This window comes from Nocardia albiluteola (genome assembly GCF_018860155.1).
GTDB classification, from domain to species: domain Bacteria; phylum Actinomycetota; class Actinomycetes; order Mycobacteriales; family Mycobacteriaceae; genus Nocardia; species Nocardia albiluteola.
In genome coordinates, this window is the sequence record NZ_JAHKNI010000002.1 from 517,667 (window position 1) to 573,470 (window position 55,804).

Here is a 55,804-nt window from a genome sequence, read left to right on the forward strand (position 1 = left end):
GCGCGGCCGCGCCGATGAACATCGGTATCACCAGCAGCAGTTGATACCAGGGCAGCAGGATCGAATTGCGTCGCAGCGCAGTGGGATTCGCCGCCGACAGGTAGCCCGCGACGGTGGTCGGGAAGATGCAGATCGTCGCGACGTTCAGCACGATCGTCGAGACGAACCACGCCGCGCCGAAGGTACCGCCGCCGGCGCCGGGAAACGTCAGCCAGCCCGGCCGCTCCGTGACCAGCCGGTCCAGCAGCCGGCCCGGGCCGTGGAAGTAGTGCCACGGCACGTAGATCGCCAGGAACAGCACCGACAACACGGCCAGCCCGTCCTTGAACACGCTCACCCACGCCGAACCACGCAGCCCCGACGCCAGGATGAAGACCTCGGCCACGACGAACGACACCACCGCGGCGACCTTCAGATCGATCGCGCCGTAGGACATGGCGTGCACCACCACACCCATGCCCTGAATCTGCAGCTGCACATAGGGGATGAGGAACACGGTGCAGATCACCGCGACCGCGATGCCGAGCCACCGCGACCGGAACCGGTGCTCGGCGATGTCGGCGATCGACATCAGCCCGTGCCGGGCGCAGTAGGTCCACAGCAGCGGGGCGATGAAGTAGGCGGCGACCAGTCCGGTGCTGAGGTAGGCGATCAGATAGAAGATCGGCACCCCGTACCGATAGGACCAGCCGGCGGCGCCGAGGAACGAGAAGCTGGTGTACGACTCGCCCGCCATCAGCAGCAGCACGAACAGCGTGCCCAGTCCGCGTCCGGAGACCGACCACTCCGACAGTGAGCGCTCCCGGCCGCGTCCGGACAGCACGCCGATGACGACCGCCGCGACCATGGCGACGGCGAACAGCGTGACCGCCACCGATGCCCGGCCGTTCATGCCTGCACCTCGCTGGCGGTCGGCTCCGGCATGCCCGGTGCGTGCTGTGTTAGCTGATTCGCTTCGCTCATGCCTGCACCTCGCTGGCGCTCGGCTCCGCCATGCGCGATGCGCGCTGTGTCATTGATTCGCTCCGCTCATGCGGGGTCCCGGGCGTCGTCGGCGGGCACGTATTCCGGTGCGCCCGACCGGTATGCCGGATCGAACCGGGCGACCAGCCCGATCAGCGGTCCGGTCAGGGCGGTGACGATCAGCAGGTAGCAGACGAGAAAGGGGATCCCCGCCACGCGCGGTTCGATCCGGTTGGCCACGAACGGCGCGAGGCAGTACAGCACGCCGGGCAGTGTGAGCAGCCAGAGGATGCGGCCGCGGCGCCGCAGCGGGATCGGTTGCGGGCCGGGTGGGGGCGCCGGTGTGGTCGTCGAGTCGGGCATCGGCCGCCTCTCGTCAGCGTTGCGAGGGTCCTTGCTCACCCTTGCCGATGCGCGGCGCCGATGCCAGCGGTGCACCGTCGTGTCGGGCGCCAGGGGGTGTGCCGCAGCCGGATTCGGCGGGACGACGGGAAATATTAGGGGGTGTCGCGCGGGCGTTGCGGAGGGTTGATGAGGTACCTTCTTGGCCGGGTACGAGTCTGTGTTGCGACAATTAAGCTGTAATCCCCTGCCGCATAATGACCTGGTGTCGATCCCTGCCGGATCGACGCCCGATACCCTTATGTCACCACCGATCCGCCGGATATGGGCCTATTGTCCCGGTAACCAAAAGATCGCTGAAGGGCTCGAAAGCGACGGATTCGCGGCACGTAAAGATCGGCCATAGGAAGATCAAAGACTGTGCTACGCAACGTCGTTGGTATGTGTATGCTGACGATCAATCACGACCCCCACTACGAGGTGGGACGACCGGCGAGGCGGTGTCGCAGTGAACGTCGACAGACTCCGGATACGCCGCGCGGCTTATGTCGCGCTGGCGCTCGGTGTGCTGGCCCTGGTGATTTGCGGGCCGCTCGAGCGTTTGCTGCTGGGCACGTTCATCTGCATCGGACTGGGGCTGGGCTGGCTGAACGCGCAGCTCACATGGATGTTCATCACCCGCACGATCCGGTCGGAGGCGCCCAGTAAGCAGGGGCTGCTGCTGTCCTCCGCGGTCCGCCTGTTCGGCCTCACGGCGTTGTCGATCCTGGTCGCCTACCTGGCCCGGCCGAACGGCATCGGGATCTTCTTCGGCCTGGCATGTTTCCAGGTCATTCTGGTCCTGCACACTGTTCTGCCCGAGTGGAAAGCGATGCGCCAGCCGTCATGACGATCCATGCTTCCCTGACCGGTCTCACCAGCTCGATCGCGCGGTCCGGTATCCCGCTCGCCGATTCCGGCGCCAAGATCAAGGTCGGCGACCACGCGACGGGTCATTTCCTCGGAATGACCTTCAATGTCGACACCATCGTCTCGACCTCGCTCGCCGCCCTCATCGTGATCGCGCTGGCCATCTTCCTGCGCGTGAAGATCACCTCCGGCGTGCCCAATGGGGTGCAGCTGTTCTTCGAGACCATCACCGTCATGATGCGCGAGCAGGTGGAGTCGGCCATCGGTCTCAGGATCGCGCCGTTCGTGCTGCCGCTGGCGGTCACGCTGTTCACCTTTATTCTGCTGTCGAACTGGCTGTCGGTGCTTCCGGTGCAGTACGGCGAGGGCGAATTCGTCTCGCCGCCGGCCTCCGACGTCAACTTCGTCTATGCGCTGGCCCTGTTCGTCTTCGTCCTCTACCAGGGCGCGGGCATCAAGCGGCGGGGTCTGTTCGGCCACTTCAAACAGCTGCTGAAGGGGCACACCGGCTGGGGCCCGATGGTGATCATCAACGTCATCGAGGAAGTCGCCAAGCCGTTGTCGCTCTCGCTTCGATTGTTCGGCAATATGTTCGCCGGTGGTGTCATGATCGCGGTGATCACGCTGTTCCCGTTCTGGATCAGCTGGGGCCCGAACGCCATCTGGAAGATGTTCGACCTGTTCGTCGGTGCGATTCAGGCGTTCATCTTCTCGCTCCTGACCGTTCTGTACTTCAGCCAGTCGATGTCGCTGGAGCACGAATCCCACTGATCGGCGCCGTCGGTCGGAAAATACCTTGTTCGAGAACAGGAAGTGAAAATGGCAGATCCAGCAACCGCGCAGATCATCCAGGGCGCCCTCATCGGCGGCGGCATCATCATGGCCGGCGGCGCGATCGGTGCCGGTATCGGCGACGGTCTGGCCGGTTCCGCGCTGATCAACGGTGTCACCCGGCAGCCGGAGGCCGAGGGTCGGTTGCGCGGTAACTTCTTCCTGACCGTCGGTCTGGTCGAGGCTGCGTACTTCATCAACCTGGCCTTCATGGCGCTGTTCGTATTCGCTACTCCCGGTAAGTAGTCCACGATGTCTCCGCGAACCGATGTGGAGGCCGATGGGAACTTCCTGATTCCCAACGGTACTTTCTTCGCCGAGCTGCTGATCTTCCTGATCGTGCTCGGAGTCATCTGGTTCTTCGTCGTTCCGCCGATCCGCAAGGTTTTGGCGGAACGCGAAGAGCGGGTCGATGAGACCTCGGCGAACAACAAAGAGGCGAAAGAGACGTTCGCCGAGGCACAGGCCAAATACGAGGCCGCGGTGGCGGCGGCCCGCGCCGAGGCCGCCGATGTCCGCAACGAGGCCCGCGCGCAAGGGCGGGCCATCCTCGAGGAAATGCGCGGCGAGGCACAGCGCGAGGCCGACACCATCGTCGCGGAGTCGGCGTCGCAGCTGCGGGCCGAGGCCGACCAGGTCGCGGCGGAGCTGCGCGAGGCGGTAGAGCCACTGTCGCAGACCCTCGCCGACCGCGTGGTCGGCGTCGACGACGGGCATGCCGGAACCAGCGCCGGGCAGCGAAGGGGCAGGGCTACCTCATGAGCAACACCAGCGGTGTGCTGGCTTCGGGCCCGTACCACATCACGTTCGACTGGCCCGTGTTCTTCAGCCAGCTGTTCGGCTTCGCGGTCATTATCTTCATCTTCGTGAGATGGATCTGGCCGCCGCTCAAGCGGGTCATGGCCAAGAGCCAGGACAAGATCGCACATCAGCTCGCGGAGAGCACGAAGGCCGCGGAGCGGCTCGACGAGGCCAAGAAGTCCTATGACAACGCCCTCGTCGAGGCGCAGGTCGAACTCGAGCGGCTGCGTTCGGATGCCCGGGCCGATGCGGACCACATCATCGAGCAGATGCGTGAGGCGGCCACCGCGGAGGTCGAGCGGGTGCGCAAGCAGGGGCGCGATCAGATCGCCCAGCTCCATCGGCAGATGGTGCGCGACCTGCAGGCCGAACTGGTCACCAACATGCTCGACCGCACCGAGGAGCGGGTGCGTCAGCAGCTCGCCACCCTCCAGTCCAAGGCCGACAGTGTGGACAAGTTCCTGGAGGATCTCGAGGTCATGGCGAACGGCCAGGCGGCTCCGGCCGTCAAGCGCCGGGCGCAGTCGCGCTGGAACTGACTGAGGCGGGGCCGATCACGGGATCGGCCACCGCAGGTCCAGGGCGTCCAGCCAGGGCAGGAAGGGCGTTCCCACGATTCCGAGGGACCGTGACATCGCCCCGAAGTAATCCTCGACCGCGGCCACGACTGCGGGGTTGACGCCCCACAGTTCGGCCATGTCCGCGGCCGCGTCGATGTCGGCCCGGTCCTTCGCGGCGAGTTCGGTATCCACCGCGTTCTCGTTGGCCGCCAGGTATTTCCGGTACACCACAACGGGTTCGGCGTTGTGAACCCGCCACGCCGTCCAGAGGGCGCCGTACTCGTCGATGTCGTCGGCGATGACGACCCGGGCGGTATCCACACCGGCGAACAGATCGATGCCGATCATCTCCGAGGTCGACATCATGATGTAGCCCGACGCCCGCCACAGCTCGCCGACCGGCTCCACGGGATTGAGGGTGCAGCGGTCCACCGTCATGGCCGCCAATTTCCGCAGATTGGCAGTGATCGCCTCGGCCTCATCGCACGTGACCGTATCAGCAATAACCGCCGTCCCATACGTGCTCATCTGTGGGATTGTGCCGAGCGCCCGGCGGATCGCGGGCACCCGACGCGCGTTATGTCCGATCTGTTGTGTGAAGCACTGATGATTCGTTTATTGGGCGGCTTCCGGGCGGAGCGTCAGGACGGTGATCTCGCTCGGCGCGAAAAGACGCAGCTGCGGGCCCCAGAAGCCGGTGCCGCGGCTGGTGTAGAGCCGGGTGCGCTCGCCGTGCAGGCTCAGGCCGGCGACCACCGGCTGCTCGAGGCGGACCAGGTAGTGGAATGGCCAGATCTGGCCGCCGTGGGTGTGCCCGGAGATCTGCAGGGCGACCCCGGCCTCGACCGCGTCGGCGACCTGTTTGGGTTGATGGGCCAGCAGCACCACCGGCAGCTCCGGGTCGGCGCCGGCGAGCGCGGCGGGCAGGTCCGGTCCGTGCCCGGGCAGGCCGGTGCCCGTGGGGTCGTCGATGCCCGCGATGACCAGGCCGTCGCCGTCGCGGGTGACGATCTCGTGCTGATTGCGCAGCGGCTGCCAGCCGATCGAGGCCATGTGCTCGATCCAACCCGGTGCGTCCCCGAAGTACTCGTGGTTGCCGGTGATGTAGAACCGGCCCAGGGCCGCGGACACCTTGCCGAGCGGATCGACCTGCGCCCGCCGTTTCGCGACCGAGCCGTCCGCGAGATCGCCGGCGTGACAGGCGATATCGGGCTGCAGCCCATTGACGACCTCGACGACCCGCTCAGACCAGCGCAGCCGGTTCAGCGCGGCGTAGTGGGTATCGGTGATGACCACCAGCCGCAGCCCGTCGAGCCCGGCGCCCAGCCCCCGGATCGGCACCTCGACCCGCCGCACCCGCGGTACCCGCCGGGCCTCGGTGATTGCCCATGCCACGGCCACCGCCGCTACGGCCAGCACGCCGATCGCGACGATCCGCGAACGCGCCGGATCGGGCACGCCGGCCAGGGCCAGTACCAGCCCGGCGATATTTCCGAGCACCGAGCAGGTGAACAACACCCACATCGTGCCGAGCAGCGTGTCGCCCACGATCGAGGCCGCATCGGACTGGACGGGCCCGTGCCCGAGCAGCATGCCCGCGGGCAGGCACACGTAGCCGACCAGGAAGATCGCGGTACCGAGCCAGAACGCCGCGCCGGAGGAGGTGGCGCCGACCAGCGTCCACCAGGGAAGTAGCAGCAACAGCGCGGGAATCGCCAGGAACATAACCAGGCGGGGGACGTATTTCACCTTGAAGCCATCCTCGTCGAGCGAGCGCGGGGCACAGCACCCGGCCGTACCGACGATACCGGCCGCCCCGTTGTCCGGTCCGAATCCGCACGTCGGCGACCGGAGGTACGCCGAATGCGCCGGACGTCGATCCGTGTCGCGGTTTTCCGTGGTCGGAATTTCCAAGCCCGGCGGGTCGAAACCTAGGCTCGTGGAATGACAACAGAACCTGCCGCCGACCTCCAACGCGCCTTCGCGGCGGTCGGTGAGCTGATCGCCGCGATAGGCCCCGAACAGTGGGTGTCTCCGACGCCGTGTTCCGAGTGGACCGTGCGCGACGTGGTCGCCCATCTGGTCGGGCTGAACCGGGTATTTGTCGCGATGATGGGGGCCGGGCCCATGCCCGACCAGGGCCAGGACCACCTGGGCGAGGATCCCGTCGCGGCATACCGGGACTCCGCGGTCGCCCTCACCGCCGTCTTCGCCGAGCCCGGGGTACTTGAGAAGACCTTCACCAGCACCCTCGGCTCGACCACGGGCGAGATCCGTCTGCGCATCCGAATCGCAGACCTGCTCACCCACGGCTGGGATCTGCAGCGCGCCACCGGAATTCGTGCCGACCTGCCAGATGACCTGGTCGAGCAGTCGCTGGCCATCGTCCAGGAACAAATGGTCGGTCAGTCACGTGCGGGCCGCTTCGACGACCCACAGCCCGTCGCCGATGACGCGCCGGCGATCGAACGGCTCGCGGCGTTCACGGGCCGGAAGGTGTAGGGATCTCCGGCTTTTCCCGAATACTCACCGGCTCCGGAGCGGGGTGAAGCAGGTGGCCAGGCGCATCGCGACGAAGGCCGGATGGTGTGCTGCGCGTCCGGTGTTGGTGTGCCAGGCGCGTGCTGAACCGGCTTATGGCGTGCAAGGGTGTGCGCGGGCCGCCCGGCGGAACTCGCGAATATCGCGTGCTGTTGGTATTTCGGTGGCTTCCGTGCTGTGTCGCACGCTCGGTATGGGGTGCGATGGGTGCGAGAATCTGTTGCGGGGGTGGTAACCGGAACCTGGTCGCGTTCGTACCCGCGAGGAGTGTCGATGCCGTCACGATGGTTTCGCCGGCTAGTCCCGGTAGTGGGATTGGTGCTGGTTGCCGGGCTTGCCGCGGGGCCGGCCGCCGCGCGGGATCCGCTCGGGCGGTTCTCTCAGCAGGATCTCGTATGGGAGCCCTGCGGGGATGCGGTGCTCGATGCGGCGGGGGCGCAGTGTGCGGGGGTGCTGGTTCCGCTCGATTACGGTCGGCCCGACGGGCGCACCTTGACGGTCGCGATCTCCCGTATTCGCGCGAGCGATCCGGCGCGGCGGCGCGGGATTCTGCTGGGCAACCCGGGCGGGCCGGGTGGGTCCGGCCTGCGCACCATGGTGAGCGTGGCGAAGAGTCTGTCGCCCGACGTGCGGGCGCAGTACGACCTGATCGGGATGGATCCGCGCGGGATCGGCCGTTCCGGCCGGGTGAATTGTGTTGTGCCGCTGCCCACCATGCTGTTCTCCGCGGGTTTCGACCTGTTCGGCTATGCGCGCGACGCCGCCCTGGCCGGTGGGCTGGCCGCCTCCTGCCTGGCGGGCGACCGCGAGAAGATCCGCCGGATCACCACTCGCAACACCGCGCGCGATATGGACGTCATCCGAGGCGCGCTGGGTGAGCCACTGCTGAACTACTACGGCGCCTCCTACGGGACGTATCTGGGATCGGTGTACTCCCAGATGTTTCCGGGGCGCAGCGACCGGATGGTGCTGGACAGCGCGATCGACCCGGACCGCTACTGGGTCGGGATGTACCAGGACATGGGCCCGATCAACGAGGCGGCACTGGACGACTGGACGGTGTGGGCGGCCCGGCACGACGCCGACTACCACTTCGGCGGCACCCCGCGGGAGGTGCGCGGATTCGTGGAGGAATTGATCCGCCGCGCCGCCGCGCACCCGATCGTGAGCCTCGGCTCCCAGTATCTGGTCGACGAGCACACGGTGCCGCTGATGCTGGTTGCGCTGCTGGCGATTCCACGGCTGAATGCCGTCCTCGCCGATGTCGTGCGGATGGTGTACGACGGTGTGTCCGGCCGTGGGCTCGATGTGGACGAGCTGAAGTCGAAGATCACGGCCGCCGCGCCGCTCGAACCGGCCGCGATGGCCGCGGTGCTGTGCGGGGACAAGGCGGCACCCCGCGACCCGGCGTGGTACTACCGCAACATCCGGGCGGCCCGGACGACGCAGCCGGTGTTCGGCGCCTTCGCCAACAACATCACCGTCTGCGCGTACTGGCCCGATCCGGTCGAGCCGCCCACCGTGATCCAGAACGACACGCCCGCACTGATTCTCGCGTCGATCCACGACACGCGCGTTGCATATCCGGAAGCCCTTGCACTGCACCGGGATATGACGTCCTCCCGCCTGATTACCCTGGCGGACACGAGAATTCATGTCGCCTTCCGCCCCGGACTCAGCCCCTGCGTGAACGATGCCGTCAATATCTATCTCGCGCAGGGGATCCTGCCCTCGTCCGACATCATTTGCGAACCGGATCCCGGCTTCTTTCCCAAGTAGGTAGCGTGTTGCGGTTCCGGTCGGCACCTTTGCGTTTCGCGGATCGACCGGTTCGGCGCTCTGACCGTCCTCGCCGACCTTGGCGCCCAGGCGAGCTGATGCCGCGGCCACTGTGATGGCCGCCACCTTCAGGCCTGTCACATTCCCCCTGCGCGGCCGGTCATGGAGACAGAGCACAACGAACGAACGAACTACGAAGGAGATAACGATGGCTCTGCAGGTCACCACCATCATGCTGGCGGTTGCGGACATGGACCGCGCGAAGAAGTTCTACGAGGGTATCGGCGCGAAGATCGCCCAGGACTACCCGCAGTTCGCCAAGTTCGACCTCGGTGAGAGCTCATCGCTGGGCCTGTATCCGGTCGATGTTGCCGGTGCCGATGCGGGCGTCGGCACCGAGGGCAGCGGTTTCAAGGGGGTGTCGTTCCACTACATCGTGGAGTCGACCGACGAGGTGGACGAGGTGATCGCCGCCGCGGTCGCCGGGGGTGGTTCGGTGGTCAAGGAGGCGGCCGGTGCGCAATGGGGTGGGTACTTCGGGTATTTCGCCGATCCGGACGGGTACCTGTGGAAGGCCGCGACCTCGGCCTGAGTGCCCGACCGAGGATCCGGTCCGAGACGACGGGCCTCGAACACAGCTGTGGCCCCGGTGAACATCGCCGGGGCCACAGCTCGTAGAGCTCGGATCAGAACATGTTCGCGAGGGACGAGTCCCGCGACTGCAGATCGGAGTTACCGGTGTGCACGAGCTGACCGGCCTCGACCAGCGTCTGGTTGAGCTGGGCGATGTTCTGGTTCCACTGGTTCTGCAGGTGTGCGAAGGCATCGTTCGCGTCACCGTGCCAGTGCTGCTGCACGAAGCTGGTGACCTGCTTGTGGAAGTCCTCCAGGTCGGTCATTAGGCTGCGCGCGCGGCTGATGAACGCATCGGCACCTGCCGCGACATCGCCGAAATTAGCGGAGATCCGAGACGAATCGTTGGCGGCCATAAAACGCTCCTTTGAACGTGTTGGTCAGGAATGTGGGGTTAGATTGCGGGGAGATCCAGGCTGGAGTTCTGCTTGGTGATCTGGCTCTGGAAATCCTCGTCCTGCTTGGCGTATTCCTTGGACGTCTTCATCAGAGCGTCGACAGTGTTGGCGAGCTTGTTGTTCATCGCCTGCGCCTGCTCGTAGTACCGTTCCATGAACGTGTCGAACGCGCCGCGAGCAGCACCGCTCCACGAGGCTGTCGTGCTCTCCTGATCCGACTTGGTGGACGAGATGTGGGAGATCAGCTTCTGGTGCTGCGCATCCATGTCCTTGGAGAACTTGTCCATCAGTTCGGGACTGGCATCAAGTTGGCCCGCCATTGCGTGCTCCTCTCGGTTCTACGATTGATCGGCCGGATTGTCGGCCGATCTTCGTCATGTCTGGTTGGACGTGTACAACGTCCGTTCGGTTCCATCTACTTCTGCCCAGTATGAAGGGCACCCCCCAGGCGATGGAGCCGATCTGTGGTGTGCCTTCCGAGCAACCGGCTCTGGTACCAGGGGCAGTCGAGGCCGCGCGAGGCCTCGGATCTGGACCCTCCTTCCTCCCGAATCGCGAACTCCGTCACGAGGGAGTCGATTGGCTACACAGTGTTGGACGATGCCCGTACCCGTTCGGTTCCATCGACATCGCGTCGAGTTTCGCGGTGGAGGAATTCGGCGCGCAACACCCCCTGTGTGGACACTCGCAGTGGCGACAGCGTGTCTCCTCCTTCCCCCAAGGTGCCGCTGTACCCCAGCTGACAGGCATGACTGCCGCTTTACCCTACCAACCGCGTGGCCCGGGGGCCACAGGTAATGATCCGGACACCGATTTCCTGTCGTGATGGTGATCGAATGCGCTGGTCGGGCCCGGCTGATCCGGCGGGCGGCGCCGAGTGCGGTCCAGCTCCTCACATCCCTTGGCTGTTGGCGAGAAGTGCGTACTGCGCCGCCGCCCGTTGGTGAGCGTCGTCGATTTGGGGGCTCCAGACGAGTGCGACATACTGGCGATAGCGCACCGCGCACGTGAAATTCTTCACGTTGTATCGACTCGGGAGCTGTGTGCATTTCGTATCGGGTACCCCGGCGGGGGACATGTTCGAATCCGGCGCATTCAGAATCTTCGACCACACCTCGCGAGCGCGTTCGGTGCTTGCGCTCCGATAGAGCACATCGCCGTGGTCATTCCTGTCGACGCCGCTTTGGAACAGGTGCCCGAGGCCCTGTGGAATGTAGTCACCGAGCGTTCTGTGGTAAGAATCGGATACGCCGAATTCATTGATGCCGAGCGAGGTATACAGTGCCTTGGCGGATTCCTGCTCCATCTGGAAGTGCAGAAATCCCCGGAGATCGTACGATGCCAGGTAGCGGGGGTCCGCGTACCATCTCCCGTCCGTATTGAGCAGCCTTCGCAGCATGCCGTTCGTGTCCATGTCCTGTTTGATTATTTCGACCGGGCTCAGCGGCGGAAGCGTGTCGAGCAGCGCCGCCTGCTTGTCGAATGCCTTTTCGGTCAGGGCCTTCATCGTGCCGACGTCGCCGCCCGGGATTTGGACGACCGCGCTCACGGCGTAGTGTCCGTGCGCAATTGTCGACTCCAATACCGGAGTGCCCTGCTGCGAATGTGAATGAGCGGCCGGATATTTGTCCAGGCTCTCCGGTCGGTTCCTGTCCGGAGCGCTGCCGAAGTCGGTGCTTTCAATATCGGCGGCAGCGTGTGCGGCATCGTCGTCACCGGCGAATTGCATGACCGTCAGGGTGAGCAGCGTGGCATTCGGCAATGTGTAGACCGCGCCCGGCGGCTCGATATCCGTGCTGCCCGATGTGAATCCGAACAACACCTTGTCCCGGACGGCGGCCGCGGCACCCGCGTCCGACAGCGCATCATTCATGTCGTAGTCGTGCGTGAGGCCGTCCGCGCCGGCGCCGAACTTCAGCCGGGGATCGATGTCCAGCCCGAGCGCCACGTGGCCGGCCAGCCGTATCGCGGCGAGGCTCTTCCCCTTGTCGTAGTAGTGGTCGTAACTGGTCGTGGCGTCGAGCGGGACGACCGGGTAGCGCCCCACCGCAAGGTGTCTGACGTCGATCTCGCCCGCCGTCGGGGTGCCCGGCACGGTGCTCCCGCACCCCGTCAGCAGCAACAACGATGCGGCCGCCGCGGTCAATCCGATTATCTTCCGTTTCATGCTGCGGGAACTATCTCGTGAGCAGGGCGTATTGCGCGGATATCCGCTGATGGGCGTCGACTATCTGGTCCGACCACACCTCGGCCACATAGCGGTCGTAGGCAACGACGCAATGGAACCGTGGGGGGTTGCCGATGGTCACCATGGCGGTGGCGGATCCGGTCTCGTCGCAATGGGCCGAGGGAAGATTCGCGGGTGGTTCGGCCACCCGGTGGAGCCTGTGGATCGTGCTGCGCACATCGGCGAGATATCGGGCGTTCTCGGCATCTCGGGTTCGATACAGCCGCCCGGCATTGATCGCCATCAAATCCATACCGGTCCGGGTGTACAGATCGCGATCGGCGCCGGGATCCTCGGACAGCAGCAGAGAGCCGTGGCGGTCGTAGACCGTGGCTGGATTACTGTCGTCGGTACCCCCGGGCGCGAAGAGGGAGCGCGCGATCATGCCGTCCCGATCGATTCTTATCGTGGTCAGCCGATCGATGGGAGTGGGGTGAAAATTCGCCAGTGCGGGAGGCACCGCCCGGATGACTTTCCCGGTGACATCGGTGAGTTCGCCCGCGTCGCTCATGCCGACCTCGACCATCGCCTGATCGAGCACCTCCGTATACAGCACGTATGTACTGCTCGCGGTGAAGGATTGCTGGCTGTCGGTGCCCGGCTGCCAGAAGGCCTGGGTCTCCGGATGCCCATCGATGCCGATCCGCTGGGCGCCGGGAGTATGCGAGAACTGGTTGTCGCCCAGTATCTTTGCCGCCGCGGTTGCGTTGGCGGGGCTGTCGAATATCAGGACCGAGTAGAACAACTGAATTGATATCTCGGTGTCCGGATTCGAGTGTGCCGCGACGTTCAGACCCGCGATGAAGCCAGGCGTCTGCGCATCGAGATCATCGACGAAAAGGCCGGTCGCTTTGGCCTTCTGAGTGAAACCGTACAGCTGGTCCGGGCCGTTGCCGAATTCGTACTCGAATCGCGGATCGATATCCATCGGCAGCGGCACGGTGCTCGCGAGCTGCTGGCCCTCGGCGAGCCTGGCCCGCTGGAGCGTGGGCGCGGGAATCGTGATCGGGGTGGTCTTGTACGACCCCACCTCCAGTGTGCGCACATCCACCGATGTCGCGGGAGTACCGGACGAGCCCGATCCGCACGCCGCCAGCGGCGCGGCCAGCCCGATCGCCAGCAGCGCCAACGCTTTTCGCATGTCTCCCCCTTGCCGTTGCCAATCGGGGTGAGCGGTCACCTCACCCGTTCGGAACCCCCCTGCGCGATACCGGAGGCGAACCTTACTGAATCCTGTTGTGCAGCACCGGAACCAGCTTGGCGAGCTCGGTCACCTGCGAATTCGCATCCCAGCTGCGCATGGCCGCGACCGCGGTCGGGTCGTCCAGCGGGATGACAGTGGCGCGAGAGTTGGTGATCTCGTAGGGCAATCCGAGCAGGCCGCCGCCGCCCGCGCTCTTGTCGCTGCGGACGGCGAGGATGTAGCTGTCGTCGGCGGCGTTGATGCTGTCGTAGTCGGTCATGGGGCGGGACGAGGTCTCACTGCCCTGCTTGACGTAGCTGAGGTTGTAGACGAACCCGAGGCCCTGCAGGAACTCGGTCTGGGGCGTGCCGCCGAGGTAGATCGAGACCTTGCCGCCGTCCATGACGTCGACCATGGTGATGGTCTTGCCCGCGAAGGCCGGGTTCTGCGCCTTGGCCTGGGCCGGCGAGGTCGGTGCGGCCGCCGCGGCGCTCGTCGCGCTGGTGGCCGGCGTGGTGGGCTGCGAGCCGCCGCTCTGGGAGATCCAGATGCCGATGCCCGCGGCGACCGCCACCACGACCACCCCGACACCGGCCGGAATCAGCCAGCGCGGACGGGATTTGGGCGAGGGCAGCAGGTCGGACAGGTCGCCGGGCCCCGGTGCGGGGATCCGGGGATCGGCCGTGCCGGGTGGGCCGTACGAACCCGAGAGCGCCATCCGCGGATCGGTGCCCGGCCGCGGATCGTGGACCTGGATCGGATAGGTCGGCGAGGTGCTCGTCGGGGTCGGATTGTGGCCGGGGACAAGGGTATTGGCCACGGCGTCGGTGAATTCTCGACAGGTGTTGTACCTTTCGGCCGGATTCTTGGCCAGCACCTTGGCGAAGACCTGATCGATGGCCGGCGGCAGGCCGGGGGAGAGCTTGGTGGCCTGCGGCGGCGGATCGTACAGGTGGCCCATCATGACCATCGCCGGTTGCGCTGCAGGATAAGGGTTCTGGCCGGTAAGCAGCTTGTAGAAGGCGCAGCCCAGGCTGTAGATGTCGGCGTGGTGATCCACCGCCATGCCCTGCAACTGCTCCGGCGGGGCGTAGGCGATGGTGGCGACGAAGCTGCCGGTCTGGGTCAGCTCGCCGGGATCCTCGGTGGATTTCGCGACGCCGAAATCGGTCAGCAGCACCCGCTCGTCCTCCTCGCCGTCGGTTGTCGACAGCAGGAAGTTGGCGGGTTTGACGTCGCGGTGCAGCAGGCCGCGCCGATGCGCGTAGTCCAGCCCCCGGCCCACCTCGGTGACGATGCGCAGCGCGCGCAGCGGGGTCATGGCGTGCCGGTCGCGGGCCAGCTCGTCCGAGGCGTCGGTGCCCTGGACGTACTGCATCGCGATCCACAGCTGACCGTCCTCCTCGCCGCGGTTGTAGACGGAGACGATATTCGGATGGTCAAGTCCCGCAGCGAGATTGGCCTCGCGCTCGAAACGCCCACGGAATTCGGCATTGGAAGACAGCTCACCGCTGAGCACCTTGATCGCGTCCATGCGCGGCAGGCTCGGGTGTTTGCCCAGGTAGACGGTGCCCATCCCGCCGGCGCCGAGCACTCGCTCGATCCGATACCCACCGACGATGGTGCCGGGACTCATCGCCATCTTCTACAAACTCACTCTCGATCGGTGGGATGATTGCCGCCCAAACTCGCCCATACTAAGGCTCCCACTGACTGTTGGCCAGCAGGGCGAATTGCGCAGCGGCCCGCTGATGTGCGTCGATCAGCTGATTGGATTCGACGTAGCCGACGTAGTTGCGGTAGGCGACGATGCAGGTGAAACGCTTCTGCCCGCCCAGCGAGGACGCCCACTCGTCGCCGCCGTCGCTGTTGTCCACGCACGCCGAGGCGGGCAGCTTCGGCACGGCCTCCGCGTTGGAGTGATGCGGGCCGGGGGTGAGCCGATCGGTGACCGCCTTCGCGGCGCCGGCCGCGTCGGCGGTGCGGACCACCAGTGCGTCACCGGTTCTGGCGAACTTCAGGCCGCCGATCGCGGTGAAGGTCTTCTTCGCATCGGCCCGATCGGGCAGGTAGTGCAGAATGCCGCGCGGGCCGAAGACCGCGTTCTGGTCGCCGAATATCGGATTGCCGTTCTGATCCGGGTTCAGCGCGCGGCTGAGCAGATATTCCGGATCCCACGCCAGATTCAGGGTGTCCACGTCGGAGATCGGCGACAGCTGATTCAGCACCGGATTCTCGGTGCCGTAGGTCTTTTCGATCAGCGCGCTCAGATTGGCCTGATCGGCGGTGGGCGCGAACGCCACCACCGCCTCAACGTACGAGCCGTGCGCAAGGAACGACCGCATGACCGGGGTGCCCGGCCGCCAGTGCGCATGCGCGTCGGGGTATTTGCCCAGCGGGACAGGCTGATTGGCCTTGTTGACCCCGAGGTCCGCGGCATAGAAGTCGCCCGCGGCGCGGGTGGCCGTCGCCGCATCCGCGAATTGCATGACCATCAGGTCGATCGTGGTCGAGTTCTGCTTGTCCGCGGTGGGCCAGTCGCCGGAGCCCAGGAAGTTGCTCCGATCCGAGCCGGCGGATTCGAAGCCGAAGTACATGTCGTCGCGCTTGGCGACCGCGGTCATCGCATCGCCGGGGCCGAGACTGCCCGGCAGACCCGAGGTGAACGACTGCGAGGTCAGACCCACGCGCATCCGGGGGTCGACATCGTAGGCCGTGGTGACGAATTCGCTCAGCCGCAGCCCGGCGATCTGCAGGCTGTCGAGCAGATCGGGGGGATCGTCGTCGTGGATGTCCAGCGGATCGACCGGGTAGCTTCCGATGTCGAGGGTGCGCACATCGATCTCCGACGGCCCGGCCGAGCCGTGCACGGCCGAACCGCACGCGGTGAGCGTGGTGGCCAGGCCGATTCCGGCCAGCGCGACGATCAGGCGGCGAAGCGCGGGGGTCATGATTTCGCCTTCACCAGGATCGCGTACTGGGCCGAAATGCGTTGCTGCGCATCGAGCAGCTGGTTGCCCCAGGACTGGGATGCGTAGCGGCCGTAGGCCACCGCGCAGTAATAGTGGATCGCCTGGGTCTGCGGGCCGTGGTACTGGCGGCATTTGGCGATCGGCAGGCCGCGCGGCGGTGCGGCGGACTTGAAGTGCTTTTCCAGATCGCCGAGCTGGTCGCGGGCGTCCAGGGCGGTGGCCTCGTCGCGGGTGCGGTACAGATCGTTGCCGTACTGTGCGTATTTGTCGACGCCGTCGGCGACGAGCCACTGCTGGGTGCTCAGCGGGTCGGTGCTCCAGTTCAGTGCGGCGTGCGCGTCGTAGACCGCGGGCGGATTCAGCCAGTCGTCGGTGGAGGCCTTGGGGCGCACCATCGTCCGGCCGAGCATGCCGGAATCATCGATGGGCTGATCGGTGAGCTGATCGACCGGATGCGGGGTGAATTTCGCGATCGCCGGAACGACCGTGTCCAGGCTCTTGGTGACCTTGCCGACCAGTTCGGGCAGGTCGGTGTGGTGGAACCAGATCCTGGCGTGGTCGTACACCGAGGTGAACACGAGCATCTTCCCGCTCGCGTACCAGTCGTCGATCGCCTGCGTGCCCGGTTCCCAATGGGCATGGGCGGCGGGATATTTGGGGATCGGCACCGGCTGGCTGCCGGGCTTGCTGGTGAAATCGAGATGTTCCAGGGCGGAAGCGGCGCCGGCGGCGGACTGCTCGTCGGGGAAGAGCATCACCGCGTTGACCAGTTCGAGGCCCGCGATGGCCTGGCTGCTTCTGCCGTAGCTGACGAAGCCGCCGACCAGGCCGGGCGCCACGGCGGCGAAATTGTCCAGATTGCAGAAATTCGGCAGCATCGAATTCTTGGGATCGGTGAACACGACGGCATTCGGATTTCCGCCGTAGACCAGTGCGGGATCGATATCCATCGCCAGCGGGACCACGTTGCCGAGACGCTCGGCCTCGATGTTCGCGGCCTGCAGGGCACTCTTCGGTTTGCCCATATCGCGCGGACTCGCGTTGTAGGGGCCGAAATCCAACGCGCTCAGGTCGATCCGTGGTGTGGGGGAGGACCCGCCGTGGCTCGAACCGCAGCCCGTGAGCAGGGCGGTGAGCAGCAGCGTCAGGCCGATCGCTGATACCGACGACCTGCGCATACTTCCCCTCCCGTGGAACACGGCCGCGTCCACCCGCTCGGCGACGGCCCGTCGGTATCCTACACACCCGGCCGACGGTGGCCGGGTGTGAAGTTAACCCCCTGTACGCGTTCACAGGCTGTTGGCCAGCAGCGCATATGCGGCCGCGGCTCGGGTGCGGATATCGGAGCGGTCGTTGCTCACGACCACCTCGACGTATCGGCCGTGGGTGATGAAGCAGCGGTACGAGAACTGCCGGGTGCTGTCGCCGCTGCTGCTCAGCTGCAGGCACCGGGCGCCCGGTAGCTGCGCGGGAGCGTCGGCCGACTCGTAGGTCGTGTCCGTGGCGGCGACCAGGCCGTTGACCAGACGCCCGGCCGCCGGGGCGTCGCGCACGCGCAGCACCGTGCTGGTGTCGGCGATGGCGACCGCATCCAGGCCGGTATCGGCGGCCAGTCTCCGGCGACCCGCCTCGTCCTGGCCGTTATCGATGAAATCGTTGGGGCCGTAGCTGGCGAAGCGATCCCGGTCGGGCGTGATCGCGGTGCGGTCGCGCACCACCGCACGGGCCAGCAGGCCGTCCGGATCCAGCGGCAGGCCGGCCAGCCGATCGGCCGGCGTGGCGGTGAACGCGTCCAGCGCGGGGACCTGGGCGTCGAAGCACTTGCTCACCCACGCCAGCAGATCCTGATCGTCCGGCTTGGGCCGCTCGACGAACAGCGAGATGACGAAGTCCTTGTGCGCCAGGAAGGCCCCGACGTTGTTGATGCCGGGGCGCCAGTGGATGAAGGCATCGTGATACTTCGGCAGGGTGAGCTTCTGGTTGTCGACGGGGTCGACACCGAAATCGGCGTCCTCGAGCTCGCCCGCGGCGCGCGTCGCGGTGTCGGCGTCCGGGAATCGCATCACGAAGTCGGTGACCGAGGTGGTGTCGGAGGTGGCGACGCCGCTGCCGGGCTCGTCGGCCTTGTCGGCGCCGGAGGTGGTGTAGCCGGCGAGCAGGTTCTCCTTGTCCAGGATCGGCTTGGACACCATGGCGAGCAGACGGGTGGTGGCCTCGGTGTCGTCCGCCACGACGCGCCCGCCCTGGCCGACCACCAGCGACGGGTCGATCGCCACCGCCGGAACCACCGCCCGCGACATCCGCATGCCCTCCGCCAGCGCACCGGCAGTGCCGGCGGTCTGGGTGTAGGAGTGTTTGTCCACGGCGAAGCTGCCGACATTCAGGGTGCGGACATCGAGTTCGGCGGCGGTCGGCGTGCCCTTCACCCCGCATCCGGCCAGGAGCGCGACGGCTGCGGCCGCGGTCAGCGACGCCTGTATGCGGCGTGTCGTGAGGCGCATTGCGGGACCCCCGATTCCTCCAGGTAACCGATCAAAAGTATCGCACCGGGGGTCGCCGCGCGGGCTCTCGCGGCTGGCAACATCCGTGGGTTACCGGCTCCTGGCCAGGATCGAATACTGCGCGGCCGCACGCTGATACAACCCCTGTTCGGTCCGGCCCTCCAGGGTGTCCGCGGACCCGACCAGGCCGACATAGCGCCCGTAGACCACCGCGCAGATCGAGCGGGCGTTGGTCACGGGATCCGCCTCGTCCCGCTCGACGCAGTGCGCATCGGTGATGCCCGGCGGGTTCGCGAGCTCCTGGTCGTCGTGCCCGACGAGGGTCAGCGTCGCCTGCAGCCGGAATGCCGAATCGAGATCCTTGGTGCGGTAGATCTTTCCGGCGTTCTGGGCGACGAGGTCGACGCCGTCGGCGGCGAACGCCCGGCGCATCAGGCCGGCGTCGTCCTCGAAATGCAGTGCGGCGCCGGGATCGTAGACGCCCTCGAGGTTGTCGAGCGAGTAGTCGCTGGGCGCCACCACGCTGCGGGGATCGGCCAGTGTGCGTCGCAGCATCGCGTCCCGGTCCGCCTCGAGTCCCGGGATGTCCTGTGGCGGTGTGGGTGTCAGGCTCGCCATTGCCGCGAACTGGGCCCGCGCCAACGCGGTCAGCCGGGCGGCCAGCGCGACCGGATCCGGCCGCGGGAGCACGGCCTGGATCAGCACGAGGTACGCGCCGCGCACCGCGAGGAGCTGACCGGTCGCGTCGTCGGCCGACCCGGCCGGGGCATTCGGCTCGGCGACTGGCAGGGGGTGACGTCCGGGAGATCCCATGGCGCCGTTGAGATCCCTCGCCGCCGCCTGGGCCGCGGCCGGATCGCCGAAGCGCAGCAGGGCGATGTCGGCGGCCCGGCGCGCGCGCAGGCTCCGGTTGTTGCGCCCCAGCATGACACCGCCGATGAGGCTGTGCGCGGGGGCGATCGAGGCGAATGCCTGCGGCAGCAGATGATCGTTGTCCAGGATTCCCACGGCGTCGCTGTCGAGGATCTCGACGTCCGAGGCGAAATTCAGGTCCGGATCGATATCGGACGGGTCGGCCAGATAGCCGAACATGCGGCGCGCCTCGAGCCGGTAGACCTCGTCGGCCGAGTCGGTCTCCGGGCGGTAGTCGGCCGGATTCGCGACGTACGGGCCGACATTGAGCGTGCGCAGCTCGGCGCCCGTCATCCCCGCGACGGCGTGGCCGGGCACGACGGAGGAGGTCAGGGTGCCGGTGACGGTCGCGATCGCGGCGGCCAGGATCGTCGTGAGGACGACGACCCGGAAGCGGTGGATTCGCTCTCGCATGCGCCTCATCGATCCGTCAGCAGGACGTACTGCGCCGCCACCTTCTGGTGCAGTACATCGAGGTTCGGGTCCTTCGCCAGGACCGTGTAGTGGTCGAGCTGGAAGACGCATTCGTCGGTGTCCGGCTCGGATTCCTGTGTGTCGGAAAAGCATTCGATATTGCCCGGGATTCCCGGCGGCGGGGGAAGGAGATGGTCGCGCGATGCCGGCCGCCAGCGCGCCCAGAGCGCGCGCGCCGCCGCGCCGGTGCGGCTGTGGAAGACCTTGGCGCCCCCGATGGCGGCGCGATCGATGTCTCCCGTCGTCAGCGCCCGGATGTCCGGATCGTCGAGCTGTTCGATCGCGCCTCGCCCGGCGTAGACGCCGTCCGGGACCTGGCGGGTCGTCTGCCGCGCCGAGGGCAGTGTGTGTCCGAGCAGTCCGTCCGGATCGAGCGGGAGGTGCTCGAAACGATCGGCCGGGGTTGGCGAAAAGTCGTCCAGCAGCGGCAGTTCCGCGTCCAGCGCCCGCTGCGTGCGGTCGACGAGGGCGCCGAGGTCGGGGGGTGCCGCGGGCGCGTCCACCTTGACGAACACCACGAACGGGCCGTGCGTGAGCCAGGTGCCCAGCGAGGCCACCGTCGGCTGCCAATGTGCCCGGGCCTGTGGATATTTCGGCATCGGCACGGGTTGATTGGCCGACGCGAAGGTGAAGTCGTCGTGCTCGAGCGCCGATCCGGCGGCGGTGGCGCGGGCGGCGTCCGGGAGCTCGATGACCGCGATGCTCATCGTGCGCGCCGGCGGCGCGGATCCGGTGGCGGGCGGGATCTGCCCTGTGACAACCCATCCGCCCCGCAGGCCCGGGGTATCGGCCTCGAAGGTGTCGTTGACCAGGATGCCGTCCAGTCCGTTGTGGTCGATCACGAGCCCGGCGTCCTGCAGCTGGGTCAGGGCGGGATCCGCCTCGGACGGCAACGCGACGTAATCGGCCAGCCGCTGCGACTCGCGGATGCGTGCCTGGCGGTTGTTCAGCGCGTCGCCGAGCGCGCGCGGAACGATCCGGTAGTGGCCGACGTCCAGTCGCGACATGTTGGTCTCCTGCCGCTCCGGCGTGCCGGAAACCATTGCCCCGCAACCACTGACAATGATCATCAGGGCACTCGCGACGAGTGCGGCGGCACACTGCGGCGCCGGAGTGGCCTGCATCCTTCTCCCTCCAGGGCGGTTCGTACGATAGCAATGCCGGGAGCGCCGGACTCGCGGTGCGCCGGTGCTTTAACCTGTTGCGTGTGCTGACGACGATCGGGGGCCTGTGCCATAGGGGCCGATTCCTGTGAGGGATCGGCAGGTCGAGGTCGTCTCCGGAAACCACGTCGTGGTTCGCGTGGCGGGCGTCGTCGTGCTGGTCGCCCATCGCGAGGGCGGGCCGGTGCGCGACGATTCCGCGGCCATGCGCGCGGCCGAGGCGCTGTCGCAGCTGGCCTTCGAGGCGGCCGAGCAGAGCCCCGGCGAACCCGGGCGGCTCATCGCCCAGCAGGTCACGGACTGGCTGATAAGCGAGCCGGGCAACCGGATCGACCTCGGGATCGTGTCGCAGGCCGATACCGGAGGGGTGGCGATCTTCCTGCACGGCGCGGTTACCGCGGTGCTGGCCGGTGAGCCCGGCGTCGACTATCTGCGCGGCGCGGATGCGGCCTTCACCGTCGATCGGATCGCCGAGGCGCCCGCGCGGGCGGCGGCGATCTTCGTCGACGAGGAGCCCGGTCGCGCCCCGGAGCTGCCCGGGCGTGGAATCGGCTCCCTGGTCGAGGGTGTGGCGCCCGCGTCCGGGGCGGTGATCTGGTTCGAGGGACGGCGGTCACGGGCACGAGATGTCGAGGTTACGCCGGTTTCGGCTGCGCCGGTTTCGGTGCCGCAGCCCGCGGTGGACCCGCGGCGCCTGGCGCAGACCCAGCTCGGTCGACCCGCGGATTTCCTGTCGCAGCAGCCCCCGCTGTCGCCGCAGCCGCCCGTGCCGCAGCCCTTGTTGTCGCCGCAGCCGCCCGTGCCGCAGCCCTTGTTGTCGCCGCAGTCGTCCGTGCCGCAGCCCTTGTTGTCGCCGCAGCCGTCCGTGCCGCAACCCGCGCTGTCGCAGCAGTCGCCCATGCCGCAGCCCCCGCCGTTGCCGCAACAACCGCCCTTCCAGCAGCCCCCGCCGTTCCCACAGCAGTCCGACGCGCACAGCATTCCCACCGAACAGGGCCGGCACGGCTCGCCCGATTCGAACCCGCAGGGATATCCGGCCGAGCCCGACCGTGCGGCCGCGCCGGGCGTGCGGGTGCTGGGATTCAAGTGTGCGCGAGCGCATCCCAGCGATCCGCGCTCGGCGTTCTGCACGGTCTGCGGGATGCCGGTGGATCAGACCCAGCAGCTCGCAGAGGTGCTGCGTCCCGCCCTGGGCACGCTGGTGCTCGACGACGGCACCACGTTCACCCTGGTCTCGGACGCGGTGCTGGGCCGGGACCCGCAGAACTCCGATGCCGCCCGGCAGGGCCTGGCGCCGTTCCAGATCGAGGACAATTCCGGTGGCATGTCCCGCGCGCATGCCGAGATCCGCCTGGTGAACTGGGATGTCACGCTCGTGGACCGCGGCTCGACCAACGGCACGCAGGCCCGGCCGCCCGGCTACGATTGGATCCGCCTGCAGCCCGGCCAGCCCCTGGCCCTGACGTACGGTACCGAGGTCATGCTGGGCAACCGCGTGCTGCGCTTCGATCCGGCCGCGCCGCCGCCCTTCGGCTGAGCCCCAACAGATTCCGGGCTACTCGTACCGGGACTCGCACGTCTGCTGGGTGCCCAGCACCCCCGCGCGGAAGGCATCCACGCGCGAGAATCCACTGGGGACGGTCTTTCCCGCGGCGTCGCTGGCGGCCAGGCCGTCGGTGAGCAGGCCCGAGACCGCCTTGTCGAGATCGCCGGGAGACAGGGCGATATCGCCGGTGGCCGCGGTGCGGGTCGGATCGCCCAGCTTGGCGGTGATGACCCCAGACAGGCAGGCCGCGCGCAGGCTGGTCTTCGCGCCCGACAGCTGTTCGTGCAGATTGTGTTGCACCGCAAGGGTGTACCGGGACACGAACACCACGTAGGCGTTGTAGTCGCCCGCGATGCGGGTCGGAAAGCCGTTCTGGTCATCGGCATTCGCCGCGCCGCGGGTGGCCAGGCCGGGTACGTCGGTGCCGATGGTATTCGTTGCGGGACAGTAGGTCACCGGCTCGGTGTCGGTGGCGTCCGAGCACCCCATCCGGGCGCCGTGGTAGTCGTAGGACGGCTCGTCCGAGACCGGCATGATCGAGGCCATGGCCTTGCCGAGCTCGATGAGATTGTCCTTGGTGATGGGCAGTTCGCCGTGCGTGGGATCGTCGCCGTAGGACTGCGGCAGGCCCCGGCGGCGGTTGTTCACATCCGTCATGTCGATGGCTCCGCAGGCTTTGGGGCCGTCGGTGAATCCGATCTGCACCGCGCTCACCCGCTCGAAGGCCGAGCCGTGCACCGACTCGACGTCGCCGGGGTTGGCGTCGCGGATCGCCACCGTGGCGGCCAGCACGCTGTTCAAGCCGTCGGAGGTGTTGAGCGTGAAGTGCTTCGAACCGCCCTGTGCCACATGGCGCATGAACACCCCGGCGAAGCAATCGGCCTGCTGCTCCTTGACGATCACCGGGGTCTTGTCCTCGACGGTGTGCGCCATGTTCTGGATCGCGTGGCCGTACTCGTGGGCCAGCACCATGACGATCGCCATTTTGCCGAAGCTCGCGGACATCAGCGGCAGCAGCACGCCGCGATCCCACCCGATAGAATTGTCCAGTCGGCAGTACGCCGCGTTCACCAGGCGCAGGGTGGACTGCCCGCAGAACGGGCTGTTCACGGTGGACTTGGCGTCCCAGGAGTGCAGCGTGGTGACCGGGGCGAACGTACCGTCGAAATCCTTGTGATACTCGTCCTGCCAATAGCTTTGGATGTCCTCGACGGCGTTCAGGGCGAGCGTGTCGAACTCGCCGTGGTCGCCGCCGGCGGCGGTCAGCGTGCTGTCCGGCGCTCCCGGCCGCGGGCCACTCGGACCGCTCGTGGTGGGCAGTCCCGCGACCAGGAACGGATCCTGATAGATGGATACCGCGTGCCCGACGACGGTCGAGGTGCAGCCGGTGAGCACCGTGACCGCGAGCCCCAGCGCGGCAAACGCCGCCATCACCTGGCGTTTCGCCACTTGTACGTCCTCCCCTGGGCGGTCGCGGATCCGTTGCGGGCGGGTGCGCGAGAAAATATGCACTCCACCGATGTCCGAGCTTTCGCATAGTATCCGGCACATGTCATCACCGGGGGCACAGCGGATCACCGTGCGCTATGAGGGAGTCGATAGGGGCTTCAACGCAGGTCAGCAGATCACCATCGGCCGCGCGCCGGAGGTAACGCTGTTCGTCGACAGTCCGCTGATCTCCCGGGTCCACGCAACACTCAGCTGGCAGGGTAGCGGCTGGATCCTGTCCGACAACGGAAGTACCAACGGCGTGTTCGTCGACGCGCAGCGGGTCACCGGGCCGGTGCACATCGGCCGGGCGACTCAGGTGCGGCTGGGCAACGCGGTCGACGGTCCATTGCTACAGCTGCTGCCGGACGGCGCGCCGCAGCCCGCACCGCAGCGTCCTCCCGCCTCGCCGCAGCAGCGTCCGGGGCCCGCGATGCAATCCCCCAATGCGCCGGTGCCCCCGGCACAGTATTCCGGGCCTCCGCAGGGCTCGGTTGTCCCGCCGCAGCGTCCCGTGCCGCCCGCGCAGCGTCCCGCCATGCCGCCGCAGGGAGTGGGTACGCCGCAGTCGCCGGGGATGCCCCCGCAGGGTTCGTTGACTCCGCCACTGGGTGCGGGTGGGCCGCAGGGAGCGATGACTCCGCCGCGGGGGCCGGGGAATGTGCCGCAGGGACTTGGGAATTCACCCTACGGCGCGATGCCGCCGCAGGGATCGACGCCGCCGGGCCAGATCGCGCCGCAGGGGCAGATGGCCCCGCCGCAGCGTCCGCCGACGCCCGCACAGGGTCTGCAGCAGCCGGGCCGGCAGCACCCGTCGACGCCGGCGCCGGGCGTGCAACAGCCCACTCCGCAGTGGCCGCCCGCGCCGGCCGCCGCTCCGCAGCGCCCCCCGGCCCCGCCGCAGCAGCCCCCCGCCGCACCGGCATCCGGGCAGGGCCTCGCGGGCCGGCAACAACACCCGGCCGCACCGGCGTCCGGGCAGCAGGGCCTCGCGGGCCGGCCCCAGGATCGGGTCCCCCCGTCCGCGCCGCAGCCTCCCGCTTCCCCGAATGCCCGCCCGCCGCAACCAGTTGCGGCGAACGCGGGCGCGGCGAACCTGAACATGACGACCAAGGCCGATGCCTCGATGCTCCCGCCGATGCGGGCGCGCGCCTCCACCGGTCCCGTCGCGCGCGCCGACCGGATTCCGCCGGGCGGCCTCACCCTCGGCCGCACCAGCGACAACCAGATCGTCGTCAACGACCCGCTGGCCTCCCGCCGGCACGCCCGCCTGGTCAAGGGGCCCGAGGGGCTGGTCATCGAGGACCTCGGCTCGGCCAACGGCACCTTCGTCAACGGCCGCCGCGAACAGCGAACGACGTTGCGAGAGCGCGATATCGTCACCATCGGCAACGCCGACTTCCTGGTGCAGGACGGCACGCTGGCGCTGCGCCAGAAGCCCGTGGCCGAACAGGGCCTGGACGTGCAGGGCGTCGGCTTCACCGTCGAGGGCCACAAGCAGCTGCTGGTCGATGTCAACATGCAGGCCGGGCGCGGCACACTGACCGCGCTGATCGGGCCGTCCGGCGCGGGCAAGTCGACGCTGTCCAAACTCGTTGCGGGAGCGACCCATCCGTCCGCGGGCGTGGTCACCTTCGAGGGCCGTAACCTGCACGCCGAATACCAGGCCATGCGCAGTCGTATCGGCATGGTCCCCCAGGACGACGTGCTGCACCGTCAGCTCACCGTGCGCCAGGCCCTGGGCTTCGCCGCCGAGCTGCGGCTGCCCCCCGACACCACCAAGGCCGACCGCCGCCAGGTCATCGACGGTGTGCTGCAGGAACTCTCGCTCACCGAGCACGCCGACACCCGCGTGGACCGCCTCTCGGGCGGCCAGCGCAAGCGCGCCTCGGTGGCCATGGAACTGCTCACCGGCCCGGCGCTGCTGCTGCTGGACGAGCCGACCTCCGGCCTGGACCCGGCGCTGGACCGCCAGGTCATGACGATGCTGCGGGAGCTGGCCGACGCCGGGCGCACCGTCATCGTGGTGACCCACTCGGTGGCCTGCCTGGACATGTGCGATCAGGTGTTGCTGCTCGCGCCCGGCGGCAAGACCGCGTACTTCGGGCATCCCGGCGCGGTCGGCGAGGTGCTGGGCACCAGCGATTGGGCGGACATCTTCGCGCGGGTCGCGGCCGACCCCGACGGCGCGTTCGCGAACTACCGCTCGCGGCAGGCCGCGGTGCCGCCGCCACCACCGCCCGCGCCGCGCGGCGATGTCGGGCGGCCGCCGAAGACCAGTGCGCGCAAACAGTTCTCGACCCTGGCCCGGCGGCAGGTCCGGCTGATCCTGGCCGATCGCGGGTACCTGGCGTTCCTCGCGATCCTGCCGTTCGTGCTGGGCGGGCTGTCCCTGGTGGTGCCGGGGAAGAACGGATTTTCCAAGGGCGCGCTCACCCAGGTGAGCGACGGGCACGGCGGCATCGCTTTCATACCGTCCGGCGGTACCGAGTCACTGCAGCTGCTCGTCGTGCTGGTGCTGGGCGCCTGCTTCATGGGATCCACGCTGACCGTGCGCGATCTGGTCGGCGAGCGCCCGATCTTCCAGCGCGAGCGGGCCGTTGGGCTGCGGCCCTGGTCGTATCTGATGGCCAAGATCACGATCTTCGGCTTCGCCGCGATGCTGCAGGCGGCGGTGCTGGTCGCGATCGTGCTCATCGGCAAGAAGCAGCCGGGGCACGGCACGCTGATTCCCTCGGGCAACATCGAGCTGTACGTCGATATCGCGGCGACCGCGGTCTGCTGCGTCATTGTCGGCCTGCTCCTGTCGACCCTGGCGAGGTCGAGCGAACAGGTGATGCCGCTGCTGGTGGTCGTCATCATGGTGCAGCTCGTCATGGCGGGCGGCATGATCTCGGTGACCAACCGCGTCGTACTCGAGCAGATCGCCTGGTTGTTCCCCGCGCGCTGGGGATTCGGCGCCGGCGCCTCGACGGTCAACCTGAAGACCCTGGACCCCGCCGACAGCGACGTGATGCACGAGGCGCTGTGGAAACACACGGTGAACATCTGGACGCTGGACATCGGGATGCTCGTTGCGTTGGCTGTAGTTCTATCGATCATTACGTGGTGGAGGCTGCGGCTGCGGAAGTCCTCCTCGTGAGTAGTCAATGTCGGACCCCCGCGAAACGGCGGCAACCAGGTAATAAACCTGCCCGGTCGCGCGTGTCGCCGAAGAAGAAGGCACACTTGTGGCTGTGACGGCTCGAGTTGGGGCAGTACATCTCGGCTGGGATGTGGTGTCCGTGGCCGGCGGTGGCGGTGGCATACCGATCCGCCCGGTCCAGGTGGAAGGCACATACACCCCGCCCGCGTACCTGCTGGCGGATGCATCCGGTCGCCTGCACACCGCAGGCTCCGACAGGCAGCGCTCCGACCTGGGCATTGCCATATCCGATGTCCGCGACATCCTGGGCCACAAGCAGATCCGCATCGCGGGTGCGACGTGGCCCGCCGAGCTGGTGTTCCGGGCGCGGCTGTACAACCCGCTGGCCTCGATCGGCAAGTACGTGCGTGGCAAGCCGGACGTGATCGCGCTGCCGTATCCGGACGACTGGCCGGACGAGAAGATCGACGAGTACGCCCGGCTGGTCGAACAGCTGGACGTTGCCTGCGAACCGCTACCCGAGTCCGTGGCGCTGTCCGGATACGTGCGCGCCCTGGGCGTGGTCACCCCGCCCGAGCCCGGCCGCGCCGCGACCAGCGCCACGGGGGTCTACTCCGACGGCCGCGAGTGCCTGGTGGTCTCGGTCAACGGCGACGACGAGCAGCCCACCGAATCGGTCGGCGTACCGATCTCGCCCGATGCCATGCGCGACGCGCATCATGCCGACAACGTGGTGATCGAGGTGATGGCCGCGGCCCGGTCGATCCGCGCGGACACCTCCACCGTCCTGCTCACCGGCAACGTGTGCTTCAACGACGCGCTGCGCCTGGCGTTCCAGAACCATCTCGGGCACCGGCTGCGCGTGGCCGACCACCCGATGCACTCCCTCGTGCTGGGCGCGGCGCATCTGCTGGTCACCGACAGCGAATACGCCGACGAGGGCCCCGATCAGGGATACGGCCCCGAACCCGCGCGTCCGGGCGGACCGGCGCCGGTACCGCAGGGCCCGGGGCAGGCAGCAGCCCCGGCGCGCCCGCCCGACCAGGGCCGTCCGGTGAATCAGGCGCAACAGGGCGGCCGGGGCCCGGCGCGTCCGGGCGGCACCTACCCGGGCCCGGGCACGGGGGCGCAAAACCTGGTGAACACCCCGCCGAGCGGGCAGGGTTCCGCGGTGGTCGCGACAGCCGAGGGCGGCCGTCACGGCCGGCGCGGGCCCGAGCCGACCGGGCAGGTGCCGGATTCGCGGCAGTCCCCCGCGTCCCCGGGGCGGCATGCCGCGCCCGACGCCGAGGAGGACGAACAGACCGTCCACGTCCCCCGCGATCAGGTCTCGAACGTGCGCTCCGATTTCGCGTCCATGGACGGCCGCGCGACTATCGCGCCGGGCTCCCCGGCCGACACCAAGCAGACGACCAAGATGGGTTTCGGCACCGAACCGGCCGGTCCCCGCGCGCGTCACCCCGAACCCCCGGCCCGGCCCGGTGGCGAGGGCGAGCAGTCCGGTCAGATGTGGAACAAGGTCAAGGACAACCTTTTCGGCGCGCCGACGATCGTGGGGGCGGTCGCGCTGGCCGCCATCGCCATCCATTCGGCCGCCGGACTGGTCGGCCCGGCCGCCGACGCCATCGGCCCCCGGTCGATCGCGGGCTCGGTCCGGCCGGCGGCCGCATCTGCGGCCCCGGTCCAGCAGCCGGACGGTCTCGACCTCGGCTCGCCGATCCACATCTAGCCGAGCGCCGGGGATCGATTTCGGGAGCGTGCGGCCGGGCTGGTACCGTTGTCCGCTGGCGTGTAGTACGTCGCGGGTTCTCCCGTGCGTCTCCACGGGCTCCCCGGGTCTAAGCCGGCCGCCGGGGCCGCCCGACCGCTCGCCTGGCCGGTAGAACACAACGACAGACAGGGAAAAACTGTGCCTACGTACAGCCCCAAGGCGGGTGACACCACGCGCAAGTGGTACGTCATCGACGCCACTGACGTGGTGCTCGGCCGCCTTGCCGTGCAGGCAGCGAATCTGCTGCGTGGCAAGAACAAGCCGACCTACGCCCCCAACGTCGATGGTGGCGATTTCGTCATCATCATCAACGCCGACAAGGTTGCCGTCTCCGGCAACAAGCGGCAGGACAAGCAGCTGTACACCCACTCCGGGTTCCCGGGCGGCCTGAAGGCCCGGTCTGTCGGGCAGCTGCTCGACACTCGCCCGGAGCGTGTGGTGGAGCGTGCCGTCAAGGGCATGATCCCCAAGAACAAGCTCGGCAACAAGATCGGCGCCAAGCTCAAGGTCTACGGCGGCCCGTCGCACCCGCACACGGCTCAGCAGCCCATTCCGTTCGAGATCAAGCAGGTGGCCCAGTGACCGCTCCTGAGGAATTCAACGACGACTACGTCGTCGAGGACACCGCCGTCGAGATCGTCGACGAGGGCGCCGGCTACGAGGAGTCCTACGAGTCCGTCTCGGTCGCCCCGATCGTGATCGACCGTCCGGTGCAGACCGTCGGCCGCCGCAAGGAGGCCGTTGTTCGCGTGCGACTGATGCCGGGCACCGGTCAGTTCAAGCTGAACGACCGCAGCATCGAGGACTACTTCCCGAACAAGGTGCACCAGCAGCTGGTGAAGTCCCCGCTGGTCACCGTCGAGCGCACCGAGTCGTTCGACATCCACGCCCGCCTGGTCGGCGGCGGCCCGTCGGGTCAGGCCGGCGCGCTGCGCCTGGCGATCGCCCGCGCGCTGATCGAGGTCACCCCCGAGGATCGTCCCGCCCTCAAGCGGGCCGGCTTCCTCACGCGTGACCCGCGTGCGACCGAGCGTAAGAAGTACGGCCTCAAGAAGGCCCGCAAGGCCCCGCAGTACTCGAAGCGCTGATCTTGCATCCTCCGGCCACCCCGTCCGGCACCAGCTGTGGTGCCGGACGGGTTACGGTCGGCGCGTCATATGTATGAGAGCAGGCCGCCCCTATCGGGGGTGCCTGCTCTCGTGCTGTATTGAACTGGTGCGCGTAGGGTTTCGGCGGTATTGACCCTCGAACCCGGCGGCATCTCCCGCATCCGGTCCGCGGGATCTCGCCTGCACGACACGACGTTCGCGGTTCCTGCCCGCGGATGCCGAAATCCACCACATGAGGGGCAGTTTTCATGGGACGTTTGTTCGGCACCGACGGAGTCCGCGGGCTGGCCAACGATTCGCTGAGTCCGGAACTGGCACTACAGGTTTGCGCCGCGGCCGCGCAGGTACTCAGCCGCGGCAAGGCGCGGGCGGTGGCGGTGGTGGGCCGCGATCCACGCGCCAGCGGCGAAATGCTCGAGGCGGCGGTGACCGCCGGACTGACCTCGGCCGGGGTGGACGTGCTCTCGGTGGGCGTGCTGCCCACGCCCGCGGTCGCCTATCTGACCGCCGCCTACGACGCGTGCCTGGGCGTGGTCATCTCCGCCTCGCACAACCCGATGCCCGACAACGGGGTCAAGATCTTCGCCGCGGGCGGGCACAAGCTGGACGACGCCATCGAGGACCGGATCGAGGAGTTGGTGCGCGCCAAGAGCTTTGTGCGCCCGACCGGCGGCGAGATCGGGCGGGTGCTGAGCCAGTCCGGCGTCGACGGGCACGTCGACGCGCACTACAGCCTCGCCGGGACGCACGAGCGGTACGTCGAGCATCTGGTGGAGGCCACGGGCCGCGACCTGAGCGGGCTGACGGTCGTGCTGGACTGCGCGAACGGCGCCGCGTCGGATGTCGGCCCGTCGGCGTACCGGGAGGCGGGCGCGCGCGTCATCGCCATCAACGCCGAGCCCAACGGCCTGAACATCAATGATCGTTGCGGTTCCACACATCTGGACCAGGTGCAGCGCGCGGTGCGTGAATACGGCGCGGATCTGGGCCTTGCCCTGGACGGCGACGCCGACCGCTGCCTGGCCGTGGACGCGACCGGCGCGGTGGTGGACGGCGACGCGATCATGGCGGTGCTGGCGCTGGGCATGCACGAGGCGGGCGAGCTGGCTCGGGACACCCTCGTCGCCACGGTGATGAGCAATCTGGGCCTGCACATCGCGATGCGGGAGGCCGGAATCGCGGTGCACACCACCGCTGTCGGCGACCGCTACGTGCTCGAGGAGCTGCGCCGCGGCGGCTACGCCCTGGGCGGTGAGCAGTCCGGCCACGTGGTGTTCCCGAAGTTCGGCACCACCGGCGACGGCGTGCTGACCGGGCTGAAGCTGATGGCCCGCATGGCCGAAACCGGGCGCGGGCTGGCGGATCTGGCGGGCGTGGTCGACACGGTGCCGCAGGTGCTGATCAATGTCCCAGTCTCGGACAAGGCCGCGGTCGCCGCATCGCCGGAGGTCCGCGACGCGGTCGCCGAGGCCGAGGCGATCCTGGGCGATTCGGGCCGGGTGCTGCTGCGCCCCAGCGGAACCGAACAGCTGGTCCGCGTCATGGTCGAGGCCACCGATCCGGATCGGGCCCGCCAGCTCGCCGACGACCTGGCCAAACGCGTCGCCGCCCTCTGAGACGATCGCACTACCGGGTGAGGCTTTCACACCGAGTGATCGGCGGGATCGGAGCGCGCTGCGCCGGAATGCCACGTATGGTGGATCTCGTCTCGTGAAAGCGACAGCGAAAGCTTGATTTCCGTGAGGGGGAACAGTGGACACGCTGAAGCTCGATCCGGCGGCCATGGCTGCCTATACATCGGTTGCGGATACCGTTTCACAGCAGCTGGCCTCGGCGGCGGTCGCCGCGGGCGGCGCGGTGAATCCCGAACAGCTAGCGGCCGACCTGGGTGAGGTGGGCGCCGAATTCGCGGCCCAGTTCACCGCCGCGGTGTCGCAGCACGTGCAGGCGTTGTCCACCGCGGGCCAGTTGGTCCACGCCTACGGGCAGGTGCTGCGCGGCTACAACACCGATATGCAGTCCTCCGACAGCGGTACCGCCACCGCCATCGCCAAGACCGGGGAGACACTCGTATGAGGGAGCGAAGCGACCGAGCAATGATGCTGCCGAGTCCTCGGCTCATGCCGGAGCCGAGCGCCAGCGAGGTGGAGGCATGAGGAGAGGAACAGGGCTGCGGCGGCGGCCGCCGGTTTCGGCCCGGAACGCCAAGTCCGCCACCACAACCAGCGATCCGAATGTCGATCCGCCCATCATCGCGCGGCTGGTGCAGCCGCTGCTGGCGCTGCGGGCCTCGCTCGGCACCGGCGCCGGCACCCCGAATCAGGCCATCGTCGCGGCGCTGACGAGGTCCACCACGCAGGCCGCCGGCACCGAGGCTCCGCATCGCGAGGGCATGCAGGCGCTGGAATCGACCTGGTCCGGGCCCGCCGCCGACGCGGCCGTGCCCGCGCTGCGCACCACCCGCACCCAGATCGGTGACATCTCCGACCGCGGGCCGCAGTACGTCCAGGTGCTGTCCGAGGCGCAGGCCACCAGTGCACGGGCCGCGACCAAGGTCGACGGCATCATCGCCGACTTCCGCCAGGACGCGCGCACGATCCTGCACAACGCCAAGGCCGCGCCGGACACCGATGCGGTGATCACCCGTGCCTCCCAGGCGCTGCGCGAGGCGATTACCGCGGTCAACACCGCGAAGACCGAAATGGACGGGCACACGCGGAAACTGAATTCGATGGGTCCGCTGACCGTCACGACCCCGGCCGATCTGTCGTTGAACGACAACTCGAACAGCTCCGCCCCGACCTATTCGAGCAACTACTCGACGAACAACAGCAGCTACGACTCGAATGGCAGCAACTACGGCTCGAACAACAGCTACAGCCCGGACAACAGCTACACCGGTGCGCCCAACGAGGTCGTCAACGGCAACAGCAAGCCGCTGGATCCGGCTACGGCCGCGCAGCTGCAGTTGCAGGAGCAGCTGCTGGCCGCGGGCGTGAACGTCGGCTCCGACGCGATCAACGCGGGCGTCAGTATCGGCAGCGAGCTGATCGACAAGATCGCCGAGGTCGGCGAGCACGCCATCGACCAGGGCGCCACGGTGGCCGAGCAGGCGATCCCGCAGCTGACCAATCCGAGCGCCAGCGGCAGCGGCAACGGTGCGAGCACCCAGCCCAGCCTGTTCAACTTCGGCGGTGGCCAGGCGGCGCAGTCGGCGCCCGCGCCGGCCGGCACCTCGACCTCGATCCTTCCGCCCACGCCGGGGGCGGCCGCGCCCAGCACGCCCGCGCCGTCGTCGAATACCGCGACGCCGGGCGCGAGTACGCCTGCGCCCGCGCACGATCCGCAGCCCGCTCCCGCATCGCCCGACACCTCCACCCCCGCCGCGCCCACCCACCCGGCTCCGCCGCCCGCGGCGGGGCTGGCCCTGCCGCCCGCGCCGGGCTCGGGCGGCGGTGATTCCAAGCGCGACGGCCAGCTCGGGGTGACCGCGCCGGCCGCCGTCGAGGAGATGGTCCCGGCCGCCGTCATCGGCGATCTCGGCGATGACTCGTTCTGATCGGCGATGACACCACCTGACTCCGGTCCGCCGGATCCGGGCTCGGACAACCCGTTCGACCTGGGTCTGCCGATGCTGCGTCCTCCGGCCCGACGTCGGCCGAGTCGTCGCGGCGCCCCTCGGCGCCGGCCGCCGCGGCGCGATCCGCTGCCCATCCCCGGATCGGGTGACCATTCCGGGGGGTGGGAGGAATGGCTGGATCAGGGTGCGCAGCAACCGAATCCGGAGCCGGCCGCCCCGCCGCCCCCGATGCCGGCCCGCGAGTACGACTACGGCGATCCCGACAACGCCGCCCTGGTTCCGAAGATCGTCGACCGGACCGGCGCCAGCGCGGGGTCGCGGCTGCGGCGCGCGCGCCCGCGGACCGGGAACGCGCCTCCGAGCCGCGACAAGATCATCAGCGCGCTGATCCTGGCCGGTGTCGCGATTGTCGTCGTTTCGGTGATCCTGACCGTCCTGCACACCGGCAAACACCGTCATCCGGGAATGCTGAGCGCGCCCGCGCCAACGCTGGCGGGTGCGGCGGCCGCCTCGGCCGCCCCGTCGTCGTCAGCGTCGGATGTGCCGAGTGTGCCGGGTGTGGTCGCGTCCGACGGGTGCGAGCAGCGCCACGACGCCGATGTCGTCTCGGGCACCGATCCGGGCGGCACCGGCTCCGCCCCCGATGCGATCCTCGCCTTCGAACGCGCCTACTACGTGCAGCGTTCGGGTTACGCGGCCCGCGCCGTCGTCGCGCCCGATGCGAAGGTTCCGGCCGCGGACCAGATTCAGCGCGGCATCAACAAGACTCCGGTGGGCACCCGCTACTGCGTCTCGATCACCCGCGGCAGCCCCGACGGCACCCAGTGGGAGGTCCGCCTCACCGAGCAGAAGCCCACGAAGGATCCGAAGACCTATACCCAGATCATCACCACCCAGACCGTCGGCGACCGCACCCTGATCGCCGTCATCGCCGACGGCGGGTAGAGCACCCGTCAGTCGCGCGGCCGCGCGGCGAACAATCGCCGCCAGACGGCGTGATCGGTGCGCGGGCCACCCGGGGTGTCGGCGCCGTAGGTATCGATGAGCGCCGCGAGGTCCAGCGGCGCGGACGCGACCGTCTGGTTGGCGAGTGCGGTTTCGATGGCGGCATCGGGGACCAGCCAGCAGACCTCGAATTCGATGCCGTCGGGGTCGGCGGCGTACAGCGCCTTGGTGGATCCGTGATCGGACGCGCCGGTGAGAGCGCCCGCCGCCGTCAGCGCCTCGCGCACGCGCTGCAACTCCGCGAGCGTATTCACCTCCCAGGCCAGGTGATACAGACCGACCCGCCCGGTGCGATGCGGAGTCGAGGGATCCGGCGATTGGAACAGCCCGAGATCGTGATCGTTGGCCGAGCCCTCGGCCTGCAGAAAGACCGCGCCCGGGAAATTGCCCGGCAGCCGACGAAATCCGAGCACTTCGCTGTAGAAGGCCGCGGACCGCTCCACGTCGGAGACGAACAGCACGGCGTGATTGAGACGTTGAATCGGCATATATCGAGCATTCCCGACGCGTGCTGGGGACGCTACTCACTGTCTCGTGGCGTGAGATCGGGCAGCGTGATGGGGAACTCAGTGCCATCGCAGAGCGTGGGGCCGACTGGGCGGAATTGCTCGACCGGTTGAAGTGACGCAGCAGCCGCATAGTCACGGGGCGCGGGAGCTGGCAGGGTGGGCTGATGCAACGGTTCTTGTGGGATCACAACGCGTTCTATCGGCGGTTGCTGCTGCGGCGGGTGCCGCCGGGGTGCGCGCGGGTGCTCGAGGTGGGGTGCGGGGCGGGGGCGTTCGCGGCGGAGTTGGGGCGGCGGGCCGGGCGGGTGGATGCGATCGATCGGTCGCCGGTCATGATCGAGCTTGCCGAGCGGCGGGTGCCGGACAATGTCATGTGCATTCTCGGCGACGTGCTGGAGCATCCGCTGCCCGCGGAGGGGTACGACGCCATCGTGTCGATGACTGCGCTGCACCATGTTCCGCTCGATGAGGTGCTACCGGTGCTGGATCGGGCACTGCGGCCGGGCGGCGTGCTGGCCGTCGTCGCGCTTCCACGCGTCGATCGGCGGGACCTGGGATACGAAGTGGTCGCACTGGTTGCTCAGCGGGTCTACGCGCTCGCGTTCTACCTGCTGCGCACGGTAACTCGACGACCATGGTTCGCACACGAGCCCAGCCATACCGCGATGCCGATGGTCGGCGACCCGCCGCTCAGCACACACGACGTCCGGGGGATCGCCACGGACCGTCTTCCCGGAGTCAAGGTCCGCCGGCTAGTGTTCTGGCGCTACTTTCTATTGTGGCACAAGCCATTACGGTGATCCGGGACCGCGCTCTCAGCAGCTCCCGATACGGCTGCGCACCGACCGCCGATTCGCCGAGGCGGTAGCAGGGGCGGTGACGTGGGCCGTTGGCAGCTCGGCACCGCTGACACGCGGTTGGTTCACTCCTCGACCAGCTTGCCTGCCTCCATGTGCCAGCGGCGGGTGGCGCGGACCGTGTCGAGCATGCGGCGGTCGTGGGTGACCAGAATCAGGGTGCCGGTGAAGGATTCGACGGCCTGCTCGAGCTGTTCGATGGCCGGGAGGTCCAGGTGGTTGGTGGGTTCGTCGAGGATGAGCAGGTTCACCCCGCGTGCCTGGAGCAGAGCCAGGGCCGCGCGGGTGCGCTCGCCGGGGGAGAGGGTGTCGTTGGCGCGCAGCACATGTGGGCCGCGTAGGCCGAACTTGGCCAGCAGCGTGCGCACCTCGGCCTGCGGCCAGTCCGGCACCTCGGCGCCGAAAGTGTCCGCCAACGTGGCGTTTCCGCGAAACAGCCCGCGCGCCTGATCGACCTCGCCGACGGCCACCGCCGACCCGAGCGTCGCGGTTCCGGTGTCGGGCACGATCTTTCCCAGCAGCAGCGCCAGCAGGGTGGACTTCCCGGAGCCGTTGGCGCCGGTGAGGACGATGCGATCACCCCAATCCACCTGTGCGGTCACCGGTCCCAGCGTGAAGTCGCCGCGGGTGAGGCTCGCGCCCGAGACAGTGGCGACCACCGAACCGCTGCGCGGGGCGGCGGCGATCTCCATCCGCAGCTCCCATTCCTTGCGCGGTTCCTCCACCACGTCGAGCCGCTCGATCCGGCGCTGTGTCTGACGCATCTTCGAGGCCTGCTTCTCGGTGGATTCGGCGCGCATCTTGCGACCGGCCTTGTCCGAGTCGTTCTTCGCCTTGCGGCGCGCATTGCGCACGCCGTGCTCGAGCCAGTTGCGCTGCATCACCGCCCGCGCCTCGAGACCGGCTTTGGTGTCGGCGAACTCCTCGTAGGCCTCGCGGGCATGCCGGCGGGCGATCTCGCGCTCGGCCAGGTAGGACTCGTAGCCGCCGTCGTAGAGACCCACCTGCTGCTGCGCGAGGTCGAGCTCGAGGATGCGATTCACCGTGCGCGCCAAGAACTCCCGGTCGTGGCTGATCACCATCAGCGGCGCCCGCACCCCGGTGACGAACTGCTCCAGCCGTGCCAGGCCGTCCAGGTCCAGATCGTTGGTGGGCTCGTCGAGCAGCAGAATGTCGAAGCGGGACAACAACACCGACGCCAGCCCCGCCCGTGCCGCCTGTCCGCCGGACAGCCCCGTCATCGGCGTGTCCAGCCCGTTGGGCAGGCTCTGCGCCAGGCCCAGCTCGACCGCCACCTCCTGCGCGCGCTGCTCGAGATCCGCGCCGCCCAGCGCCAGCCAGCGCTCCAGGGCGGGGGAGTAGTCGTCGTCCCCGCCCTCGCCCAGCCGCTCGGCGGCCTCGTCCATGATGCGTTGCGCCGCAGCCACTCCCGTGCGGCGCCCCAGAAACTGCAGCACGGTCTCCCCGGCCATCCGCTCGGGTTCCTGTGCGAGATACCCGACCGTCGCATCCGGCGGACTCAGCGCGATCTCGCCCTCGGGCGCGCGGCCCTCGGCAAGTATCCGCAATAGTGTCGACTTCCCGGCGCCGTTCACCCCGACCAGCCCGATCACGTCCCCGGGCGCGAGCACCAGATCCAGATCGCTGAACAGAATCCTCTCACCGTGTCCGGCGGAGAGGTTCCGGGCGTGCAGTGTGGCGCTCACGACCGCGCCTCGCTGACGCTCGGCTCCGTCGTGCGCGCCACGCGCTGTGCTGATGGTTCGCTCGCTCGGTACGACCTGCCGATCGGTCGTGTCGTGCGATCGACGGGGGCATTGCGCTCGTTCACGGTAAGAGTGTGCCGTGCGCGGTCCGGCGGGCTGATCCCGGCCCGTGTTGCCCACGCGGCGGCCGATCGATCGGAGTGACGTGCGTGGGATGTTGGTCAGAGGGGCCCGTGCCAATGGGTGGGCTGCTTTTGTTCGGCCTTGGCGGGCGTGAGCCGGGTTAGTCGGGAGGATGCGCCGCTCCGGGGTGCACCCTGAGGTGCGGGGTGCGGAAATCAGGGTGCGGATCGGGTCCTCGCCCCGATGTGCGGGCGGCCGCGGGAACGCACAGTAGAGGCATGACCAGTGAAATCCGCCGTCTCACCCGTTCGAACAACGACAAGTGGATCGCCGGCGTATGCGGTGGCATCGCCGAATACTTCGGCTGGGACGCGACTCTCGTGCGCCTGCTGTTCGTACTCTCGTGCCTGCTGCCCGGGCCGCAGTTCCTCGTCTACCTGGCGTTGTGGATCGTGGTGCCGCAGGCGCCGAGCGTTCAGCCGGTCGCCGGGCCGACGACCGTGCACCTTCCCGAGGATTTCCCGCACGACTGAATCGGGTAGGACAGCGGTGAAGGCGCGGGGCGGACTGCCCCGCGCATTCACGTTGAGAGAGTTGTCCACAGGTGCTCCAGCGCGACGCGCACATGATTCACCTCGCATTCGGCCGGTTATCCCCAGGAACGCCGATTAGTTGGTGCGCCGCGCCCCTCCGGGATGTCAGGATGGACCCTACTTCCGCAGCCCCGTCCCGAGGAGCCGTACATGATCAACTCAGGCGATCTGCCAGGCCTGGACATGCCGGACGTAGACTCCCACTCCGACCTCGGCCACCTGGGCTCGGTCGAAATGCACCACCCCACCCAGGACCTCACGGGCCACGGCCACCCCGACACCGAAACCGTCCAGGGCCCCCACTCCATGGACGTCTGGACCGACATGGATCACGACGGCTTCGCCGACCACCTCACCGTCGTCGACAACGACGGCGATTACTCCGCGTGGGAGTTCCACCACAATTCCGATGGCACCTCGGAGTGGGTGCGGACGGATCACGGCAAGATCGGGAAGTAGGCAGTCCGCGGGCGGCGGTGGCGGCTCGGCGCGCGCCCGCCGCGTCCGTGCGGATGGCGACTCGCGGCGCGATGTGACAGCCTGATGGGGACGGTCGGATCCGAGGGAACCGGACGGGGGCCGGATACGTCCAAGAAGGGTAGGACGGGCCCGGCTCGAGCGGCGGGACGGCCTCGGGCGCCAGCGAAGCAGAGAGGGAGGGGACGAGTCGGTGGGCAGCAACGTGGATGTTCAGACGGGCCAGCTCGGCCAGTTCGCCAACGATCTACGGTTGTCGGTCGATGCGGTGAAGAACACGGTGAAGAACGTGTCGGGAAACGAGTTCGGGGACGGATCGAACAATCTCGGGCCCGATTCGGGGAAGAATTACACCGACCAGGGAAAGCAGATCAAGGCCGGTCTCGACAATATCGTCAAATGGCTGAATGCGTGGACCGACGCGTCCGGTGCGATAGCCGACAATATCGGAGCCTCGACGATCGCGTACTCGACCACCGATGCGCAGGCGGCCGCCAATACGAATCAGGCGACGAACAATGTCTAAGGCGTCGATCTTCGATATTCGAGGAGTTTTCCCGTGGTGACTGTGGATGCGAGTACGGACCTGCACGGGACAAATCCCGACACCATCCTGGACAACGGCTCCTCCGGGCTCCAATATTTCAAGCAGCTGATCGATCATTACACGAAGGCATTCGGCGCACCGTCGCTGAACATGGGGCAGATCTACAACCGCTACGACGAGCAGCGCGGTATGGATCTGAACAAGCTGGCCAACACGGCCGACGGGCTGCGCACGGCCCTGGGCGACGTGGATACCCAGTGGGATGCCCAGAAGAAGTTGTCCCAGCAGCTCCCGACGATCTGGACCGGCACCGCGTCCGAGGCCGCGCAGCACATGTTCGGCCAGCAGATCACGATGGCCGACAGCGATCGCGGCAAGGCGCGCGACGCGCTGAACGCCATCGGCACCGCGATTCCGCTGCTGCGCAAGGCGGTGCAGGACAAGGCCGATACGGTTCACGGCATGGCCGATTCCGCGGGCAATGTCACCGTTCACGGAAAGACGCCCGACGAAATCGGGAAAATCGTCGAGACGGCGACGGGTAAGTGGTATGACTCGTCGACGGCGGAAGTGGTTATCGGCGTGCTCTCGGAGGGCATGTCCGTGCCGTTCTCGGCCGCGAACAATATCGTGAGCAAACAGCTCGCGGAGCATTGGGTGAACACCGTATTCAAGCCGGATTTCGACAATAACTTCACGAGCTTCACCAACGCGTGCACGGCAACGGACACCGCGGTGAAGAATGCCTACACGACGCTGGTCTCCGCGATGAACGAGGTGAACGCCCGGGCCTATCCGCGACCCGCCGGTACGACCAGCACGCCGAACAACAACACCAATAACAACAACACCAACAACAACACCACCAGCGGCAACACCACCGGTGGCAACACCACCAGCAGCAGCCCGTCGAGCACGACGACCACTCCCTCGACCACCACCAGCCCCACCAACACCACGACCTCGTCGTTCGACCCGTCCTCCCTGGTCTCCACCGCCCTGAACGGCCTGGGCACCTTCACTAGCGACATCTCCTCGCTCGGCCAGACGCTGGCCCAAGACGCGAGCACCCTGGGCACGCAGATCCAGCAGGGCGTGCAGGGGGTCGTCTCGCAGGTCGAGAACCTCTTCAAGAAGGATGTGAGCGGTTCGACGGACAACAGCCCGAAGCTCGAATTCGATATCGCCGGCAAACACGTGAAGCTCGCTTTGGGCAAGAACGGCGAGGTGGATTTGAGCACCTCCGACGGCAGCGGCGATTCGAAGAGTTACAGCATGAAGCTGGACGAGCACGGCCTGCCCGTCATCACCAGCACCGACGGCACGACGACCGATAACAACCAGTCCGGGGCGGATGCGCAGAAGTCCGAGGGCGCCGCCGACACCAGCCAGAAGTCCGGCGGGTCCGGCAGCGGCGGTGGCGGTGCGAGCTCCGATAATTCGGGCGGTACGCAGTCCTCGACCGGCATCTCCACCCCGACGGTCAGCGGTGGCGACAGCGACAAGGACAAGAAGACCCAGACCCAGGCTCCGACGCCGACGCCGACGCAGGAGCAGCCCGCCACGCCCGTCACGGGCACCGATTCGGGCGCCGAGCTGGCCGAAGCCGGCCCCCTGTAAGACATTCGATCGCCCCGAGGAGGTAAGCGATGGCCGACTACGCGACGGAGATCGAGCGGATCTTCGAGGAACACGACCGGCAGATCGGGATGATTCGCCAGGAGCGCGAGGAGCAGCGGCGGCTCGGCGCGCAGCGCGACCGCGATTTCCGCGAGCAGGCCCCAGCGCTGATGCGCCAGATCGCGCAGGAGTACGAGCGCACCGAGCAGGAGGCCGAGAAGGCCCGCGCCGAGGCGGAGGAGCAGGAACGCCGCGAGGCCGAAATGCGCGAGCAGCAGGACGCGATCGCGCGGGCCGCCGCCTACCGCCGGGCCAACCAGAACGTCCGGGCGGTCGACGACGAGGACGAGGACGACGACTACTACCGCCGCAAAAGCTGGCTGGTCTGAGCCCGCCGGGCCGTCCTGAGATCCCGCCACCGGACGGCCTGCAGGAAATACCGCCCCTCATCGTCGGGCCCGGCCGCGTCGCCGAGCGCGATGACGATGAGCCACAGGCCCATCAGCCAGTTCTTCAGCAGGCGACCGAAGGAGGGCAAGCGGTCGGTGCCGGGTTCCAGCGCGACGAGCCCGAACAGGGCCTTGCCGATCGTCGTGTGCACGATCGCCTGGATCAGCACGCGGTCGGCGGACCCACAGCGGCGTCATGGCCGGTCGCAGGGAGAACTCGGGGCTGAGCGCGAGGGCAATCGCGATCCCGCAGGCGATATGAACGACCATGTCCAGCACGAAGCTCGACACGCGCCGCGGCCGCCGCGGCGACGGATAGCGCAGGGGGTCGACGCGGTAGTCCTTCTCGGTTTGCGCCTCGCCCGCGGCCGGCCGCATGACCGTGCGTCCGTCGGCGTCTCGCTCCCTGTGAAGCTACTTGCGCAGCAGTTGAACCGCTTGCAGCAGTTGGAGTTTCGAGGGCGGCTCGGGCTCGGGGACCTCGTGCGGGTCGACGATGCGGGTGCCGGGGATGGTCTGGTCCGGCTCGGCGAAGGCCTTGTACTTCTTGTCGCCCAGGAGCCGGTAGGTGAGGTAGCCGACCAGCAGGGCGCGGGTGGTGCGCTCGGTGCGGGGCTCGAACTTGGTGGCGCCGAGGGCGGCCAGGGCGCGGCGGCCGCGGACGATGCCGTTCTGGGAGGCGCCGTCGACCGCGCGCAGCACGGCCTCCCCACCCCAGGCGGCGGCCAGCGGGATGGCATTGCAGGACGTGGAATCGATGTCGTCCCCCGCCACGACGAGCGCCGGCGCCTCGATACCGGGGGCGAGGGATTCCGAAGCAGGGGACGAATAGGCGGGGTAGAGGGCGGCGACCGCGGCGACCTTGCGCTGGGAGGCGGCGATCACGGCCGCGCCCGCACCCATGCCGTGCCCGGCCAGGGCGAGCTTGTCGGGATGCACGCTGATCTTGCCGTCGCCCAGCCGCACCCCGGTGCAGATATCGAGGGTGGTGAGCAGGTCGGTGGCCAGGTTCAGGTGCGAGGGGACCGGGCCGCGCTCGGTATCCGGCGCCGCCGCGACGAAACCCCAGGACGCGAGGTGCTCGAGCAGCCTGCTGTAGTTGCCGACACCGGCCAGCCAGCCGTGCCCGAATGCGACCGCGGGCAGGTTGAGGCCCTGCTCGGGGGTGAATACCAGGCCCGGCTGCCCGGCGATGCCGAGATTGCCGCGCAGGACCCGATGCGGGCCCGGGCTGGCCAGGGTGCTCATGAGCGATTTCACAGACGCCGACACGATGACGAACTTATCCGATGCCCACCCGCATACGGCGTTTCGCCGGGTCGAGCCTCGTCGTCATACCCGGTTGGGCCCCGGTGCCGACCGGAATTCGGCGCCGCGGCCCGCACCTGGTCGTCCGCCGTCGCTACCTCGGGTGGCCAGCGCCGATGCCGGGATTGCCGGCGCGAGAATCGAACGCCGAGTCGTGCGTTTCGGCGACCTCGGCCCGTCCGCTCGAGCGAACATGACGATTCTCCGCGCGGATCGAGCGCACCCGGGCACCGGCCGCATCCCCAGGTCGCGGCCCTGTCGCTGCCGCCTCCGGACCCCAGTAGGCTGGGACCCCATGTGCGGAATCGTGGGCTACGTCGGATACCGGGACGCGCTCGGCGTCGTCGTGGACGCGCTGCGTCGGATGGAGTACCGGGGGTACGACTCCGCGGGCGTGGCGATCCTCGACGGTGCGGGCACCATCGCCGTGGAGCGCAAAGCCGGTCGCCTGGCGAATCTGGAGGCCGAGCTCGCCGAGTCCGGGGCCGAGCACTTCGCCGGGACCACCGGCATGGGGCACACCCGCTGGGCCACCCATGGCGCGCCCACCGACCGCAACGCGCACCCGCACCGCGACGCCACCGGCGCGGTCGCCGTCGTGCACAACGGGATCATCGAGAATTTCGCCCCGCTGCGCCGTGAACTCGAGGACGCCGGGGTCGAGCTGCGCAGCGACACCGACACCGAGGTCGCCGTGCACCTGGTCGCCCGCGCCTACGCCGCGGGCCCGACGGCCGGGGATTTCATCGCCAGTGCGCTGGCCGTGCTGCGCCGCCTCGAGGGCGCCTTCACGCTGGTGTTCACCCATGCCGCGCACCCGGACACGATCGTGGCCGCGCGGCGGTCGACCCCGCTGGTGGTCGGCGTCGGCGAGGGCGAGATGTTCATCGCCTCGGATGTGACCGCCTTCATCGAGCACACCAGGGAGGCAGTCGAACTCGGGCAGGACCAGGCCGTGGTGATCACCCCGGGCGGGTACACCGTGACCGACTTCGACGGGAACACCGGCGTGCACACCCGCCCGTTCACGATCGACTGGGATCTGGCCGCCGCGGAGAAGGGCGGCCACGACTACTTCATGCTCAAGGAGATCCAGGAGCAGCCGCGCGCGATCGCCGACACGCTGATCGGGCATTTCGCGCGCGGCCGCATCGTGCTCGACGAGCAGCGCCTCTCGGATCAGGAGCTGCGCGAGGTCGACAAGGTATTTGTCGTCGCCTGCGGCACCGCCTACCACTCGGGACTGCTCGCCAAGTACGCGATCGAGCACTGGACGCGGATTCCGGTCGAGGTCGAGCTGGCCAGCGAATTCCGTTACCGCGACCCGGTCCTGGATCGCTCCACGCTGGTAGTGGCGATCTCGCAGTCCGGTGAGACCGCGGACACGCTGGAGGCGGTCCGGCACGCGAAGGAGCAGAAGGCGCGGGTCCTGGCCATCTGCAACACCAATGGTGCGCAGATCCCGCGGGAGTCCGACGCGGTGCTGTACACGCGAACCGGGCCGGAGATCGGCGTCGCGGCCACCAAGACGTTCCTTGCTCAGGTCGCCGCGAATTACCTTGTGGGACTGGCGCTTGCGCAGGCCCGCGGTACCAAGTACCCCGACGAGGTGGCGCGCGAATTCGCCGAGCTGGAGGGGATGCCGCGCCTGGTGGAGCAGGTCCTCGAGACCGCGCCGCGGGTGCGCGAGGTCGCCCGCGAGTTCGCGCACGCGTCCACGGTGCTGTTCCTGGGCCGGCACGTCGGGTATCCGATCGCGCTGGAGGGCGCGCTCAAGCTGAAGGAACTGGCGTATATGCACGCCGAGGGCTTCGCCGCCGGCGAGCTCAAGCACGGCCCGATCGCGCTGATCGAGGAGGGCGTGCCGGTGATCGTGGTGATGCCCTCGCCGAAGGGGCGCGCGGTGCTGCACTCCAAGTTGCTCAGCAACATCCGGGAGATTCAGGCGCGTGGCGCCCGCACCATCGTCATTGCCGAGGAGGGCGATGACACGGTGCGTCCGTTCGCCGACTATCTGATCGAAATCCCCTCGGCGCCAACGCTTTTGCAGCCGTTGCTGTCGACGGTTCCGCTGCAGGTCTTCGCCGCCGAGGTGGCTCAGGCGCGCGGGTACGACGTCGACAAGCCGCGCAATCTGGCCAAGTCGGTCACCGTCGAGTAGGGCTGTCCGCTCGAGTCCGATTCGATATCTTCCGAGTCTCTTTTGAGTCTCGAAACCCTGCGAAACCGGTACTTGCAAGGGGCGATCGGCCCACCTTGGATGTTACCTAGGTCACATTCGGGATCGATTGATAGATATATCACTCGCAAAAACACCCGTAGTTCACCTTTCGTTAGGTTTGCGTTCATTTGTCGCAACCAATCTGTGACTTGCTAGATCGCGCCCCGGGCCGACTTATCGAGCACGGAAACCACGCAGCGGCGAACGTCGGCTCCTGCCGCTCCGCTGCCCGTCGCCGAAGTTCGGCGTACCACGCCCCGCGTCACATCCGCGGATAACTGAATCTCCAATCCGCATAACAACCGACAAAGGAATTCTCAGAACGTCGACGAACGCCGACCGCCCCGGCCGCCGTGCCGGACCGGCGCTCGCTGGATTCGTGCTGCCGAAAGACAACACCATGCATCTACGCAAACTGTTCCCCCTCGTCATTGCCGCCGCCGCGATCGCCATCCCGGCACAGGCCCACGCCTCATCGTTCACCGCCGGTGTCCCCGCGCAGCTGCAGCAGCCCGCGACGCAGCTGCAGCAGTGGGAGCAAGGGCTGTCGCTGCCGCTGCCGCAGCCGCTCTCGCAGCTGCTGCCGGCCCCGACGCCGGTCTTCGCGAACAACCTGGACGGCTGGATCCGCAATGCGCAGTTCGTCCTGAACCAGAACCACATCCCCGGCAGCTACGGCGCGATTCACCGGAACATCATGCGCGAGTCCGGCGGCAACCCGCGGGCGATCAACCTATACGACTCGAACGCCGCCCGCGGCATCCCGTCCAAGGGCTTGATGCAGGTCATCGACCCGACCTTCCGCGCCTACCACGTCGACGGCACGTCCTGGGACATCTACGACCCGGTCGCCAACATCACCGCCGCCTGCAATTACGCGGCGCATCGGTACGGCACGATCGACAACGTCAACTCGGCGTACTGAGTTTTCGGTCTTCCGCCCCCGGGTCGCGTGCGTCTGCCGTCGGCTCGGGGGCGGATGTCGCTCTCCGGGATGTTCTGCAAGCTCCCCGAGGAGCTCACGCGTCCCGAAGCGCCCTACTGGACGGTCACCGTGCCGTGCATGTCCGGGTGCAGGGGGCACATGTAGCGGTAGGTGCCGGGGACGGTGAAGGTGTGGCTCCACTCGCCCTGATTGAAGATGGGGCTGTCGATGCCCATCGCGGAGTCGCCGATGCCCTGCACAGCGTGGGGGTAGCGGTCCTCGAACTTCCAGGTCACGGTGCCGCCGGACGTGACGGTGATCGCGTCGGGGGAGAACTTCATGTCCTTCACCTCGACGGTGGCCGCCGCCATCGGGGCCGTGGCGGCTGACGTCGCCGCCCCGGAGGATGCCGGGCTCGGCGCGGATGTCTGTGCCCCCGAACCGCACCCGCTGACGGCCAAGGCGGCCAGCAATGCGACACAGCCCCCGAGACGCACCCATCGATTCCCACCGGTCGACATGCGGCCAGCCTAGTCCCGAGCGGTAGCCGCTCATTCGCCCTGGGGGGCTCGATTGCGCGTCCGCCGGTTCCGGCGCGGGTTGGGAGTACTCGTCGCCGCCGGGGCCGCGCAACCATTCGCGGCGCTCGAGTCGCCGACCCGGGCGGCGTAGTCTGCTGACGGTGTGATGCCGATGCGGTAGGAGGGCGGTCCATGACGATGCGCGGGTATTTCACGGTGGAGCAGGTGCGGGCGGCCGAGGCGGAGCTGTTCGGGCGGGTTCCCGCGGGGGTTCCGATGCAGCGGGCGGCCTACGGGTTGGCCCGCGTCGTCGCCGCGGAGCTGCGGGCGCGCACCGGCGGGGTGGCCGGGCGGGCGGTGACGCTGCTGATCGGCTCCGGGGACAACGGTGGCGATGCGCTGTGGGCGGGCTCGATGCTGCGGCGACGCGGGGTGGCGGTGACGGCGGTGCTGCTCTCCCCCGCGCGGGCGCATGCGGAAGGGCTTGCGGCACTATGCCGTTCGGGTGGGCGCGTCGCCGACGAACTCGGCGCGCCGGATCTGGTGGTCGATGGCATCGTGGGCATCTCGGGGCGCGGTCCGCTGCGCCCGCGAGCGGCTGAACTCGTTGCGGCAGTGGATGTTCCGATCGTTTCCGCGGACCTGCCCAGTGGGGTCGACCCCGATACCGGCGCGGTGGACGGCCCGGCCGTGCGGGCCGATGTCACGGTAACCTTCGGCGCGCACAAGCCGGTGCACGCGCTCGCCGCCCCATGGTGCGGGCGAATCGAGCTGGTGCCCATCGGTTTACGTCTCCCAGCGGCCGAACTCGCTGCGCTGGAACCGGCCTCGATCGGTGCGCGTTGGCCGGTGCCGGGCCCCCACGACGACAAGTACACCCAGGGCGTCACGGGAATCTGCGCCGGGAGTGCGACCTACCCCGGGGCCGCGGTGCTGTGCACCGGCGCCGCGGTGGCCGCGACCTCGGGCATGGTCCGCTACGCCGGTACAGGCGCGGCAGAGGTGCTCGCCCACTTTCCGGAAGTGATTGCCGCCGAGACCGTTTCGTCCACCGGGCGGGTGCAGGCCTGGGTGTGCGGACCCGGCGGCGGCACCGATGACGCCGCCCGCGAACGCCTTTCGGAAGTCCTCGCCACCGACCTGCCGGTGGTGGTCGACGCCGACGCGTTGACGCTGCTGGCCGCCGACCCGGCCCCCGTCATCGGCCGCGCCGCGCCCACCGTGCTCACCCCGCACGCGGGCGAGTTCGCCCGTCTGACCGGCGCCGACCCCGGCCCCGACCGGTCGGCCGCGGTCCGTGATCTGGCCGAGAAGTGGCAGGTCACCGTCCTGCTCAAGGGCCGTGCCACCCTGGTCGCGACACCCGGCGCCCCCATCCTGGTCAACGAGGCGGGCGGTTCCTGGGCCGCCACCGCAGGCGCCGGCGACGTCCTGTCGGGCATCATCGGCGCCCTGCTCGCCGCGGGCCGTCCCCCGCAGTGGGCCGCCGCCGCGGCAGCCCGCACCCACGCCCTGGCCGCAAACCTGGCAGCCCACGCGGCACCGCCCGCCAACGCCCCCGGCGCCCCCATCTCCGCCACCCCACTCCTGCACCAGGTGCACTCCGCCATCCAGACCCTCCGCGCCCTCGCCACGCGCTGAAGCGCGGCGATGCACCCTGCTCGTCGCCGCTGCCGGTAGCGCTGACGGGATCCTGCGAGTGTGGGACGTGGCCACCGGGCAGCTCGTCCACCGGTTCGCCTTCGGCGCTGATGTCGGCGCGGTCTGCTTCGGGCCGGCGGGCGAACTCGTCGCGGCCGTCGGATGGGACGTCGTGGTCTTGGAACAGGGCGGCTGATCCGGCTTGCCCCTGGTCGGGCCATTGTGTACGGGCGCACCGTGGAGGAGGGTGGGTATGTCCGGGTGGCGCCGCCCAGGGCGCCGCCTCATTTCGCACTGGGAGGTGGCCCGTGTATGCACGTTCGAGCACGATTGTGGCCAGGCTGTCGGCGATCGACACCGGGACCGCGTACCTCCGCGATGTGGTGATGCCGAATCTGCCCGAGATGCAGGGCTGGGTGGGGCTGTCGTTGCTCGTCGACAGGGCCTCGAGGCGTTGCGTCGCCACCACCGCGTGGGAATCGGAAGCCGCGATGCAGGACAGCAGACCGCAGGTGAAACCCCTGCGTGACGGCCTGTCCCTGGCCTTCGAGGGTCGGCTCGAGGTGATCGAGGAATGGGATGTTCCGGTCATGCACCGCGTTCACGCCGCCGGCGACGGCGCGAGCACCCGGTGCACCTGGATGCAGGGCAATCCGGGCGACATCGATCGAGAGATCGAGACCTTCCGGACGGGCGTGCTGCCGGCACTCGAGACGATGGACGGATTCTGCAGCGCCAGCCTGTTCGTCAACCGGACGACCGGCCGCGCGGTCGGCGTGACCGCGTGGGCCGGTCTGCGGGCGCTCGAGGGCAGCCGGGTCCAGATCGATCAGATCAGAAGCACGCTGACCCGGCGGGCGGGTGTCAGCGTCCAGGAGGTGACGGAGTTCGAGCTGATCTTGGCCCATCTCAGAGTGCCCGAGATGGCCTGAGTCCACCCGCCGGGGGCGCGCCCCTACTCGCCCTGAGCCAAACGCGACGTCGGCTCCCACTCGCGCCACAGCGCCAGCCGCGACTCGTAATCGGCGGTGGCGATGCCCAGCGGGTCGATGCCGAAGAAGACGCGCAGGGGCGGCTTCGGGGCGTCGACGACCTCCAGGATGGCCGCGCGGGTACCGATGGGGTCGCCGGAATTGCGGGCGGCCCGCTGCCTGGCGCGCAGCTCGCGGACGTGGTCGTAGGCCGGGATCGGGGTGCTGTGCTTCGCCGACGGGCCCGCCCAGTCGGTGCTGAAGCCGCCCGGCTCGATGAGGGTCACGTGGATGCCGAAGCTCGCGACCTCCTGGGACAGCGACTGCGAGAACCCCTCCAGCGCCCACTTCGAGGCGTGGTACGCGCCGATCGAGGGGAACGCGCTGATGCCGCCGATGCTCGACACCTGGATGATGTGGCCGCTGCCCTGCGCCCGCATGATCGGCAGCGCGGCCTGCGTAACCCACAGCGCGCCGAACACATTCGTCTCCAGCTGCGCGCGGAACTCGGCCTCGGTCAGCTCCTCGATCATGCCGAAGTGGCCGTATCCGGCGTTGTTGACGACGATGTCGAGCCGCTCGAAATGCCGGGCGGCCTCCTGCACGGCGGCGAAGTCGGCGTCGCGATCGGTGACGTCCAGGCGCACCGGCAGGAAGGTGTCGGGGTACTTGGCGACGATCTCGTCCAGGGTGGACACATCCCGCGCGGTCCCGGCGACCCGATCGCCGCGCTCCAGCGCGGCCAACGCCCATTCGCGGCCGAACCCACGCGACACACCGGTGATGAACCAAACCTTGCTCATAAACGGGCCTCCATCTCGAGTAAAGGGGCCGGTAATGCCCGTTGACCACGGTAGGCGCCTGGAGCGCACTTCAAGCAAGTACTTCCTCCCGCCCGATCTCCGGCGATGCCCTCGATCGCGGCCGGGCGACCCACCGGCTCTCGGCCACATGCCGTGGCAATGGCAGGATCGGTGCGTATGAACAGCACCGACCCGCAGGTAGAAACCGTCGTCGACCTCGACGCCATCGCGCACAACACGCGCGTGCTCGCCGGGCACGCCGGTGATGCCGCGGTGATGGCGGTGGTGAAGGGCGACGGCTACAACCACGGCGCGGTGCGGGTGGCCCGGGCGGCGCTGGCCGCCGGCGCCGCCGAACTCGGCGTCACCACGATTCCGGAGGCGCTGGAGCTGCGCGCCGGGGGCATCGATGCCCCGATCCTGAGCTGGCTCAACGTCATCGACGCCGATTACGCCGCCGCCGTCGCGGCCGATATCGAGCTCGGGGTGTCCTCCGCGCGCCAGCTTCAGGTCGTCGCGGACGCGGCGCGGGCGACCGGACGGACCGCGACCGTCTCGGTGAAGGTCGACACCGGCCTGAACCGCAACGGCGCCTCGGACATCGAATATCCGCGGCTACTCGGGCTGCTGCGCGATCTGGCCGCCGAGCGCGCGGTGCGGCTGCGTGCGGTCTTCTCCCACCTCGCGCTGGGCGACACGCCGCAGCATCCCGCGAACGACATGCAGCGCCAGCGTTTCCTCGACGCCATCGCCGCGGCGAAGGAGTTCGGCCTCGAGCCCGAAGTGGCGCACCTGGCCAATTCGGCGGCGGCGCTGACCCGGCCCGACCTTGCCTTCGACATGGTCCGCCCCGGCATCGCGCTCTACGGGTTGTCGCCGGTCCCGGAGATCTCCGACTTCGGCCTGCGCCCGGCGATGACCTTCCAGGCGCGGGTCGTACTGGTCAAGCGGGTCGCGGCCGGGGAGGGCGTGTCCTACGGCCACGAGTGGGTCGCCCCGCGCGACACCACGGTGGCGCTGATCCCGGCCGGATACGCCGACGGTGTGTTCCGGTCGCTGGGCGGCCGCATCACGGTGCGGATCGGCGAGCGGAGTTATCCCAGCGTGGGGCGGGTCTGCATGGACCAGTTGGTGGTCGACCTCGGCGCCAACGCCGAGGGCGTCGGCGAGGGTGACACCGCGGTGCTGTTCGGCGGAAAGCCGGGGGATCCGCATGCCCAGCAGTGGGCCGATCTGCTCGGTACCATCCACTATGAGATCGTGTGCTCGCCCCGCGGGCGGGTCGTGCGGCGATATGTGGGCGAAGGGGCGTGTTGATGAGATCGGCTCGGCCACAGGGATTTCGGATCGGCGCCTGGAGCGGCGGGGTGGCCGCGGCGGGCGTGCTGGGCGGCCTGGCCGGTGCGCATGCGCTGCGCCGGGTCGGCGCCACGGCGCGCTGGCCCGCGCGCTGCGACGAGCTGCGCGAAGAGGATTTCACGCTGCTGGATCGGGACCGCGCATGCACCGTGGTCGCTGACGACGGTGTGGCACTGGCGGTCCGCGAATGCGGGGCCGAAGATGCGCGGGCCACGGTCGTTTTTGTGCACGGCTTCTGTAACAGCATGGAGTCCTTCCATTTTCAGCGCCGCGACCTCGAAAAGCAGTGGGGCCCAGGGGTGCGCATGCTGTTCTTCGACCAGCGCGGGCACGGCAGGTCCGGTGAGCCGAGCGTCGGGAGCTGCACGGTGCCGCAGCTGGGCCGCGATCTGGCCGCCGTCGTGCGGGCCTGCGCGCCTACCGGCCCGCTGATGGTGGTCGGCCACTCCATGGGCGGCATGGCGATCCTGGCCGCGGCCGCGCAGTTCCCGGAGCTGTTCGCCGAGCGGGTGCGCGCGGTGGCGCTGCTGTCGACCGCCGCGGCCGAGGTCACCGACACCGGAGTGGCCCAGCTGCTGCGCCATCCGGCCATCGACGGATTCCGGGTGGCGGTGCACGCCGCGCCCGCCCTGATGCAGGCCGGGCGCGCGGCGGCGCGGCACGTCGTCACCCCGATACTGCACGTCAGCTCGTTCCACGGAGATGTGAGCCCGACCCTGTCGCGCATGAACACCTCGATGATCGACCGGACCCCGGTCGCCACCGTGGTGAAGTTCTTCCAGGCGCTGGAGCTGCACGACGAGTCCGCGGCGCTGCCCCTGCTGGCGCCGCGGCCCGCACTGGTCCTCGGCGGCGGGCACGACCTGGTGATTCCGTTCCGCAATTCCGCGGCGCTGGCCCGGCACCTGCCCGACGCGGACATGGTCCGGGTCACCGACGCCGCGCACATGGTGCACCTGCAGTGTCCGGACCTGGTGAATGCCGCCCTGGATCGCCTCCTGCTGCGCAGTGGGCTCGCGGCCCCCGGTGCCGGGCGGGAGGTACTGGGTGGTTGAGGCGGGACGGGTGTTCGCGTCGTTTGTTCGAGCTGTGATGCGAATCACTTTATGTGAGTGGGGATCTCGTGGCTGAGCAGCGCACATTGCCGACGGTCGAGGACACCGAGGCGTTGGGCCGGGAGCTGGCCCGCGACCTGGGCCCCGGCGACCTGGTCGTCCTCGACGGCCCGCTGGGCGCGGGCAAGACCGCGCTGACCCGCGGGCTCGCGGCGGGGCTGGGCGTGCAGGGGCGGGTGAGCTCGCCGACCTTCGTCATCGCCCGCCAGCACCGCGCCGGGGGGCATCCCGGCGCGATCCCCATGGTTCACGTCGATGCCTACCGGCTCGGCGGCGATCTGGACGAGCTCGACGCCCTGGATCTGGACACCGAGCTGGACGACGCGGTCGTGGTCGTCGAGTGGGGGCTGGGCGTCGTGGAACATCTCGCCGACCGTCACCTGCGAGTTCTGCTGCGCCGGGAGCCCGACTCCGACGTGCGGACCGCCACCTGGGAATGGGTCGCCTCCAGCTGAACCGCACGCGGGCCGAAGGTGACCAACCGGTATCGTTGAGGCAATCATGCTTGTACTCGCCGTCGACACCGCGACGCCTGCCGTCACAGCAGGACTGGTGGTTTTGGACCAGGCCGCCCCCGGGCACCACGACCTGCAGACGCTCGCCTCCCGGGTGACCGTCGATGCCCGCGCGCACAACGAGGTGCTGGCGCCGCAAATCCTCGAATGCCTAGACGCGGCAGGCCGTTCCCGCGCCGAGCTCGACGCCGTCGTGGTCGGCCTCGGCCCGGGGCCCTTCACCGGCCTGCGTGTCGGCATGGCGACCGCCGCCGCATTCGGCGACGCGTTGGGGCTGCCGGTGTATGGGGTGTGCAGCCTCGATGCGATCGCGGCCGCCGCCTGGCGCGATATCACCGACGCCGAGGCCGAGCTGCTGGTCGTTACCGATGCCCGTCGACGCGAGGTGTATTGGGCCCGCTACCGGGCCGTGTCCGGGGTCGCGCCGGAGGGCGCGTTCGTGGTGGCCGCCGTCGGTGATTGCCCGGGCGCGGGGCCCTTGGAGAGCGCGCGGGTCGACACAGTCGCGCGCGTGTCGGGGCCGCAGGTGTGCAAGCCGGGTGACCTGGAGTCGGGCGATTCCACGGTGATCGCCGGATCCGCCTCGCACGTAGACTTTTTCGATCTGCCTGTGCTGCCGGTGGAGACGCCGTCTCCCGAGGGCCTGGTCGCCTGCGCGGCCGCCGAACTGCTGGGCCGGGCGGCCCCGGGCCCGCTGACACCGCTGTATCTGCGTCGGCCCGATGCGGTCGAGCGCAGCTATCAGGCGGTCCGCTCGTGACCGGCGAGGCGCCGTCGCCCGATACCGCGGCACGCGACATGGGCGACCAGGTCGACCTGCCGTTATCGGATCCCGTTGCGCCCGTAGGGATCCGGATCGAGCCGATGACGCCCGCCGATATCGCGCGCTGCGCCGAACTCGAGAAAGTGCTCTTCCCTGAGGACGATCCGTGGCCGGAGGTGGCCTTCCGGTCGGAGCTGGCCGGGGCGCACAACCGGTACCTGGTCGCGCGGGAGGAAGCCGGCCGCATGGTCGGCTACGGCGGCATCGCCCTGCTGGGCAACCTCGAGTATCCCGAGGCCGAGGTGCATACGATCGGCGTCGACCCGCACTGTCACCGCGGCGGGATCGGCACGCTGCTGCTGCGCGCGCTGCTGGCAGAGGCCGGGGGCCGCGGCGGTCCGGTCTTCCTCGAGGTCCGCACCGACAACGCGCCCGCGATCGCCCTGTACGAGAAGCACGGCTTCCACATCATCGGCCTGCGCAAGAGCTACTACCAGCCCAGCGGCGCGGACGCCTTCACCATGCGCCGCCCCGCGCTCAGCGGTGCCGACCAGCCGAACGAGGTGCTCACGTGAGTGCGATGATCGTCATGGGCATCGAAAGCTCCTGCGACGAAACGGGAGTCGGCATCGTCCGGTGGCGTGCCGACGGCACCTGCGAGCTGCTCGCCGACGAGGTCGCCTCGAGCGTCGAACAGCACGCACGGTTCGGCGGCGTGGTACCCGAGATCGCCTCGCGGGCACATCTGGAGGCGATCGTCCCGGCGATGCGGCGGGCGCTGGCCGCGGCCGGCATCGCCAAGCCCGACGCGCTGGCGGTGACGATCGGCCCCGGCCTCGCCGGTGCGTTGCTGGTCGGGGTCGCGGCCGCGAAAGCCTATGCGGCGGCGTGGGATATCCCGCTGTACGCGCTGAACCATCTCGGCGGCCACGTCGCCGTCGACACCCTCGAACACGGCCCGATGCCGCCATGCGTGGCGCTGCTGGTCTCGGGTGGCCACACCCACCTGCTGCACGTGACCGATCTGGCCGAGCCGATCGTCGAGCTCGGCAGCACCGTCGACGACGCCGCCGGCGAGGCCTTCGACAAGGTGGCGCGGCTGCTGGACATGGGCTACCCCGGCGGCCCCGCGCTGGATGCCGCCGCGGCGCACGGTGATCCGAAGGCCATCGCGTTCCCGCGCGGCATGACCGGCCCGCGCGATGCCCGCTACGACTTCTCCTTCTCCGGGTTGAAGACCGCCGTCGCACGGTATGTCGAGGCCGCCCAGCGCGAGGGCCGGGAGCTGCCGATACCCGATATCGCGGCCTCGTTCCAGGAGGCGGTAGCGGATGTGCTGACCCTCAAGGCGATTCGCGCGACGCAGGACGTCGGCGTGGACACCCTGGTGCTCGGCGGCGGCGCCACCGCGAATTCCCGCATCCGGTCGATGGCGCAAGAACGCTGTGCCGCAGCCGGTGTCACCCTGCGGGTGCCCAAGCCCCGGTTGTGCACCGACAACGGCGTGATGATCGCGACCCTGGGCGCACACGTCATCGCGGGTGGGGCCAAGCCCTCATCGCTCACCGTCGCAACGGATCCCGGCCTGCCGGTCTCCACCAGCCAGCTGCCGTAATCAGCCAGTGGCCAGCTCGGCCAGCTCGGCGATCTTCGGATAGTCGTTGGACGACAGCCAGATCAGGATCGCGCGCGCGTCCGGCATGCCGGTGAAAGGCACGAACATCACGCCGGGATGGGCGAAATGCGAGGGCATGGCCGCCGTGGTCAGGAACACCCCGTCCCCATGTGCGACGGCGCTGAGCATCTCGGGCTCGGTCCGCGCCTGGGGGCCGCGGCGGATCGGGCGGCCGGACGGGGTGGTCTCCGGCGGCCAGAATTCGCGGGCGAATTCGGGCGTGACGGCCGGATCGGGTCCGATCACCGGGAGTTCGGCCAGATCCTCCAGATC

The 55,804-nt window shown here is 68.7% G+C and carries 57 protein-coding genes and 1 pseudogene (2 of these 58 cut by a window edge); 36 read left to right on the top strand and 22 right to left on the bottom strand.

Annotated features, from left to right (window positions below):
* Together KO481_RS08210 and KO481_RS08215 are read right to left on the bottom strand one after the other, a co-directional pair.
* Positions 1 to 892 carry the 5' portion of a sodium:solute symporter family protein gene (locus tag KO481_RS08210; protein ID WP_215916382.1) on the bottom strand. The gene continues 569 nt to the left of window position 1, outside the view, so only the first 892 of its 1,461 coding nucleotides appear in the window; its start codon is at positions 890 to 892; its stop codon lies off the left edge, out of view.
* Between the two features lie 137 nt (positions 893 to 1,029).
* Positions 1,030 to 1,326 (bottom strand): DUF3311 domain-containing protein, encoded by a 297-nt coding sequence (locus KO481_RS08215; RefSeq protein ID WP_215916383.1) that lies wholly within the window; start codon positions 1,324 to 1,326, stop codon positions 1,030 to 1,032.
* A gap of 487 nt (positions 1,327 to 1,813) precedes the next feature.
* On the opposite strand from KO481_RS08215, the gene KO481_RS08220 reads away from it, so the two are divergent.
* The 5 genes from KO481_RS08220 (at position 1,814) to KO481_RS08240 (ending at position 4,385) form a co-directional block, all read left to right on the top strand.
* On the top strand, positions 1,814 to 2,194 hold the full coding sequence (locus tag KO481_RS08220; RefSeq protein WP_215916384.1) for a hypothetical protein: 381 nt from the start codon (positions 1,814 to 1,816) through the stop codon (positions 2,192 to 2,194).
* Between the two features lie 116 nt (positions 2,195 to 2,310).
* The gene (gene atpB, locus KO481_RS08225; protein WP_372451976.1) at positions 2,311 to 2,985 is read left to right on the top strand and encodes a F0F1 ATP synthase subunit A; all 675 of its coding nucleotides are present in this window, start codon (positions 2,311 to 2,313) and stop codon (positions 2,983 to 2,985) included.
* A gap of 48 nt (positions 2,986 to 3,033) precedes the next feature.
* Complete coding sequence (locus KO481_RS08230; RefSeq protein WP_215916386.1) at positions 3,034 to 3,291, top strand: F0F1 ATP synthase subunit C; 258 nt, start codon at positions 3,034 to 3,036, stop codon at positions 3,289 to 3,291.
* 6 nt (positions 3,292 to 3,297) lie between these two features.
* Complete coding sequence (locus KO481_RS08235; protein WP_215916387.1) at positions 3,298 to 3,807, top strand: F0F1 ATP synthase subunit B; 510 nt, start codon at positions 3,298 to 3,300, stop codon at positions 3,805 to 3,807.
* Entirely contained in the window at positions 3,804 to 4,385 is a 582-nt protein-coding gene (locus tag KO481_RS08240; protein ID WP_215916388.1) for a F0F1 ATP synthase subunit B family protein, read from the top strand. The genes KO481_RS08235 and KO481_RS08240 overlap by 4 nt, the downstream gene beginning before the upstream one ends.
* Before the next feature lie 15 nt (positions 4,386 to 4,400).
* Here KO481_RS08240 and KO481_RS08245 read toward each other — a convergent pair whose 3' ends face one another.
* Together KO481_RS08245 and KO481_RS08250 are read right to left on the bottom strand one after the other, a co-directional pair.
* On the bottom strand, positions 4,401 to 4,934 hold the full coding sequence (locus KO481_RS08245; protein ID WP_215916389.1) for a hypothetical protein: 534 nt from the start codon (positions 4,932 to 4,934) through the stop codon (positions 4,401 to 4,403).
* Positions 4,935 to 5,021: 87 nt separating this feature from the next.
* Positions 5,022 to 6,155: a metallophosphoesterase gene (locus KO481_RS08250; protein ID WP_308166425.1), complete on the bottom strand. Its 1,134-nt coding sequence runs from the start codon at positions 6,153 to 6,155 to the stop codon at positions 5,022 to 5,024.
* 195 nt (positions 6,156 to 6,350) lie between these two features.
* Between KO481_RS08250 and KO481_RS08255 the strand changes: the two genes are divergently transcribed.
* The 3 genes from KO481_RS08255 to KO481_RS08265 all read left to right on the top strand — a co-directional run bounded on the left by KO481_RS08255 (position 6,351) and on the right by KO481_RS08265 (position 9,318).
* Positions 6,351 to 6,908 carry a TIGR03086 family metal-binding protein gene (locus tag KO481_RS08255; RefSeq protein ID WP_215916390.1) on the top strand — a complete coding sequence of 186 codons (558 nt, stop codon included), beginning with the start codon at positions 6,351 to 6,353 and terminating at the stop codon, positions 6,906 to 6,908.
* A gap of 312 nt (positions 6,909 to 7,220) precedes the next feature.
* A complete protein-coding gene (locus KO481_RS08260; RefSeq protein ID WP_215916391.1) occupies positions 7,221 to 8,726 on the top strand; it encodes an alpha/beta fold hydrolase in 1,506 nt (501 codons plus the stop codon).
* A 208-nt stretch (positions 8,727 to 8,934) separates the two neighbouring features.
* Entirely contained in the window at positions 8,935 to 9,318 is a 384-nt protein-coding gene (locus KO481_RS08265) for a VOC family protein (RefSeq protein WP_245400545.1), read from the top strand.
* Positions 9,319 to 9,412: 94 nt separating this feature from the next.
* Here KO481_RS08265 and KO481_RS08270 read toward each other — a convergent pair whose 3' ends face one another.
* From KO481_RS08270 to KO481_RS08315, 10 genes are all read right to left on the bottom strand, one after another.
* Entirely contained in the window at positions 9,413 to 9,715 is a 303-nt protein-coding gene (locus tag KO481_RS08270) for a WXG100 family type VII secretion target (RefSeq protein ID WP_215916392.1), read from the bottom strand.
* A 38-nt stretch (positions 9,716 to 9,753) separates the two neighbouring features.
* Positions 9,754 to 10,077, bottom strand: a complete 324-nt coding sequence (locus KO481_RS08275) for a WXG100 family type VII secretion target (protein WP_215916393.1) — start codon at positions 10,075 to 10,077, stop codon at positions 9,754 to 9,756.
* Positions 10,078 to 10,649: 572 nt separating this feature from the next.
* Positions 10,650 to 11,924 (bottom strand): DUF7373 family lipoprotein, encoded by a 1,275-nt coding sequence (locus tag KO481_RS08280; protein ID WP_215916394.1) that lies wholly within the window; start codon positions 11,922 to 11,924, stop codon positions 10,650 to 10,652.
* Positions 11,925 to 11,934: 10 nt separating this feature from the next.
* The gene (locus KO481_RS08285) at positions 11,935 to 13,125 is read right to left on the bottom strand and encodes a DUF7373 family lipoprotein (protein WP_215916395.1); all 1,191 of its coding nucleotides are present in this window, start codon (positions 13,123 to 13,125) and stop codon (positions 11,935 to 11,937) included.
* 82 nt (positions 13,126 to 13,207) lie between these two features.
* Positions 13,208 to 14,803, bottom strand: a complete 1,596-nt coding sequence (locus tag KO481_RS08290) for a serine/threonine-protein kinase (RefSeq protein ID WP_245400546.1) — start codon at positions 14,801 to 14,803, stop codon at positions 13,208 to 13,210.
* 61 nt (positions 14,804 to 14,864) lie between these two features.
* Positions 14,865 to 16,118, bottom strand: coding sequence for a DUF7373 family lipoprotein (locus KO481_RS08295; protein ID WP_215916397.1), 1,254 nt, complete (start codon positions 16,116 to 16,118; stop codon positions 14,865 to 14,867).
* The gene (locus KO481_RS08300; RefSeq protein ID WP_215916398.1) at positions 16,115 to 17,317 is read right to left on the bottom strand and encodes a DUF7373 family lipoprotein; all 1,203 of its coding nucleotides are present in this window, start codon (positions 17,315 to 17,317) and stop codon (positions 16,115 to 16,117) included. Before KO481_RS08300 ends, KO481_RS08295 begins: the two co-directional genes overlap by 4 nt.
* Positions 17,318 to 17,428: 111 nt before the next feature.
* Entirely contained in the window at positions 17,429 to 18,640 is a 1,212-nt protein-coding gene (locus KO481_RS08305; protein WP_245400547.1) for a DUF7373 family lipoprotein, read from the bottom strand.
* Between the two features lie 90 nt (positions 18,641 to 18,730).
* Positions 18,731 to 19,966 carry a DUF7373 family lipoprotein gene (locus tag KO481_RS08310; RefSeq protein WP_215916399.1) on the bottom strand — a complete coding sequence of 412 codons (1,236 nt, stop codon included), beginning with the start codon at positions 19,964 to 19,966 and terminating at the stop codon, positions 18,731 to 18,733.
* 5 nt (positions 19,967 to 19,971) lie between these two features.
* A complete protein-coding gene (locus KO481_RS08315) occupies positions 19,972 to 21,150 on the bottom strand; it encodes a DUF7373 family lipoprotein (RefSeq protein WP_215916400.1) in 1,179 nt (392 codons plus the stop codon).
* 127 nt (positions 21,151 to 21,277) lie between these two features.
* Between KO481_RS08315 and KO481_RS08320 the strand changes: the two genes are divergently transcribed.
* On the top strand, positions 21,278 to 22,726 hold the full coding sequence (locus KO481_RS08320; protein ID WP_308166427.1) for an FHA domain-containing protein: 1,449 nt from the start codon (positions 21,278 to 21,280) through the stop codon (positions 22,724 to 22,726).
* Between the two features lie 18 nt (positions 22,727 to 22,744).
* Here KO481_RS08320 and KO481_RS08325 read toward each other — a convergent pair whose 3' ends face one another.
* A complete protein-coding gene (locus KO481_RS08325) occupies positions 22,745 to 24,166 on the bottom strand; it encodes a neutral zinc metallopeptidase (protein WP_215916688.1) in 1,422 nt (473 codons plus the stop codon).
* Between the two features lie 118 nt (positions 24,167 to 24,284).
* On the opposite strand from KO481_RS08325, the pseudogene KO481_RS42850 reads away from it, so the two are divergent.
* The 9 genes and pseudogenes from KO481_RS42850 to KO481_RS08370 form a co-directional block, all read left to right on the top strand.
* Positions 24,285 to 24,542, top strand: a pseudogene (locus KO481_RS42850) (FHA domain-containing protein); the annotation flags it as partial.
* Between the two features lie 429 nt (positions 24,543 to 24,971).
* A complete protein-coding gene (locus tag KO481_RS08335; protein ID WP_215916689.1) occupies positions 24,972 to 27,365 on the top strand; it encodes an ATP-binding cassette domain-containing protein in 2,394 nt (797 codons plus the stop codon).
* Between the two features lie 94 nt (positions 27,366 to 27,459).
* Positions 27,460 to 29,097, top strand: coding sequence for a hypothetical protein (locus tag KO481_RS42855; RefSeq protein WP_245400548.1), 1,638 nt, complete (start codon positions 27,460 to 27,462; stop codon positions 29,095 to 29,097).
* A 180-nt stretch (positions 29,098 to 29,277) separates the two neighbouring features.
* Positions 29,278 to 29,721: a 50S ribosomal protein L13 gene (gene rplM / locus KO481_RS08345; RefSeq protein WP_215916401.1), complete on the top strand. Its 444-nt coding sequence runs from the start codon at positions 29,278 to 29,280 to the stop codon at positions 29,719 to 29,721.
* A gap of 53 nt (positions 29,722 to 29,774) precedes the next feature.
* Positions 29,775 to 30,227 carry a 30S ribosomal protein S9 gene (gene rpsI, locus KO481_RS08350; RefSeq protein ID WP_308166465.1) on the top strand — a complete coding sequence of 151 codons (453 nt, stop codon included), beginning with the start codon at positions 29,775 to 29,777 and terminating at the stop codon, positions 30,225 to 30,227.
* Between the two features lie 269 nt (positions 30,228 to 30,496).
* Positions 30,497 to 31,864 (top strand): phosphoglucosamine mutase, encoded by a 1,368-nt coding sequence (glmM, locus tag KO481_RS08355; RefSeq protein WP_215916402.1) that lies wholly within the window; start codon positions 30,497 to 30,499, stop codon positions 31,862 to 31,864.
* Positions 31,865 to 32,000: 136 nt separating this feature from the next.
* Positions 32,001 to 32,324 (top strand): hypothetical protein, encoded by a 324-nt coding sequence (locus tag KO481_RS08360; protein ID WP_215916403.1) that lies wholly within the window; start codon positions 32,001 to 32,003, stop codon positions 32,322 to 32,324.
* 76 nt (positions 32,325 to 32,400) lie between these two features.
* On the top strand, positions 32,401 to 33,807 hold the full coding sequence (locus KO481_RS08365; RefSeq protein ID WP_215916404.1) for a hypothetical protein: 1,407 nt from the start codon (positions 32,401 to 32,403) through the stop codon (positions 33,805 to 33,807).
* A 6-nt stretch (positions 33,808 to 33,813) separates the two neighbouring features.
* Positions 33,814 to 34,773 (top strand): DUF8176 domain-containing protein, encoded by a 960-nt coding sequence (locus KO481_RS08370; protein ID WP_215916405.1) that lies wholly within the window; start codon positions 33,814 to 33,816, stop codon positions 34,771 to 34,773.
* Between the two features lie 8 nt (positions 34,774 to 34,781).
* On the opposite strand, the gene KO481_RS08375 is transcribed toward KO481_RS08370, so the two are convergent.
* Positions 34,782 to 35,321 (bottom strand): VOC family protein, encoded by a 540-nt coding sequence (locus KO481_RS08375; protein ID WP_215916406.1) that lies wholly within the window; start codon positions 35,319 to 35,321, stop codon positions 34,782 to 34,784.
* A gap of 185 nt (positions 35,322 to 35,506) precedes the next feature.
* Here KO481_RS08375 and KO481_RS08380 point away from each other — a divergent pair, with 185 nt between their 5' ends.
* Positions 35,507 to 36,142, top strand: coding sequence for a class I SAM-dependent methyltransferase (locus tag KO481_RS08380; protein ID WP_215916407.1), 636 nt, complete (start codon positions 35,507 to 35,509; stop codon positions 36,140 to 36,142).
* Between the two features lie 122 nt (positions 36,143 to 36,264).
* Here the strand turns inward: KO481_RS08380 and KO481_RS08385 are convergent, their stop codons facing one another.
* Entirely contained in the window at positions 36,265 to 37,905 is a 1,641-nt protein-coding gene (locus KO481_RS08385; RefSeq protein ID WP_215916408.1) for an ABC-F family ATP-binding cassette domain-containing protein, read from the bottom strand.
* Positions 37,906 to 38,306: 401 nt separating this feature from the next.
* On the opposite strand from KO481_RS08385, the gene KO481_RS08390 reads away from it, so the two are divergent.
* The 5 genes from KO481_RS08390 to KO481_RS08410 all read left to right on the top strand — a co-directional run bounded on the left by KO481_RS08390 (position 38,307) and on the right by KO481_RS08410 (position 41,654).
* Positions 38,307 to 38,561 carry a PspC domain-containing protein gene (locus KO481_RS08390; protein ID WP_215916409.1) on the top strand — a complete coding sequence of 85 codons (255 nt, stop codon included), beginning with the start codon at positions 38,307 to 38,309 and terminating at the stop codon, positions 38,559 to 38,561.
* A gap of 210 nt (positions 38,562 to 38,771) precedes the next feature.
* A complete protein-coding gene (locus KO481_RS08395; RefSeq protein ID WP_215916410.1) occupies positions 38,772 to 39,080 on the top strand; it encodes a DUF6802 family protein in 309 nt (102 codons plus the stop codon).
* Between the two features lie 211 nt (positions 39,081 to 39,291).
* Positions 39,292 to 39,624 carry a hypothetical protein gene (locus KO481_RS08400; protein ID WP_215916411.1) on the top strand — a complete coding sequence of 111 codons (333 nt, stop codon included), beginning with the start codon at positions 39,292 to 39,294 and terminating at the stop codon, positions 39,622 to 39,624.
* 33 nt (positions 39,625 to 39,657) lie between these two features.
* Complete coding sequence (locus tag KO481_RS08405) at positions 39,658 to 41,265, top strand: hypothetical protein (RefSeq protein ID WP_215916412.1); 1,608 nt, start codon at positions 39,658 to 39,660, stop codon at positions 41,263 to 41,265.
* Positions 41,266 to 41,294: 29 nt separating this feature from the next.
* Positions 41,295 to 41,654, top strand: a complete 360-nt coding sequence (locus tag KO481_RS08410; RefSeq protein ID WP_215916413.1) for a hypothetical protein — start codon at positions 41,295 to 41,297, stop codon at positions 41,652 to 41,654.
* Here the strand turns inward: KO481_RS08410 and KO481_RS08415 are convergent.
* Together KO481_RS08415 and KO481_RS08420 are read right to left on the bottom strand one after the other, a co-directional pair.
* Positions 41,627 to 41,884, bottom strand: a complete 258-nt coding sequence (locus KO481_RS08415) for a hypothetical protein (RefSeq protein ID WP_215916414.1) — start codon at positions 41,882 to 41,884, stop codon at positions 41,627 to 41,629. The two genes, KO481_RS08410 and KO481_RS08415, sit on opposite strands and share 28 nt — an antisense overlap.
* A 244-nt stretch (positions 41,885 to 42,128) precedes the next feature.
* Complete coding sequence (locus tag KO481_RS08420; RefSeq protein WP_215916415.1) at positions 42,129 to 42,986, bottom strand: dienelactone hydrolase family protein; 858 nt, start codon at positions 42,984 to 42,986, stop codon at positions 42,129 to 42,131.
* Between the two features lie 331 nt (positions 42,987 to 43,317).
* Here KO481_RS08420 and glmS point away from each other — a divergent pair, with 331 nt between their 5' ends.
* The gene (gene glmS / locus KO481_RS08425) at positions 43,318 to 45,183 is read left to right on the top strand and encodes a glutamine--fructose-6-phosphate transaminase (isomerizing) (RefSeq protein WP_215916416.1); all 1,866 of its coding nucleotides are present in this window, start codon (positions 43,318 to 43,320) and stop codon (positions 45,181 to 45,183) included.
* A 460-nt stretch (positions 45,184 to 45,643) separates the two neighbouring features.
* Complete coding sequence (locus KO481_RS08430; protein WP_215916417.1) at positions 45,644 to 46,168, top strand: transglycosylase SLT domain-containing protein; 525 nt, start codon at positions 45,644 to 45,646, stop codon at positions 46,166 to 46,168.
* A gap of 113 nt (positions 46,169 to 46,281) precedes the next feature.
* Here the strand turns inward: KO481_RS08430 and KO481_RS42860 are convergent, their stop codons facing one another.
* Positions 46,282 to 46,509: a cupredoxin domain-containing protein gene (locus KO481_RS42860; RefSeq protein WP_245400549.1), complete on the bottom strand. Its 228-nt coding sequence runs from the start codon at positions 46,507 to 46,509 to the stop codon at positions 46,282 to 46,284.
* On the opposite strand from KO481_RS42860, the gene KO481_RS42865 reads away from it, so the two are divergent.
* The 4 genes from KO481_RS42865 to KO481_RS08445 all read left to right on the top strand — a co-directional run bounded on the left by KO481_RS42865 (position 46,508) and on the right by KO481_RS08445 (position 49,262).
* Positions 46,508 to 46,702: a hypothetical protein gene (locus KO481_RS42865; protein WP_245400550.1), complete on the top strand. Its 195-nt coding sequence runs from the start codon at positions 46,508 to 46,510 to the stop codon at positions 46,700 to 46,702. The two genes, KO481_RS42860 and KO481_RS42865, sit on opposite strands and share 2 nt — an antisense overlap.
* Before the next feature lie 185 nt (positions 46,703 to 46,887).
* The gene (locus KO481_RS08440) at positions 46,888 to 48,330 is read left to right on the top strand and encodes an NAD(P)H-hydrate dehydratase (RefSeq protein WP_215916691.1); all 1,443 of its coding nucleotides are present in this window, start codon (positions 46,888 to 46,890) and stop codon (positions 48,328 to 48,330) included.
* Positions 48,331 to 48,397: 67 nt separating this feature from the next.
* Positions 48,398 to 48,526, top strand: a complete 129-nt coding sequence (locus KO481_RS43860; RefSeq protein WP_281066033.1) for a hypothetical protein — start codon at positions 48,398 to 48,400, stop codon at positions 48,524 to 48,526.
* 112 nt (positions 48,527 to 48,638) lie between these two features.
* Complete coding sequence (locus KO481_RS08445) at positions 48,639 to 49,262, top strand: hypothetical protein (RefSeq protein ID WP_215916419.1); 624 nt, start codon at positions 48,639 to 48,641, stop codon at positions 49,260 to 49,262.
* 23 nt (positions 49,263 to 49,285) lie between these two features.
* On the opposite strand, the gene KO481_RS08450 is transcribed toward KO481_RS08445, so the two are convergent.
* Positions 49,286 to 50,104 carry an SDR family oxidoreductase gene (locus tag KO481_RS08450; protein ID WP_215916420.1) on the bottom strand — a complete coding sequence of 273 codons (819 nt, stop codon included), beginning with the start codon at positions 50,102 to 50,104 and terminating at the stop codon, positions 49,286 to 49,288.
* A 177-nt stretch (positions 50,105 to 50,281) separates the two neighbouring features.
* Between KO481_RS08450 and alr the strand changes: the two genes are divergently transcribed.
* Genes alr through tsaD form a run of 6 tightly spaced genes read left to right on the top strand, consistent with a single transcriptional unit; the run spans position 50,282 to position 55,471 of the window.
* The gene (alr, locus tag KO481_RS08455) at positions 50,282 to 51,421 is read left to right on the top strand and encodes an alanine racemase (protein WP_245400551.1); all 1,140 of its coding nucleotides are present in this window, start codon (positions 50,282 to 50,284) and stop codon (positions 51,419 to 51,421) included.
* Positions 51,421 to 52,518: an alpha/beta fold hydrolase gene (locus tag KO481_RS08460; RefSeq protein WP_215916422.1), complete on the top strand. Its 1,098-nt coding sequence runs from the start codon at positions 51,421 to 51,423 to the stop codon at positions 52,516 to 52,518. The genes alr and KO481_RS08460 overlap by 1 nt, the downstream gene beginning before the upstream one ends.
* 53 nt (positions 52,519 to 52,571) lie before the next feature.
* Positions 52,572 to 53,033 (top strand): tRNA (adenosine(37)-N6)-threonylcarbamoyltransferase complex ATPase subunit type 1 TsaE, encoded by a 462-nt coding sequence (gene tsaE / locus KO481_RS08465; RefSeq protein ID WP_372451955.1) that lies wholly within the window; start codon positions 52,572 to 52,574, stop codon positions 53,031 to 53,033.
* A 46-nt stretch (positions 53,034 to 53,079) separates the two neighbouring features.
* Positions 53,080 to 53,853 carry a tRNA (adenosine(37)-N6)-threonylcarbamoyltransferase complex dimerization subunit type 1 TsaB gene (gene tsaB, locus KO481_RS08470; protein ID WP_215916424.1) on the top strand — a complete coding sequence of 258 codons (774 nt, stop codon included), beginning with the start codon at positions 53,080 to 53,082 and terminating at the stop codon, positions 53,851 to 53,853.
* A 38-nt stretch (positions 53,854 to 53,891) separates the two neighbouring features.
* Positions 53,892 to 54,431 (top strand): ribosomal protein S18-alanine N-acetyltransferase, encoded by a 540-nt coding sequence (gene rimI / locus KO481_RS08475; RefSeq protein ID WP_215916692.1) that lies wholly within the window; start codon positions 53,892 to 53,894, stop codon positions 54,429 to 54,431.
* Between the two features lie 5 nt (positions 54,432 to 54,436).
* A complete protein-coding gene (gene tsaD / locus KO481_RS08480; RefSeq protein ID WP_215916693.1) occupies positions 54,437 to 55,471 on the top strand; it encodes a tRNA (adenosine(37)-N6)-threonylcarbamoyltransferase complex transferase subunit TsaD in 1,035 nt (344 codons plus the stop codon).
* Here tsaD and KO481_RS08485 read toward each other — a convergent pair whose 3' ends face one another.
* Positions 55,472 to 55,804: the 3' portion of a LysR family transcriptional regulator gene (locus KO481_RS08485; protein ID WP_215916425.1), read on the bottom strand. Its footprint extends 558 nt past the window's final position; 333 of the gene's 891 nt are visible here — the last part of the coding sequence; its start codon lies beyond the right edge, outside the window; its stop codon occupies positions 55,472 to 55,474.

Excerpts from the sequence above, each read along its gene's own strand:
- KO481_RS08255 (WP_215916390.1), top strand. The coding sequence starts at position 6,351 with ATGACAACAGAACCTGCCGCCGACCTCCAACGCGCCTTCGCGGCGGTC.
- KO481_RS08365 (WP_215916404.1), top strand. The coding sequence starts at position 32,401 with ATGAGGAGAGGAACAGGGCTGCGGCGGCGGCCGCCGGTTTCGGCCCGG.
- alr (WP_245400551.1), top strand. The coding sequence starts at position 50,282 with ATGAACAGCACCGACCCGCAGGTAGAAACCGTCGTCGACCTCGACGCC.
- KO481_RS08295 (WP_215916397.1), bottom strand. The coding sequence starts at position 16,118 with ATGACCCCCGCGCTTCGCCGCCTGATCGTCGCGCTGGCCGGAATCGGC.
- KO481_RS08305 (WP_245400547.1), bottom strand. The coding sequence starts at position 18,640 with ATGCGCCTCACGACACGCCGCATACAGGCGTCGCTGACCGCGGCCGCA.
- KO481_RS08235 (WP_215916387.1), top strand. The coding sequence starts at position 3,298 with ATGTCTCCGCGAACCGATGTGGAGGCCGATGGGAACTTCCTGATTCCC.
- KO481_RS08370 (WP_215916405.1), top strand. The coding sequence starts at position 33,814 with ATGACACCACCTGACTCCGGTCCGCCGGATCCGGGCTCGGACAACCCG.
- KO481_RS08395 (WP_215916410.1), top strand. The coding sequence starts at position 38,772 with ATGATCAACTCAGGCGATCTGCCAGGCCTGGACATGCCGGACGTAGAC.
- KO481_RS08215 (WP_215916383.1), bottom strand. The coding sequence starts at position 1,326 with ATGCCCGACTCGACGACCACACCGGCGCCCCCACCCGGCCCGCAACCG.
- KO481_RS08300 (WP_215916398.1), bottom strand. The coding sequence starts at position 17,317 with ATGCGCAGGTCGTCGGTATCAGCGATCGGCCTGACGCTGCTGCTCACC.
- KO481_RS08375 (WP_215916406.1), bottom strand. The coding sequence starts at position 35,321 with ATGCCGATTCAACGTCTCAATCACGCCGTGCTGTTCGTCTCCGACGTG.
- glmS (WP_215916416.1), top strand. The coding sequence starts at position 43,318 with ATGTGCGGAATCGTGGGCTACGTCGGATACCGGGACGCGCTCGGCGTC.
- KO481_RS08240 (WP_215916388.1), top strand. The coding sequence starts at position 3,804 with ATGAGCAACACCAGCGGTGTGCTGGCTTCGGGCCCGTACCACATCACG.
- KO481_RS08275 (WP_215916393.1), bottom strand. The coding sequence starts at position 10,077 with ATGGCGGGCCAACTTGATGCCAGTCCCGAACTGATGGACAAGTTCTCC.
- KO481_RS08325 (WP_215916688.1), bottom strand. The coding sequence starts at position 24,166 with ATGGCGGCGTTTGCCGCGCTGGGGCTCGCGGTCACGGTGCTCACCGGC.
- KO481_RS42865 (WP_245400550.1), top strand. The coding sequence starts at position 46,508 with ATGTCCTTCACCTCGACGGTGGCCGCCGCCATCGGGGCCGTGGCGGCT.
- KO481_RS08450 (WP_215916420.1), bottom strand. The coding sequence starts at position 50,104 with ATGAGCAAGGTTTGGTTCATCACCGGTGTGTCGCGTGGGTTCGGCCGC.
- KO481_RS08310 (WP_215916399.1), bottom strand. The coding sequence starts at position 19,966 with ATGCGAGAGCGAATCCACCGCTTCCGGGTCGTCGTCCTCACGACGATC.
- KO481_RS08440 (WP_215916691.1), top strand. The coding sequence starts at position 46,888 with ATGCGCGGGTATTTCACGGTGGAGCAGGTGCGGGCGGCCGAGGCGGAG.
- KO481_RS08315 (WP_215916400.1), bottom strand. The coding sequence starts at position 21,150 with ATGCAGGCCACTCCGGCGCCGCAGTGTGCCGCCGCACTCGTCGCGAGT.
- tsaB (WP_215916424.1), top strand. The coding sequence starts at position 53,080 with ATGCTTGTACTCGCCGTCGACACCGCGACGCCTGCCGTCACAGCAGGA.
- KO481_RS08245 (WP_215916389.1), bottom strand. The coding sequence starts at position 4,934 with ATGAGCACGTATGGGACGGCGGTTATTGCTGATACGGTCACGTGCGAT.
- KO481_RS42860 (WP_245400549.1), bottom strand. The coding sequence starts at position 46,509 with ATGAAGTTCTCCCCCGACGCGATCACCGTCACGTCCGGCGGCACCGTG.
- KO481_RS08265 (WP_245400545.1), top strand. The coding sequence starts at position 8,935 with ATGGCTCTGCAGGTCACCACCATCATGCTGGCGGTTGCGGACATGGAC.
- rimI (WP_215916692.1), top strand. The coding sequence starts at position 53,892 with ATGGGCGACCAGGTCGACCTGCCGTTATCGGATCCCGTTGCGCCCGTA.
- KO481_RS08230 (WP_215916386.1), top strand. The coding sequence starts at position 3,034 with ATGGCAGATCCAGCAACCGCGCAGATCATCCAGGGCGCCCTCATCGGC.
- KO481_RS08390 (WP_215916409.1), top strand. The coding sequence starts at position 38,307 with ATGACCAGTGAAATCCGCCGTCTCACCCGTTCGAACAACGACAAGTGG.
- KO481_RS08410 (WP_215916413.1), top strand. The coding sequence starts at position 41,295 with ATGGCCGACTACGCGACGGAGATCGAGCGGATCTTCGAGGAACACGAC.
- KO481_RS08430 (WP_215916417.1), top strand. The coding sequence starts at position 45,644 with ATGCATCTACGCAAACTGTTCCCCCTCGTCATTGCCGCCGCCGCGATC.
- KO481_RS08280 (WP_215916394.1), bottom strand. The coding sequence starts at position 11,924 with ATGAAACGGAAGATAATCGGATTGACCGCGGCGGCCGCATCGTTGTTG.
- tsaD (WP_215916693.1), top strand. The coding sequence starts at position 54,437 with ATGATCGTCATGGGCATCGAAAGCTCCTGCGACGAAACGGGAGTCGGC.
- glmM (WP_215916402.1), top strand. The coding sequence starts at position 30,497 with ATGGGACGTTTGTTCGGCACCGACGGAGTCCGCGGGCTGGCCAACGAT.
- KO481_RS08260 (WP_215916391.1), top strand. The coding sequence starts at position 7,221 with ATGCCGTCACGATGGTTTCGCCGGCTAGTCCCGGTAGTGGGATTGGTG.
- KO481_RS08285 (WP_215916395.1), bottom strand. The coding sequence starts at position 13,125 with ATGCGAAAAGCGTTGGCGCTGCTGGCGATCGGGCTGGCCGCGCCGCTG.
- KO481_RS08335 (WP_215916689.1), top strand. The coding sequence starts at position 24,972 with ATGGCCCCGCCGCAGCGTCCGCCGACGCCCGCACAGGGTCTGCAGCAG.
- KO481_RS08290 (WP_245400546.1), bottom strand. The coding sequence starts at position 14,803 with ATGAGTCCCGGCACCATCGTCGGTGGGTATCGGATCGAGCGAGTGCTC.
- KO481_RS08380 (WP_215916407.1), top strand. The coding sequence starts at position 35,507 with ATGCAACGGTTCTTGTGGGATCACAACGCGTTCTATCGGCGGTTGCTG.
- KO481_RS08460 (WP_215916422.1), top strand. The coding sequence starts at position 51,421 with ATGAGATCGGCTCGGCCACAGGGATTTCGGATCGGCGCCTGGAGCGGC.
- atpB (WP_372451976.1), top strand. The coding sequence starts at position 2,311 with ATGACCTTCAATGTCGACACCATCGTCTCGACCTCGCTCGCCGCCCTC.
- KO481_RS08270 (WP_215916392.1), bottom strand. The coding sequence starts at position 9,715 with ATGGCCGCCAACGATTCGTCTCGGATCTCCGCTAATTTCGGCGATGTC.